The organism is Delftia sp. 60 (genome assembly GCF_002754395.1).
Lineage (GTDB): Bacteria > Pseudomonadota > Gammaproteobacteria > Burkholderiales > Burkholderiaceae_C > Comamonas > Comamonas acidovorans.
In genome coordinates this window covers 752,501-808,658 of record NZ_PEFD01000001.1, presented here as the reverse complement: position 1 = coordinate 808,658, position 56,158 = coordinate 752,501, and the positions used below count along the sequence as shown (strand labels likewise).

The 56,158-nt window shown below is 68.0% G+C and carries 51 protein-coding genes and 2 rRNA genes (2 of these 53 cut by a window edge); 23 read left to right on the top strand and 30 right to left on the bottom strand.

Annotation, left to right across the window (positions count from 1 at the left end):
• From CLV01_RS03690 to CLV01_RS03675, 4 genes are all read right to left on the bottom strand, one after another.
• Window positions 1–1,251: the 5' portion of an alpha/beta hydrolase domain-containing protein gene (locus CLV01_RS03690; protein ID WP_099734974.1), read on the bottom strand. The gene continues 870 nt to the left of window position 1, outside the view; the window shows 1,251 of its 2,121 coding nt (coding positions 1–1,251); its start codon is at window positions 1,249–1,251; its stop codon lies off the left edge, out of view.
• Between the two features lie 124 nt (window positions 1,252–1,375).
• The gene (locus tag CLV01_RS03685) at window positions 1,376–2,359 is read right to left on the bottom strand and encodes a Bug family tripartite tricarboxylate transporter substrate binding protein (RefSeq protein WP_099734975.1); all 984 of its coding nucleotides are present in this window, start codon (window positions 2,357–2,359) and stop codon (window positions 1,376–1,378) included.
• A gap of 48 nt (window positions 2,360–2,407) precedes the next feature.
• Entirely contained in the window at window positions 2,408–2,779 is a 372-nt protein-coding gene (locus CLV01_RS03680) for an AtuA-related protein (RefSeq protein WP_016450609.1), read from the bottom strand.
• Complete coding sequence (locus CLV01_RS03675) at window positions 2,776–4,224, bottom strand: acyclic terpene utilization AtuA family protein (RefSeq protein WP_099734976.1); 1,449 nt, start codon at window positions 4,222–4,224, stop codon at window positions 2,776–2,778. The genes CLV01_RS03680 and CLV01_RS03675 overlap by 4 nt, the downstream gene beginning before the upstream one ends.
• Window positions 4,225–4,294: 70 nt before the next feature.
• Between CLV01_RS03675 and CLV01_RS03670 the strand changes: the two genes are divergently transcribed.
• From CLV01_RS03670 to CLV01_RS03650, 5 genes are all read left to right on the top strand, one after another.
• On the top strand, window positions 4,295–5,194 hold the full coding sequence (locus tag CLV01_RS03670) for a LysR family transcriptional regulator (RefSeq protein ID WP_099734977.1): 900 nt from the start codon (window positions 4,295–4,297) through the stop codon (window positions 5,192–5,194).
• Window positions 5,195–5,259: 65 nt separating this feature from the next.
• The gene (gene thiL, locus CLV01_RS03665; protein WP_099734978.1) at window positions 5,260–6,225 is read left to right on the top strand and encodes a thiamine-phosphate kinase; all 966 of its coding nucleotides are present in this window, start codon (window positions 5,260–5,262) and stop codon (window positions 6,223–6,225) included.
• A gap of 38 nt (window positions 6,226–6,263) precedes the next feature.
• Entirely contained in the window at window positions 6,264–7,916 is a 1,653-nt protein-coding gene (locus CLV01_RS03660; protein WP_065348073.1) for a DUF4139 domain-containing protein, read from the top strand.
• Window positions 7,917–8,046: 130 nt separating this feature from the next.
• The gene (locus CLV01_RS03655; protein WP_012202641.1) at window positions 8,047–8,547 is read left to right on the top strand and encodes a phosphatidylglycerophosphatase A family protein; all 501 of its coding nucleotides are present in this window, start codon (window positions 8,047–8,049) and stop codon (window positions 8,545–8,547) included.
• Window positions 8,548–8,557: 10 nt separating this feature from the next.
• Entirely contained in the window at window positions 8,558–9,049 is a 492-nt protein-coding gene (locus CLV01_RS03650; protein ID WP_099734979.1) for a CinA family protein, read from the top strand.
• Here CLV01_RS03650 and CLV01_RS03645 read toward each other — a convergent pair.
• The 4 genes from CLV01_RS03645 to CLV01_RS03630 form a co-directional block, all read right to left on the bottom strand.
• Window positions 9,030–9,344, bottom strand: coding sequence for a helix-turn-helix domain-containing protein (locus CLV01_RS03645; RefSeq protein WP_012202639.1), 315 nt, complete (start codon window positions 9,342–9,344; stop codon window positions 9,030–9,032). The genes CLV01_RS03650 and CLV01_RS03645 overlap by 20 nt on opposite strands.
• 33 nt (window positions 9,345–9,377) lie before the next feature.
• Entirely contained in the window at window positions 9,378–10,202 is an 825-nt protein-coding gene (locus CLV01_RS03640) for a YecA/YgfB family protein (protein WP_065348080.1), read from the bottom strand.
• 269 nt (window positions 10,203–10,471) lie between these two features.
• The gene (locus CLV01_RS03635) at window positions 10,472–11,614 is read right to left on the bottom strand and encodes an acyl-CoA dehydrogenase family protein (protein WP_099734980.1); all 1,143 of its coding nucleotides are present in this window, start codon (window positions 11,612–11,614) and stop codon (window positions 10,472–10,474) included.
• Between the two features lie 48 nt (window positions 11,615–11,662).
• Window positions 11,663–13,228, bottom strand: a complete 1,566-nt coding sequence (locus CLV01_RS03630; protein ID WP_099734981.1) for an AMP-binding protein — start codon at window positions 13,226–13,228, stop codon at window positions 11,663–11,665.
• A gap of 163 nt (window positions 13,229–13,391) precedes the next feature.
• Here CLV01_RS03630 and CLV01_RS03625 point away from each other — a divergent pair, with 163 nt between their 5' ends.
• Genes CLV01_RS03625 through CLV01_RS03610 form a run of 4 tightly spaced genes read left to right on the top strand, consistent with a single transcriptional unit; the run spans window position 13,392 to window position 17,515 of the window.
• Window positions 13,392–14,570, top strand: a complete 1,179-nt coding sequence (locus CLV01_RS03625; RefSeq protein ID WP_099734982.1) for a thiolase family protein — start codon at window positions 13,392–13,394, stop codon at window positions 14,568–14,570.
• 22 nt (window positions 14,571–14,592) lie between these two features.
• Window positions 14,593–15,372, top strand: coding sequence for an SDR family NAD(P)-dependent oxidoreductase (locus tag CLV01_RS03620; RefSeq protein ID WP_099734983.1), 780 nt, complete (start codon window positions 14,593–14,595; stop codon window positions 15,370–15,372).
• Window positions 15,373–15,412: 40 nt separating this feature from the next.
• Window positions 15,413–16,375, top strand: coding sequence for a Bug family tripartite tricarboxylate transporter substrate binding protein (locus tag CLV01_RS03615; RefSeq protein ID WP_099734984.1), 963 nt, complete (start codon window positions 15,413–15,415; stop codon window positions 16,373–16,375).
• Between the two features lie 21 nt (window positions 16,376–16,396).
• Window positions 16,397–17,515, top strand: a complete 1,119-nt coding sequence (locus tag CLV01_RS03610) for a CaiB/BaiF CoA transferase family protein (RefSeq protein ID WP_099734985.1) — start codon at window positions 16,397–16,399, stop codon at window positions 17,513–17,515.
• A gap of 1 nt (window position 17,516) precedes the next feature.
• Here CLV01_RS03610 and CLV01_RS03605 read toward each other — a convergent pair whose 3' ends face one another.
• On the bottom strand, window positions 17,517–18,299 hold the full coding sequence (locus CLV01_RS03605) for an IclR family transcriptional regulator (RefSeq protein ID WP_063327609.1): 783 nt from the start codon (window positions 18,297–18,299) through the stop codon (window positions 17,517–17,519).
• Window positions 18,300–18,493: 194 nt separating this feature from the next.
• On the opposite strand from CLV01_RS03605, the gene CLV01_RS03600 reads away from it, so the two are divergent.
• Complete coding sequence (locus CLV01_RS03600; RefSeq protein ID WP_180288354.1) at window positions 18,494–19,318, top strand: hypothetical protein; 825 nt, start codon at window positions 18,494–18,496, stop codon at window positions 19,316–19,318.
• A 30-nt stretch (window positions 19,319–19,348) separates the two neighbouring features.
• On the opposite strand, the gene CLV01_RS03595 is transcribed toward CLV01_RS03600, so the two are convergent.
• Complete coding sequence (locus tag CLV01_RS03595; RefSeq protein ID WP_043820050.1) at window positions 19,349–20,173, bottom strand: IclR family transcriptional regulator; 825 nt, start codon at window positions 20,171–20,173, stop codon at window positions 19,349–19,351.
• A gap of 161 nt (window positions 20,174–20,334) precedes the next feature.
• Here CLV01_RS03595 and CLV01_RS03590 point away from each other — a divergent pair, with 161 nt between their 5' ends.
• From CLV01_RS03590 to CLV01_RS03565, 6 genes are all read left to right on the top strand, one after another.
• Window positions 20,335–21,315: a Bug family tripartite tricarboxylate transporter substrate binding protein gene (locus tag CLV01_RS03590; protein WP_034389537.1), complete on the top strand. Its 981-nt coding sequence runs from the start codon at window positions 20,335–20,337 to the stop codon at window positions 21,313–21,315.
• A 30-nt stretch (window positions 21,316–21,345) separates the two neighbouring features.
• Window positions 21,346–23,730: a cytochrome P450/oxidoreductase gene (locus tag CLV01_RS03585; protein WP_099734986.1), complete on the top strand. Its 2,385-nt coding sequence runs from the start codon at window positions 21,346–21,348 to the stop codon at window positions 23,728–23,730.
• Between the two features lie 417 nt (window positions 23,731–24,147).
• A complete protein-coding gene (locus CLV01_RS03580) occupies window positions 24,148–24,699 on the top strand; it encodes a GNAT family N-acetyltransferase (RefSeq protein WP_034389533.1) in 552 nt (183 codons plus the stop codon).
• 87 nt (window positions 24,700–24,786) lie between these two features.
• Entirely contained in the window at window positions 24,787–25,308 is a 522-nt protein-coding gene (locus CLV01_RS03575; protein ID WP_099734987.1) for a sigma-70 family RNA polymerase sigma factor, read from the top strand.
• Window positions 25,305–26,276 (top strand): FecR domain-containing protein, encoded by a 972-nt coding sequence (locus CLV01_RS03570; RefSeq protein WP_099734988.1) that lies wholly within the window; start codon window positions 25,305–25,307, stop codon window positions 26,274–26,276. The genes CLV01_RS03575 and CLV01_RS03570 overlap by 4 nt, the downstream gene beginning before the upstream one ends.
• 108 nt (window positions 26,277–26,384) lie before the next feature.
• Window positions 26,385–28,841: a TonB-dependent siderophore receptor gene (locus CLV01_RS03565; RefSeq protein WP_099734989.1), complete on the top strand. Its 2,457-nt coding sequence runs from the start codon at window positions 26,385–26,387 to the stop codon at window positions 28,839–28,841.
• 61 nt (window positions 28,842–28,902) lie between these two features.
• Here the strand turns inward: CLV01_RS03565 and sugE are convergent, their stop codons facing one another.
• From sugE to CLV01_RS03550, 3 genes are all read right to left on the bottom strand, one after another.
• Window positions 28,903–29,220 (bottom strand): quaternary ammonium compound efflux SMR transporter SugE, encoded by a 318-nt coding sequence (sugE, locus tag CLV01_RS03560; protein ID WP_013804742.1) that lies wholly within the window; start codon window positions 29,218–29,220, stop codon window positions 28,903–28,905.
• A 190-nt stretch (window positions 29,221–29,410) separates the two neighbouring features.
• Window positions 29,411–29,899: a putative toxin-antitoxin system toxin component, PIN family gene (locus CLV01_RS03555; RefSeq protein ID WP_012202616.1), complete on the bottom strand. Its 489-nt coding sequence runs from the start codon at window positions 29,897–29,899 to the stop codon at window positions 29,411–29,413.
• Window positions 29,896–31,176 (bottom strand): THUMP domain-containing class I SAM-dependent RNA methyltransferase, encoded by a 1,281-nt coding sequence (locus CLV01_RS03550; RefSeq protein ID WP_012202615.1) that lies wholly within the window; start codon window positions 31,174–31,176, stop codon window positions 29,896–29,898. The genes CLV01_RS03555 and CLV01_RS03550 overlap by 4 nt, the downstream gene beginning before the upstream one ends.
• 115 nt (window positions 31,177–31,291) lie before the next feature.
• On the opposite strand from CLV01_RS03550, the gene CLV01_RS03545 reads away from it, so the two are divergent.
• Together CLV01_RS03545 and rocF are read left to right on the top strand one after the other, a co-directional pair.
• Window positions 31,292–32,365, top strand: coding sequence for an ornithine cyclodeaminase (locus tag CLV01_RS03545; protein ID WP_071954010.1), 1,074 nt, complete (start codon window positions 31,292–31,294; stop codon window positions 32,363–32,365).
• Between the two features lie 17 nt (window positions 32,366–32,382).
• Window positions 32,383–33,348, top strand: a complete 966-nt coding sequence (rocF, locus tag CLV01_RS03540; protein WP_012202613.1) for an arginase — start codon at window positions 32,383–32,385, stop codon at window positions 33,346–33,348.
• A 6-nt stretch (window positions 33,349–33,354) separates the two neighbouring features.
• On the opposite strand, the gene rtcA is transcribed toward rocF, so the two are convergent.
• The 5 genes from rtcA to CLV01_RS03515 are packed head-to-tail and all read right to left on the bottom strand — an operon-like array spanning window position 33,355 to window position 38,272.
• Window positions 33,355–34,413, bottom strand: coding sequence for an RNA 3'-terminal phosphate cyclase (gene rtcA / locus CLV01_RS03535; RefSeq protein ID WP_099734990.1), 1,059 nt, complete (start codon window positions 34,411–34,413; stop codon window positions 33,355–33,357).
• Between the two features lie 13 nt (window positions 34,414–34,426).
• Entirely contained in the window at window positions 34,427–35,248 is an 822-nt protein-coding gene (locus CLV01_RS03530) for a nucleotidyltransferase domain-containing protein (RefSeq protein WP_099734991.1), read from the bottom strand.
• 53 nt (window positions 35,249–35,301) lie between these two features.
• Window positions 35,302–36,519 (bottom strand): RtcB family protein, encoded by a 1,218-nt coding sequence (locus CLV01_RS03525; protein ID WP_180288353.1) that lies wholly within the window; start codon window positions 36,517–36,519, stop codon window positions 35,302–35,304.
• Between the two features lie 59 nt (window positions 36,520–36,578).
• Window positions 36,579–37,076, bottom strand: coding sequence for a hypothetical protein (locus tag CLV01_RS03520; protein WP_099734992.1), 498 nt, complete (start codon window positions 37,074–37,076; stop codon window positions 36,579–36,581).
• A 56-nt stretch (window positions 37,077–37,132) separates the two neighbouring features.
• Window positions 37,133–38,272, bottom strand: a complete 1,140-nt coding sequence (locus CLV01_RS03515; RefSeq protein ID WP_099734993.1) for a slipin family protein — start codon at window positions 38,270–38,272, stop codon at window positions 37,133–37,135.
• Window positions 38,273–38,969: 697 nt separating this feature from the next.
• Here CLV01_RS03515 and rtcR point away from each other — a divergent pair.
• Entirely contained in the window at window positions 38,970–40,577 is a 1,608-nt protein-coding gene (rtcR, locus tag CLV01_RS03505; protein ID WP_065347446.1) for an RNA repair transcriptional activator RtcR, read from the top strand.
• A 30-nt stretch (window positions 40,578–40,607) separates the two neighbouring features.
• Here the strand turns inward: rtcR and CLV01_RS03500 are convergent, their stop codons facing one another.
• The 9 genes from CLV01_RS03500 to CLV01_RS03460 all read right to left on the bottom strand — a co-directional run bounded on the left by CLV01_RS03500 (window position 40,608) and on the right by CLV01_RS03460 (window position 49,215).
• Window positions 40,608–42,224: an RNA polymerase factor sigma-54 gene (locus tag CLV01_RS03500; RefSeq protein WP_063327622.1), complete on the bottom strand. Its 1,617-nt coding sequence runs from the start codon at window positions 42,222–42,224 to the stop codon at window positions 40,608–40,610.
• Window positions 42,225–42,278: 54 nt separating this feature from the next.
• Window positions 42,279–43,067: an LPS export ABC transporter ATP-binding protein gene (gene lptB / locus CLV01_RS03495; protein WP_012202605.1), complete on the bottom strand. Its 789-nt coding sequence runs from the start codon at window positions 43,065–43,067 to the stop codon at window positions 42,279–42,281.
• Window positions 43,064–43,726, bottom strand: a complete 663-nt coding sequence (lptA, locus tag CLV01_RS03490; protein ID WP_013804753.1) for a lipopolysaccharide transport periplasmic protein LptA — start codon at window positions 43,724–43,726, stop codon at window positions 43,064–43,066. Before lptA ends, lptB begins: the two co-directional genes overlap by 4 nt.
• 171 nt (window positions 43,727–43,897) lie before the next feature.
• Window positions 43,898–44,548 carry a thiol:disulfide interchange protein DsbA/DsbL gene (locus CLV01_RS03485; protein WP_013804754.1) on the bottom strand — a complete coding sequence of 217 codons (651 nt, stop codon included), beginning with the start codon at window positions 44,546–44,548 and terminating at the stop codon, window positions 43,898–43,900.
• A gap of 81 nt (window positions 44,549–44,629) precedes the next feature.
• Entirely contained in the window at window positions 44,630–45,319 is a 690-nt protein-coding gene (locus CLV01_RS03480; RefSeq protein ID WP_012202602.1) for an SPOR domain-containing protein, read from the bottom strand.
• A gap of 20 nt (window positions 45,320–45,339) precedes the next feature.
• The gene (argS, locus tag CLV01_RS03475; RefSeq protein ID WP_099734994.1) at window positions 45,340–47,037 is read right to left on the bottom strand and encodes an arginine--tRNA ligase; all 1,698 of its coding nucleotides are present in this window, start codon (window positions 47,035–47,037) and stop codon (window positions 45,340–45,342) included.
• Between the two features lie 54 nt (window positions 47,038–47,091).
• Window positions 47,092–47,538: a DUF2214 family protein gene (locus CLV01_RS03470; protein WP_034389505.1), complete on the bottom strand. Its 447-nt coding sequence runs from the start codon at window positions 47,536–47,538 to the stop codon at window positions 47,092–47,094.
• A 107-nt stretch (window positions 47,539–47,645) separates the two neighbouring features.
• Complete coding sequence (locus tag CLV01_RS03465) at window positions 47,646–48,251, bottom strand: DUF3016 domain-containing protein (RefSeq protein WP_099735232.1); 606 nt, start codon at window positions 48,249–48,251, stop codon at window positions 47,646–47,648.
• A 28-nt stretch (window positions 48,252–48,279) separates the two neighbouring features.
• Complete coding sequence (locus tag CLV01_RS03460) at window positions 48,280–49,215, bottom strand: LysR family transcriptional regulator (protein WP_013804758.1); 936 nt, start codon at window positions 49,213–49,215, stop codon at window positions 48,280–48,282.
• Window positions 49,216–49,519: 304 nt separating this feature from the next.
• Between CLV01_RS03460 and CLV01_RS03455 the strand changes: the two genes are divergently transcribed.
• The 3 genes from CLV01_RS03455 (at window position 49,520) to CLV01_RS03445 (ending at window position 52,253) form a co-directional block, all read left to right on the top strand.
• Window positions 49,520–51,712 (top strand): malate synthase G, encoded by a 2,193-nt coding sequence (locus CLV01_RS03455; RefSeq protein WP_012202597.1) that lies wholly within the window; start codon window positions 49,520–49,522, stop codon window positions 51,710–51,712.
• 80 nt (window positions 51,713–51,792) lie between these two features.
• Complete coding sequence (locus tag CLV01_RS03450) at window positions 51,793–52,047, top strand: cysteine-rich CWC family protein (protein ID WP_071954002.1); 255 nt, start codon at window positions 51,793–51,795, stop codon at window positions 52,045–52,047.
• Between the two features lie 17 nt (window positions 52,048–52,064).
• Complete coding sequence (locus CLV01_RS03445) at window positions 52,065–52,253, top strand: 4-oxalocrotonate tautomerase (RefSeq protein WP_012202595.1); 189 nt, start codon at window positions 52,065–52,067, stop codon at window positions 52,251–52,253.
• Between the two features lie 63 nt (window positions 52,254–52,316).
• On the opposite strand, the gene CLV01_RS03440 is transcribed toward CLV01_RS03445, so the two are convergent.
• Window positions 52,317–52,946, bottom strand: a complete 630-nt coding sequence (locus CLV01_RS03440; RefSeq protein WP_257221182.1) for a hypothetical protein — start codon at window positions 52,944–52,946, stop codon at window positions 52,317–52,319.
• Window positions 52,947–53,084: 138 nt separating this feature from the next.
• On the opposite strand from CLV01_RS03440, the gene CLV01_RS03435 reads away from it, so the two are divergent.
• Entirely contained in the window at window positions 53,085–53,852 is a 768-nt protein-coding gene (locus CLV01_RS03435; protein ID WP_099735233.1) for a class II glutamine amidotransferase, read from the top strand.
• A 165-nt stretch (window positions 53,853–54,017) separates the two neighbouring features.
• Here CLV01_RS03435 and rrf read toward each other — a convergent pair.
• Window positions 54,018–54,130, bottom strand: a 5S ribosomal RNA gene (gene rrf / locus CLV01_RS03430).
• Window positions 54,131–54,254: 124 nt separating this feature from the next.
• A 23S ribosomal RNA gene (locus tag CLV01_RS03425) occupies window positions 54,255–56,158 on the bottom strand; it runs 972 nt beyond the window's last position.

Genomic DNA, 56,158 nt, shown 5'->3' with positions numbered 1-56,158 from the left:
GGGGCAGGTGTTGCTGGCTTCGCAGCGCTTCATCACTCCGCCCTGGCGGCCGCTGACCTCATCGCTGTAGTCCTTGTCCAGGCCACGCGGCGCGGTCTGTCCGAAGGCCGTGTGGTCGGTGCGCAGGCCGCCCCCGCCGCCGGGCACGGCAAAGCGCGTGTTGATGTTGGTCTGGCGCGCGGCCACGTGGGCATACATGCCGTCGAAGACCTTGCCGCCATCGAGCGCCTGGTTGAAGCCCAGGTGCAGGAAAGTCTTCATGGCATTGCCCGACTGCGAAGTGCCCTGGCCGATGGTGTGCGTGATGCGCCCGGCCAGCGGATTGGCCTTGCCGTCGGCGTCGGCCGCCTTGGCGCGGAAGAAGCTCACCGTATCGCGCAGCGCGGCCAGGCCCACGCCCATGACCTTGGGGTCCTTGGCCACGTAGACCAGCTCGTAGAGGTACTGCGGATCGAACCCGCCCTTCAGGCAGACGCTGGTGGCCGCAGGCGTGCCGGGGAAGGGATTGGCGGCGGCATCGCAGCTGGCGAACTTCCAGTCGCCCGCAGGCACGGTCTGGCGCGCATCGGTTTCGTTGATGCGGCGCGTGAGCGAGTAGCCGGCCTGCGTGTTGTCCAGGCTGGCGGGCTCGTAGGGGATCATGGTCCCGTTGAACACGCCGCCTGGCAGGGTCATGGAGGGCACGGCGGCGGCCGGGACCAGCTCGGTGCGGTAGCTGCCCGTAATGCTGCTGCCGTCCTTGCTGCGCGCCACGGGCACGGTGACCGTCAGGCGCGCGGGCGTGGACTTGGGCACATCGCCCTGCCAGGCCGAGTACAGCAGCACATAGCCGCGCTCCAGGTAGACCGCATCGCCGGGCGCGGCCGTGGGGTTGGGCATGGTCAGGATGTTGCCGCGATTGGGCGCGTCATAGCGCAGTACGCCGCTGGCCTTGGACATGTCCTTGGGCTTGAGCATGACGAAGTCGGTGCTGTACTCGACCATGCCGCGCGCATTGACGGGCGCCAGCGCCAGGTCCTGGATCACGGCGTTCTTCGGGTCGGCCGGGTCCAGCTCGCCGCGCAGCACGCCGGTCACTTTTTCGTAGGCGCCGACACTGCCGTAGCTGCCGGCAAAGTCCTCGGTGGCGCTGATGCTCAGCTGCATGCGCGGCGCCTGCGAACCGGCGGGCGAGTCACTGCCGCCGCAGGCGGTCAGCAGGCCGGATGCGGCCAGGGCAAGGGCCAGTGGATGGGTGGATCTGATGTGCATGTTGTCTCCTTGGGGTCATGGCACAGGCAAGGCTCCGCCCTGGCCGCCGTGCATTGCGGCGGCCTAGGACGGTTCGAAAAAAAAAGGGAACGGGAGAGCGGGGAACGGGAGAGCGGGGAGCGGCCTACTCGGGCTGGATGCCGGCGGCCTTGATCACCTGGCCCCACTTCTGGGTCTCGCCCGCCTGGAAGGCGGCCAGCTCCTGGGGCGTGGCGGTCCAGCCCTCGGAGCCGGACATCTCGAAGAAGGACTTGGCGCCCGCGCTGTGCACGGCGTCGGACAGCAGGCGGTTGAGCCGGGCCACCACGGCCTCGGGCGTGCCAGCGGGCGCGTAGGCCGCGAACCAGTAGCCCATGTCGTAGCCCTTGACGCCGGCTTCCTCCAGCGTGGGCACTTCGGGCAGCTGCGGGCTGCGTTTGGTGGTGGAGTAGCCCAGGGCGCGCAGCTTGCCCGACTTGACCTGGGGTACGCCGGTGGAGGTGTCGGTGATCATCAGGTCGATCTGGCCACCCAGCAGGTCGGTGATGGCCAGCGGATTGCTCTTGTAGGGCACGTGCATCAGGTCCACGCCGGCCAGCTGCTTGAGCATTTCACCGGCCACGCGGCTGGAGGAGCTGCCGCTGCCGAACGACAGCTTGCCCGGCTGCTTCTTCGCCGCCGCCAGCAGATCGCCCACGTTCCTGTACGGCGCATCGGCGCGCACCACCAGCACCTGGCCGCCCTTGCCCAGCCCGGCCACGGGCGCGAAGTCCTTGACCGCGTCATAGGGCAGCTTCTTGTACAGATGCTGGTTGGCCGCATGCGTGGTGTTGGTGGTGATCAGCACCGTGTAGCCATCGGCCGCCGAGCGCGCCACCTGCTGGGCCGCGATCATGCCGCTGGCGCCGCCCTTGTTCTCGACCACCACGGCCTGCTTGGTCGCCGTGGTCACGGCCTGGCCCAGCGCCCGTGCCAGCTGGTCGGTGGCGCTGCCGGCCGCAAACGGCACGACGAAGGTGATGGGCTTGGACGGATAGTCCTGGGCCAGCGCCGGTGCTGCGGCGGCTGCCAGCGCGCAGGCGGCCAGCACGAGCGCATGGCGGCGGGGAAGGTTCTGCGAAAAGTTCATGTCTGTCTCCTTTGTTGTGATGAATGTGTGACGGGCGGGTGCTGCCGGCTACTCCGGCGCCAGGTGGGGCAGCAGCGAGGCCGGTATGTGGACCTGCATCTGCAGCAGCCAGTACGACAGCGCCTTGCCGTGGCTGTCGAGGTTGAGCGCGTCGTTGACGCCGCCGTCCAGCACCGCGTCCAGCACCCAGTTCATGGCCTGCAGGCGCTGCAGCACGAAGCGCTGCACGCGCGCCGGGCGCCGGGCGGCGAAGTGCGCGGCCACGCGCTCTTCGGTGATCTGCTCCACCAGCACGGGCCAGCAGGCGGCATTCCAGGCGATGAGGCTGATGTTGGAGCGGTTGCCCTTGTCCCCCGTGCGCCCGTGCGCCAGGCGGTACAACGGCACGGTGACGGGCATCGTGGTCTGCAGTGTGTTCATGCGGCGTGCTCCCCGGCTTCTTTCCCGGCCTCTTTCTCGACCCCTTTTTCGATCTCTTCCTCGGCCCACTTCCACCCGGTGGCGACGCTCTGCTGCGCCAGCAGGCAGGACACCGTGCCCAGCCGCGCGCGCAGCGCCGTGCGCACGCCGCCGCCGCCGGCCGGCCCGCAGGTGTACAGCGCGTTGACCTCGCGCGGCAGGCGCCGCGCCTGGGCCTGCGTGGGGCGCAGCCAGGCGGCGCGCAGGCGCACGTCCTGCGGGGCAGCTGCGCTGGCCGGCTGTGCGTCGCGCCAGCGGCCGGCGTCGTCGCCCAGCACGCTGGCCACGCCGATCCAGTCCAGGCGCAGGTCGCCTGCGGCCTCGCCGCCCAGGCGCTCGCGCAGCACCTCGCCGGCCAGCCGGGCGCGCTCCAGGGCGCGCGGGCCGGCATAGGAGATCTCGCCCTCGGCCAGCCAGCCCGAGGCATGGCAGACATTGACCTTGTAGTGGCCGTTGTGCGCATGGCCGCGCACGCCGCTCAGGCGCACGGCGTCAGGCCCCACCTGGTGCACCTCGGCCTCGGACAGGTCGGCCACCACGTCGGGCGTCAGGTAGGCGGCCGGGTCGTGCACCTCGTACAGCAGTTGTTCCTTGACCGTGCGTTCGCTGACCAGGCCGCCCGTGCCTTCGGGCTTGGTGATGGTGCAGTCGCCCGAGGGTTCGATGATGGCGATGGGATAGCCCAGCCGCGCCAGGCCCTGCACGTCCTTGAAGCCCGGGTCGGCAAAGTAGCCGCCCGTGACCTGGGCGCCGCATTCCAGCAGGTGGCCGGCCATGGTGGCGCGCGCCAGGCGGTCCCAGTCGTCCCAGGCCCAGCCGAAATGCGCCATGGCCGGCCCCAGGGTCAGCGAGGGGTCGGACACGCGGCCGGCCACCACGATCTCGGCGCCGGCCTGCAGGGCCTCGGCAATCGCGCGCGCGCCGATGTAGGCGTTGGCACTGACCAGCGAATCCTCGGGAAACTCCGCACTCAGCGCGGCCCGCAGCGCCCCGCGGTACGCCGGGCCGCTGACATCGTCGCCATGCACGACGGCGACGCGCGGCACGCGCAGGCCCAGGCGCTGCGCCAGCCGCTGGATGCAGCGCGCCGCGCCTTCGGGATTCGCCGCACCGAAGTTGCTGACGATGCGTATGCCATGCGCCAGGCAGTCGGCCAGCACGGGCTCCAGCAGGTCCTCCAGCAGGGGTTCGTAGCCCGCGTCGGGCTGCTCGCGGCGCGCCAGCTGGGCCAGCGCCAGCGTGCGCTCGGCCAGGGTCTCGAAGATCAGGCAGGCGCTCTGGCCGCTGGCCGCCAGGGCGCGCACCACGGGCGCGGCGGCATCGGTGCGGTCGCCCGAGAAGCCGGCTGCGCAGCCCACCCACAGCGGGGGCTTGTCCGGGGCAAAGGAGTTTTCCAGGTGGTCCATGCAGGCCAATGTAGGCAAGGGCTGCTAATCTGTGAAATCGATTATTCGGATCAACTCATCCAAAAACCAGATGAATATCTCCTCCCGCCAGCTCGATGCCTTCATCGCCCTGGCCCAGCTCAGCAGCTTCACGCTGGCCGCGCAGCGCTGCCATCTGTCGCAGCCGGCCTTCAGCGCCCTGATCAAGGGGCTGGAAGACGGCGTGGGCGTGCGCCTGTTCGACCGCAGCACGCGCCATGTGGCGCTGACGCAGGAGGGGGCGCAGTTCCTCGATGCCGCGCAGCGCATACGCGCCGACCTGGGCGATGCCGTGCACGGCCTGCGCGAGGCGGCGGCGCTGCAGCGCGGGCGCGTGTCCATCGCCCTGCTGCCTTCGCTGGCGGCGGCCTGGCTGCCACCCGTGCTGGCGCTGTTCCATGCGCGCCATCCGGGCATACAGCTGCAGGTGTCGGACCTGCTGTCCGAGTCCTGCATCGCCCAGGTGGCCTCGGGCCAGGCCGACCTGGCGCTGGCCGCCATCCGCGCCGACACCGAGGAGCTGCAGGCCGAATGGTTCTGCGCCGACCGTCTGCATCTGGTCTGCCGCGCCGACCATGCGCTGGCGGCCCTGCCCGCGCCGGCCATGGCCGACCTGCGGGACCAGCCCTTCATCCAGCTCGCCCGCCACAGCAGCGTGCGCCAGTACCTGGAATCGCAGGAGCAGGCCCCGCCCCTCAACACCTTGCTGGAAGTGGAGCACCTGGCCACCGTGATGGGCATGGTGCGCGCGGGCCTGGGCATCAGCGTGGTGCCGGCCCTGGCGCTGTTCCACTTCGTGCAGCCTGGCCTGGTGACGCGCCCGCTGGCCGATGCCGACCGCCAGCGCGACCTGTACCTGGTACGCAGGCGCCAGCGCAGCCTGTCGCCTGCCGCCCAGGCCTTCCACGCGCTGGCGCTGGAACATCGGCCCGGTGCGGGCGAGACCACCTGATACGGGGCAGCACGAACCTCGCAGCACAATAGCCCGATCGCCAAACGCATCCGAAAGCCGCCACCGTGGGTGAATTCGACCTGATCCGCCGCTTCTTCCAGCGCCCCGTGCGCCGCGCCGCCCTGGGCGTGGGCGATGACTGCGCCCTGCTCGCCCCGGCGCCGGGCATGCAGCTGGCCGTCTCCAGCGACATGCTGGTCGAGGGCCGGCATTTCTTCGCCGACGTGGACCCGCTCCTGCTGGGCCACAAATCCCTGGCCGTGAACCTGTCCGACCTGGCGGCCTGCGGCGCGCGCCCGCTGGCCTTCACCCTGGCCCTGTCCCTGCCGCGTGCCGATGCGGCCTGGACCGAGGCGTTTGCGGCCGGTCTGCTGGCCCTGGCCGACGCCCACGGCTGCGAGCTGGTCGGCGGCGACACCACCCAGGGGCCCTTGAACATCTGCATCACCGTCTTCGGCGAAGTGCCGCCCGGCCAGGCCCTGCTGCGCAGCGGCGCGCGCGCGGGCGACGACATCTGGGTCAGCGGCAGCCTGGGCGATGCCCGCCTGGCGCTGGAAGCCCTGCTGGGCCACACCACCTTGCCACCCGGCACGCTGGCCGCCGCGCGCCAGCGCCTGGAAGCGCCCACGCCGCGCGTGGCCCTGGGCCAGGCGCTGCGCGGCATTGCCAGCAGCGCGCTGGATGTGAGCGACGGCCTGCTGGGCGACCTGGGCCACATCCTCGAGCAATCCCGCGTGGGCGCCAGCCTGGATACGCGCCTGATCACGCCGCTGCTCGATGCCGGCCAACAGGCGCCCCTGGCCATCGACCTGCTGCACCAGTGCACCCTGTCCGGCGGCGACGACTACGAGCTGTGCTTCACGGCCCCGGCCGACCGGCGCGCTGCCGTGCAGGCCGCAGGCCGCGACAGCGCCACGCGCGTCACGCGCATAGGCTGCATCGAGGCCCCGCCCGGCCTGCGGCTGATCGGCCCGGACGGAGCGGCCATGGCGCCCCGGTGGACCTCATTCGACCACTTCGCTGCGGCCTGACGCCGCGCCAAACCACTTTCATCCGAGAAGGACTGCCCATGGTTCAACGCTCCGCCCTGCCCGCCCTCTCTGCCCTGGCCGCCGCCTGCTTCCTGCTGGCAGGCACCCCGGTCCAGGCCCAGGCACAAGCCCAGGAAGCCACCATCGCCCGCGCCCCCATCGCGCGCGTCACCCTGTATGCGGGCGTGGCCTCGGTGGAGCGCACGGCGCGCATCACGGCCGCCACGCGCCAGCTGGTGTTCGAGTGCCTGCCCGGCTCCATCGACCCGCAGAGCCTGCAGGTCAGCGCCGATGCCGGCGTGCGCCTGGGCGACTACAAGCTGCAGTCGCAGCCGCGCGAACTGGCCTCCAAGGCCTGCGCCAGCCCGCTGGAGCAGCAGATCCGCACGCTGGAAGACCAGCTGGCCGCGCTGGAGGCCGACGAGTCCGCCGCCAAGCTCGTGGGCGACTACCTGCAAGGCCTGGCCAAGCCCGGCGATGACGCCAAAGCCCCCGCCCTGCCCGCCGCCAGCCAGCTGGGCGCCGCCACCGAGGCGCTGCGCAGCACCAGCCGTGGCAACACGCTGCGCGCCCACCAGATCCTGCGGCAAAAGCAGGCGCTGCAGGAGCAGCTCAGGCCGCTGCAGCTCGAACGCGACCGCACGGGCGCAGGCAACGCCCAGGTGATGAAGGTCACCGTGCAACTGGCCAGCCCGGCCGATGCCAATGTGCAGCTCACCTACCAGGTGCGCGGCCCGAGCTGGCAGCCCACCTACCGCGCCCAGCTGGACCCGGCCAAGGGCACGGTGGCCATCGAACGCCTGGCCCTGGTGGCCCAGAACAGCGGTGAGGACTGGAGCCAGGTGCAGCTGCTGCTGTCCACGGGCCAGCCTTCGCGCAGCACGCAGGCGCGCCTGCCCAATCCCTGGACCCTGGATGTGGAACGGCCCCGCCCCGTGGCCGCCATGGCCCCTGCGGCAGCGCCGGCCCCGGCGGCCCCTGCGATGATGCTGGAGCGCGCCCGCAAGCCCGGGGCGGCCAGCGAGGCCGCCGAACTGCCGGTGCTCGATGTCGCCAGCCTCAACACCGCCTACGCCACGCAGTTCTCCGTGCCCTACCGCATCAGCGTGCCCTCCAGCAGCGAGCGCGTGACCCTGGCCCTGGGCTCGCAGAACCTGCCGGCCACCTTGCTCACGCGCACGGCGCCCGCCGTGGAAGAGGCCGCCTACCTGGTGGCCCAGCTGGCCGTGCCGGCCGGTGTCTGGCCCGCAGGCCCCGTGGCCCTGTTCCGCGACGGCGCCTTCGCCGGCCAGGGCCGGCTGGACTTCGGCAACGCCGCCGCGCTGGCCCAGGGCCTGTCCTTCGGCCGTGACGACAAGGTGGTGGTGCGCAACCTGCCCGTGGACTCGGCCACGGGCAGCGGCGGCCTGCTCAGCAGCAGCACCGAACGCCAGGTCACGCGGCGCTTCCAGGTAGACAACCGCCATGACCGCGCCATCGAGCTGCAGGTGGTGGACGCCGCACCCGTCTCGCGCAACGAGCAGATCCGCGTGCAGTCCCAATACAACCCGCAGCCGGCCACCACGCGCTGGAACGACCGCAACGGCATGATCGCCTGGCAGCAGCCGCTGGCCGCTGGCGCCAGCGCCAGCTTCGAGGCACGCCACCAGATCCGCCATCCGCAGGATCTGGCGGTCGAAGAGCGTCAGTGAAGCACCAGGGCCGCGCTTATGATCTGGCCCCATGAGTGACGCGCCGCTGCGGCCGGAGGTTTCCGGCGATCCTGCTACCCCCACCTTTGCCTCTGCGGCGCGCCCACCGGAAGGCCCGCCGCAGGGCGGCATGGCTCGCCCCACGCTGGAATTCATGATGTCCCACCCGGCCCACTTCATCGCCATGGGGCTGGGCTCGGGGCTGGGGCGCATCGCGCCCGGCACCGTGGGCACGCTGTGGGCCTGGCTGTCCTTCCTGCTGCTGCAGCACTGGTTCACGCCCCAGCAGATCGGCCTGCTGATCGCGGGCAGCATTCCCCTGGGCTGGTGGGCCTGCACGGTCACGGCGCGCCACATGCGCGTGGCCGACCCGGGCAACCTGGTCTGGGACGAGATCGTGGCCTTCTGGCTGGTGCTGTGGCTGGTCATGCCCACGGGCTTCTGGGGCCAACTCATCGCCTTTGCGCTGTTTCGCTTCTTCGACGCCGCCAAGCCCCAGCCCGTCAAATGGGCCGACCGGTGCTTCAAGGGCTTCGGCTGGCGCGGCGGCTGGGGGATCATGTTCGATGACCTGGTGGCCGCCTTCTGCACGCTGCTGGTCATCGCCCTGTGGCGCCATTTCATCGGCTGAAGGAGCTGGCATGAACGCATACAACGAACTCGTCGAAACCCTGGCAGGCCTGCTGCTGCAGCGCGGCTGGATGCTGGCCACGGCCGAGAGCTGCACGGGCGGCATGATCGCTGCGGCCTGCACGGACCGCGCCGGCTCCAGCGAATGGTTCGAGCGCGGCCTTGTCAGCTACTCCAACGCGGCCAAGCACGACCTGCTGGGCGTGCCCGAGCCGCTGATCGCCGAGCACGGCGCCGTGAGCGAGCCCGTGGCGCGCGCCATGGCCGAAGGCGCCATCGCCCACTCACGCGCGCAGTGCAGCGTGGCCGTGACAGGCGTGGCCGGGCCGGGCGGCGGCAGCGCCGCCAAGCCCGTGGGCACGGTGTGGTTCGGCTGGAGCGTGTACGGCACCACGCACAGCGAATGCCTGCGCTTTGACGGCGACCGCGCCGCCGTGCGCCAGGCCACCGTGGCACACGCCTTGCAGCGCCTCAATGCGCTGATCAGCGCAAGGCTTTTATGAGCCGGTGCGCGATCTCCTGCAGCGGTGCAGGCAGGGCGCGGTAGCTTTCCAGCAGGCGCTGCTCGTCCACGGGCAGCGGGGCGTTGTCGTCTTCCAGCCCGGCCGTCAGCTCCAGCGCCGTGGTCTGCAGCGCCAGGGCCACGCGGGCCAGGGTGTCGTTCTTGAGGGTGCGGATGGCCCCCGATTCGATCTGCGACACGGCCGAGGCCGTGATGCCTGCGGCCTCGGCCAGCCGGCCCTGGGTCATGCCCAGTTCGGCGCGGCGGGCGCGTATGCGTTCACCGATATGTCTCATGGCCCGTGCATCCAAAGCCTGTGGCGCGGGCGCTCAGGCGCCGTGGCACTTCTTGAACTTCTTGCCGCTGCCGCAGGGGCAGGGGTCGTTGCGGCCCGGCTGCTCGCCCTTGACGATGGTTTCCTGGCGCGGGCCCATGCTCTTCCAGATCTGGCGCAGGTCGTACAGCGCCCAGATGGCCTCGCCGAACTGCTCCACGCGCTCCTGGCTGGTGCTGGCGGGGCCGTCCTCGTCGTACATGCAGACTTCGGGCTTGCCGGTGTCGTCCTCGGTCAGGGCCACGACGGCGTTGAGCGCCTCGTTGAGCCAGCCGGCGGCTTCCTTGTCGCGCGGGGCGGCCCATTCCTCGGCCCAGTTCTCGACCACGAACATGAAGCCCAGCGCCCAGATCTGGCCGAACGAGGGAATCTCGCCGTCATCGGGACGCTCTTCCTCGGGCAGCGACAGGATGGCGCCGCGCATGTCCATGGCCTCGGGCTGGAAGGTGCGGTCGTCTTCCAGCGTCTTCACGTCGGCGTCCAGCTGGGTGCGGATCTCGTCCATGCGCAGGCCCACCAGCTCCAGAAAGCGCGCCTGCTGCGCCGCGTCCTTGAACACTTCCATCAGCGGCAGCGGCTGGCCCTCGGCCACCTCCAGCGTGCCGCCGTCGCCCAGCAGCATGGGCAGCCACTCGGCGGCCGGCACCTCGCGGCGCGTGCAGATCAGCGCCGTCAGGAAACCGTCGCAGAACTCCCACTGCGGAATCTCGTCGCCGCGCGTGCGCAGCTCGTCGAGCAGATCGTCGAGTTCCTCCAGCGCCTCGGGCGTCAGGGCAGGCTCGTCGGGCAGGGCGGTGGCTTCGTGGGCGTCGTTGGACATGGCGGGAATCTCTAGGGAAAACAGGGGGAAGGAACCGGCCACGGCCAGCCCCTCGAATGAATGGCCCGCAGTGTAGCCGTGCCGCCATGTCCGTGGCGCCCGGTCGGAACTTGCCCCCGAAAGCCCAGCCGCCCCGATCGCCCGTGACCCCTGACGGGCGCGGCCCAAAGCCAGGGGCGCCGAGCAAGAGCCGCCTCGCGGCGATGGCGCCGTCCCCCTCCCTCGCGAAGCGAGTAGAGAGGGGGAAGCCGCGCAGCGGCTCAGGGGGTTCAAAGAGTCCTGGCGATGATCTCCTTCATGATCTCGTCACTCCCCCCGTAGATGCGCCCGATGCGCGCATCGGTCCAGGCGCGGCCGATCTGGTATTCGGTCATGTAGCCGTAGCCGCCGTGCAGTTGCAGGAATTCGTCGAGCAGGCGGTTTTGCAGCGCCGTGGCATTGAGCTTGACCATGGCGGCGCGGTCGGGCGCGAGCGCGCGGCGCAGGTGCAGGGCGATGCAGTCGTCCACGAAGACGCGCAGCATGGTGGCCTGGGCCTTGGCCTCGGCCAGCTTGAAGCGCGTGTTCTGGAAGTCGAACACCGGCTGGCCGAAGGCCTTGCGCTCGCGCGTGTAGGCAATGGTCTTGTGCAAAAAGGCCTCGATGGAGGCGGCCGCGCGCACGGCCACCACCAGGCGCTCCTGGGCCAGTTCTTGCATGAGGTACTTGAAGCCCGCGTTCTCCTCGCCCAGCAGGTGGTCGGCCGGCACGCGCACGTTGTCGAAGAACAGCTCCGAGGTGTCCTGCGCCATGAGGCCGATCTTCTCGAGCTTGCGGCCCTTGGAGAAGCCGGGCATGCCGTCCTCGACCACGATCAGGGACACGCCCTTGGCGCCCATCTCGGGCGCGGTCTTGGCGACGACGATGACCAGCTCCGAATTGATGCCGTTGGTGATGAAGGTCTTCTGGCCGTTGAGCACGTAGTGGTCGCCCTCGCGCCGTGCCGTGGTGCGCACGGACTTGAGGTCGCTGCCCGCGCCGGGCTCGGTCATGGCGATGGCGCCGATCAGCTCGCCTGCGGCCATGCGCGGCAGCCAGCGGTCCTTCTGCGCCTTGCTGCCATAGGCATGGATGTAGGGCGCGACGATGTCCGAATGCAGCGGAAAGCCCAGCCCGCTGGCGCCCGTGCGCGCGATTTCCTCCAGCAGCACGGCCGCATGGCCGAAGTCGCCGCCGCCGCCGTAGGGCTCGGGCAGCATGGGGTTGAGCAGGCCTTCGCGCCCGGCCTTGCGCCAGACCTCCTTGGGCACGATGCCCTGGCGCTCCCATTCGGCATGGTGGGGCACGATCTCGCGCTCGAAGAAGCGGCGGGCCTGCTCGCGGAACTGTTCATGGTCTTCGCGGTAGACGGAGCGCTCGGTCAGGTCTTGCATGGGTCGGTATCCGGTGGTTGTCGGTGAGGAAAGACGGTGAAGGGCCGTTCAGGCGCTGCGCAGGTTGAAGCCCGCGTGCGGCTGCTCGCGCAGCCTGTCCTTGAGCACGCGGCGCAGCAGCTTGCCCGTGGGCAGGCGCGGCAGCTCGTCCACGAACTGCAGGCGCTGCGGGCGCTTGAGGCGCGACAGCGTGGCGCCGGCCTCGGCGACGATGGCGCGCGCCATCTCGGCGCTGGCCGCATGGCCCTGGCGCAGCACGACCACGGCCATGGGCTGCTCGCCGAAGTCGGGCTCGGGCACGCCGACCACGGCCACCTCCTGCACGGCCGGGTGCGTGGCCAGCGCGTTCTCTATCTCCTGCGGATAGAGGTTGACGCCGCCCGACAGGATGAGGTCGGCCCGCCGGTCGCTGAGAAAGAGGTAGCCCTCCTCGTCCACATGGCCCAGGTCGCCGTAGGTGGCCCAGCCACGCTCGTCGATGGCCTCGCGGGTCTTGGCGGGGTCGTTGAGGTAGGCGAAGGGCGCCACGTCCGAGAAGAACACGCGGCCGATCTGGCCTGCAGGCAGCTCCTGCCCGTCGTCGCCCACGATGCGCAGCCGCCCGTAGCTGGCGCGGCCCACCGAGCCTGGGCGCCGGCGCCATTCGGCGGAGTTGATCAGGGTGATGCCGCAGCCTTCGGAGCCTGCGTAGTACTCCAGCAGGATGTCGCCCCACCAGTCCAGCAGCGCCTGCTTGACGGCCACCGGGCAGGGCGCGGCCGCATGGATGGCGCAGCGGTGGCTGGACAGGTCATAGCCGTGCCGCACCTCCTCGGGCAGCTGCAGCAGGCGGCCCAGCATGGTCGGCACCCACTGGCTGTGGGTGATGCGGTAGCGCTCGATCATGGCCAGCGCCTGCTGGGCGTCGAAGCGCGCCGTGATCACCACCGCGCCGCCGCCGTCCAGCGTGCGCAGGCAGTAGCGCAGCGGCGCTGCGTGGTACAGCGGCGCGGGCGAGAGGTAGACCGCTTCGGCATCAAAGCCCATGTTGCGCTGCCAGGCCAGGAATTCGGGGTCGGCCTGCGTGCGGTAGAGCGCCGCCGGCAGCGCCTTCTTGATCCCCTTGGGCCGGCCCGTGGTGCCGGAGGAGTACAGCAGGTCGCGCCCCAGCGGACGGCTGGACAGGTCGATGGGCGCGGGCGCCTGCGCACGCCAGGCGGCCAGGGCATCGGCCAGCGACGGCAGGCCCGTGGATGCGCAGTCTCCGTCCACCGAATGCACGGTGGCCGCCAGCGCAGCCGGCAGCTGCGCCGCCGTGGCGGCCGAGGCAAAGACATGGCGCGCCCCGCTGTCGCCCAGGATGTAGGCCACCTCGGGGGCCGTCAGGTGGGTGCTGATGACCACCGCGTACAGGCCCGCCAGGCGCGCGGCCAGCACCAGCTCCAGGATCTCCACGCGGTTTTCCATCAGCACGGCCACCGTGTCGCCGGCCGCCAGGCCCTGCCCGGCCATCCACTGCGCCACCTCGCGCGAGCGCTGCGCCAGCGCGCCCGCCGTGTGCTGCTGGCCGCTGTCGCCCATGGTCAGCGCAACGCGGTCGGGCCGGGCATCGGCCCAGCTGTGAAAATCATGCACGCCTGTCTCCTTTGCTTTTTTTGAATCCGACGTCTCGAATTCATCGGGTTTTCAGCAAGTATTTTTGTTTACGCTCGGTTTTTCATCCGGGAAAACGCTTTGTTCAATGCAAATTTCGAGACTTATCATTCATTTCATGAACCTCCAGTCTCATTAAATCCGCATGAACACTCCTGTCATCGTCGATGCCATCCGCAGTCCCATGGCCCGGGCCAAGCCCGATGGCGCCCTGGCCCAGCTCCACCCCGTCGATCTGCTCAGCCAGGTGCTGGAGCAGCTCGTGCAGCGCAGCCGCATCGACCCCGGCGCGGTGGACGATGTGATCACCGGCTGCGTGAGCCAGGCGGGAGAGCAGGCCGGCACGCCGGGCCGCCTGGCCTGGTTGGCCGCAGGCCTGCCGGCCCATGTGCCGTCTACCACCATCGACCGCAAGTGCGGCTCCAGCCAGCAGGCCGTGCACTTTGCCGTGCAGGCCATCATGTCGGGCACGCAGGACATGGTGATCGCCTGCGGCGTGGAGTCCATGAGCCGCGTGCCCATGGGCAGCTCGCGCATGGGGCAGAACACCACGGGCGCGCGCTTCGATGCGCGCTTCGCGCCGGGGCTGGTGGGCCAGGGCGTGTCGGCCGACCTCGTGGCCGCGCGCTGGGGCCTGGGCCGCGAGGAACTGGATGCCTATGCCGCGCGATCGCACCAGCGCGCCCATGCGGCCCAGTCGGCCGGGCACTTCGAGCGCGAGATCGTGGGCATCACCACGCCTGCCGGCCTCGTCACGGCCGACGAGACCATCCGCCCGGGCACCACGGTGCAGAAGCTGGGCGCGCTCAAGGCCGTGTTCCAGAACGACGAGCTGTCGGCGCGCTTTCCGCAGATCCGCTGGCACACCACGGCGGGCAATGCCTCGCAGATGACCGACGGCGCCAGCGCCATGCTGCTGATGAGCGAGAAGCGCGCCCAGCAACTGGGCCTGCGCCCGCGTGCGCGCTTCGTGGCGCTGGACGTGGTGGGCGACGATCCGCTGTACATGCTCACGGCCCCCATTCCCGCCACGCGGCGCGTGCTGGCCAAGGCCGGCATGCGGCTGGAGCAGATGGACCACTGCGAGATCAACGAGGCCTTCGCCTCCGTGCCGCTGGCTTGGCAAAAAGAACTGGGCGCCGACCCCGAGCGGCTGAACCCGCGCGGCGGCGCCATCGCCCTGGGGCATCCGCTGGGCGCCTCGGGCATCCGCCTGATGACCACCATGCTGCACGCGCTGGAGGACAGCGGCGCGCGCTATGGCCTGCAATCCATGTGCGAGGCCGGCGGCATGGCCAACGCCACCATCATCGAACGCCTGTGAGCCAGGCACCGGAGACACATCCATGCAACTGCAAGAGAACATGACGGCCCTGGTGACGGGCGGCGTATCGGGCCTGGGCGAGGCATCGGCCCAGGCGCTGCTGGAACGCGGCCTGAACGTGGTGGTGGTGGACCTGAACGAGGACCGCGGCGCGGCCATGGTGGACGCCGCCCGCCAGCGCCATGGCAGCAGCCTGCGCTTCGTGAAGGCCGACGTGGCCGACGCCGACCAGATGGCCGCCGCCATTGCGGCCGCCGAGGACTTCGGCGAGTTCCGCGCCCTGGTGCACTGCGCGGGCGTGGGCGGGCCGCTGCGGCTGGTGGAGAAGGACGGCAGCCCCGGCTCGCTGGACAAGTACACGGGCATCGTGCGCGTGAACCTGATCGGCACCTTCAACACGCTGCGCCTGGCCGCCGCCAGCATGGCGCGCAACGAGCCCGTGCAAGGCGAGCGCGGCGCCTGCGTGCTCACGGCCTCGGTGGCGGGCTATGAGGGGCAGATCGGCCAGATTCCCTACGCCTCGGCCAAGGCCGGCATCATCGGCATGACCATCGTCGCCGCGCGCGACCTGGCCACGCGCATGATCCGCGTGTGCACCATTGCGCCGGGCCTGTTCGACACGCCCATCCTGGCCAAGCTGCCCGACAACATCCGCCAGTCGCTGGCCGCCTCCGTGCCCAACCCCGCACGCCTGGGCCATCCGTCCGAGTACGCGATGACCGCGCTGCACATCCTGGAGAACCCCATGCTCAATGGCGAGACGATTCGCCTGGACGGTGCCATTCGGATGAGTCCTCGCTGAGAAGCGCCCTGGCCCAGCACACGCGCGGAGAAGAAACACCATGTTCAAACGCCTCACGCTGGCCGCTGCCGCCTGGCTGTGCGCCACGGCAGCCATTGCAGCCGATGCCTGGCCCACGCGGCCCATCACCCTGGTCGTGCCGGGCGCGGCCGGGGGCTCCACCGACATTCCCGCGCGGCTGCTGGCGCTCAAGCTGGGCGAGCGGCTGGGCCAGCCCGTCATCGTGGACAACAGGCCCGGCGCGGGCGGCTCCATCGGTGCCAGCCAGGTGGCACGCGCGCAGCCGGACGGCTATACGGTGCTGGTGGGCAACACGGGCTCCAACGCCATCAACTACACGGCCTACAAGAAGCTGCCCTACAGGCCCGAGGACTTCGTGGCGCTGACGGACATGATCTCGTTTTCCAACGTGCTGGTCGTGCCGCAGGCATCGCCGGTGCGCTCGCTGGACGATCTGCTCAAGGCCGCGCGGCAGGCGCCGGGCAAGCTGTCGTTCTCCTCGGCCGGCGTGGGCCAGACCACGCACCTCATGGGCGAGGTGCTGCGCGAGCGCACGGGCGTGGACGTGGTGCATGTGCCCTACCGCGGCTCGGCACCGGCCACGGCGGCCATCGTCTCGGGAGAGACGCAGTTCATGTTCGACAACCTCACGGCATCGCTGGTGCATATCAAGGCCGGCAAGCTGCATCCCATCGCCGTGACGGGCGCGCAGCGCGAGCCCGAGCTGCCCAACGTGCCCACCACCACCGAACTGGGCCTGCAGGACTTCGACAAGGTCGGCTGGATGGGTTTCTTCCTGCCCGCGCAGACGCCGCCCGCCGTGGTGCGCAAGCTCACCGACGGCCTTGTCGCCGTGCTCCGGGACCCCGAGGTGGCGCGCCGCTACCGCGAGCTCGGCGGCCGCCCCGGCGGCATGCCGCAGGCGCAGTTCACCCAGCTGGTGGACAACGACCGCAAGAGCTGGGGCGCGCTGATCACCAGCCGCCAGCTGCAACTCGACTGAACTGATTTCGACGGAGACGCCATGAAGGTGCTGGACAGCGTGCGCGTGCTGGAGATTGGCGGCATCGGCCCGGGGCCATTCTGCGCCATGCATCTGGCGGACCTGGGGGCCGATGTGGTGTCCATCGTGCGGCCCGAGGCCGGACCTGCTGCGGGCGCCTCCACGCTGTCGCGCGGCAAGCGCTCGGTGTTCGCCGATCTCAAGTCACCCGAAGGGCGTGACCTGGTGCTCGCCCTGGTGCGCGATGCCGATGCGCTGATCGAAGGCATGCGGCCCGGCGCCATGGAGCGCCTGGGCCTGGGACCCGAAGCCTGCCAGGCCCTCAACCCGCGCCTGGTGTATGGCCGCATGACGGGCTGGGGCCAGGACGGCCCGCTGGCCCAGGCTGCCGGCCACGACAACAACTATGCGGCCGTCTCGGGCGCACTGTGGGGATGCGCGCCGGCCGATGCCCGGCCGGTCTCGCCGTTTGCCACGCTGGGCGACATCGGCGGCGGCGCCATGTACCTGATGACGGGGTTGCTGGCCGGCATCGTACAGGCACGCGCCACGGGGCGCGGCACGGTGGTGGACGCGGCCATCGTCGATGGTGCGGCGCACATGCTCAACCTCATGCTGCATGCGCGCCAGCGCGGCCTGGTGGCCGACGAGCGCGGCCACAGCATCCACGACAGTGCGCCGTTCTACGAAACCTATGCCTGTGCCGATGGCGGCTTCATCACCGTGGGCGCCATCGAGCCGCAGTTCCACGCCCTGCTGCTGGACAGGCTGGGCCTGGCCGATGCCGCAGCGTTCCAGGGCCCCCAGTGGGACCGCGCCGCCTGGCCCGCGCGGCGCGCGCAGCTGCAGGCGCTGTTCGCCTCCAGGCCCCGCGCGCACTGGCAGCAATTGCTGGAGGGCAGCGATGCCTGCTTCGGCGCCGTGCTCAGCCCTGTGGAAGCCGCCAGCCATCCGCACCTTCAGGCGCGTGGCGTCTATCTGCAGCCCGAAGGCGGCGCCCTGCAGGCCAGCCCCGCGCCGCGCTTTGACGGCCAGGCCTATGCACCGGGTCCTGCAAATGCCGCAGGCTCCGACACCGCCAGCGTGCGGGAGAAGGTGAGCGCAGGGCGCGCGCAGGAAGTCTGGCGCAGCGCCCGCTGATTCACGAAAGGCTGGAGGCGCCCAGCATGCCCTCGACCAGGCGCACCAGCGTGATCAGGCGCGGCCCGGCATCGCTTTCCAGCGCGCGGCTTTGCGGGCTGTAGATGGGCAGGGAGACCGAGAACACCCAGTACTCGCCGTCCTTGGCCGTGGACATGGGCACGGCAATGGACTGGATCTCGCGGTGCAGGTCGCCGTGGCTGCGGCAAAAGCCGTGCTCGGCCAGGTCGCGCCGCGCATCGTCGAGCCGCTCGCGCAGTTGCTGGGCGCGTGCGGGATCGTCGGCCTGCAGCTCGGCGATGAAGGCCTCGCGCTCGGCCTCGGGCAGGCTCAGCAGGTAGGCGCGGCCCGTGGCGGTGCGCGACAGCGAGATGTGCACGCCGATCTCGGGCAGGAAGACCTTGTTGGTCAGGCCGTTGGCCAGCTCCACCAGGCACAGCTGGCGGCCGTGGCCCACGGCCAGCTGGATCTGGCCCTCCAGGTGATTGGCCAGCTCCTGCATGTGCGGCCGCGCGAACTGGCGCATGTGCATGCGCGCCAGCACGGGCGAGGACAGGTTCAGCAGCCCCACGCCCGGCACGTACTTGGACAGGCGGTCCGAGTAGCGCATCAGGTTCAGTTCGCACAGGGTGTCGATCAGGCGGAACAGCGTGGGCTTGGGCAGGCCCGTCATGTCCATCAGTTCACGGGCGCTGAGTTCCTGGTGCTTGTTGGAAAAGCACTGGAGCACGGAGATGCCGCGCACCAGGGCGGCCACCAGCTTGCCACTGTCTTCTGTGTTCATGAATGGTTTTCGGCACTGCTAAAGATGAAACGATTGTCTCAATTTTCCGGCTGCCGGGCGGCAAATCCACCGGCCTTGCCGCAGTGCAAACCCTGGCGCCACCGCCGGCCGGCGCAAGCGGCAAGTCCTGGCACGGCACAATTGCCGCATCCGGCTGGCGTTGCGCGCCAGCCACTCACTTTCCAGAGCCTGCCGTGTCCGAACCGTCCTCCGCCGTCCCGCCTCCCGAGCCGCCAGACTACGACGCCTTTTTGCGCGCCCATGTGCTGAGCCAGCCTCTCAGCATCCAGCGCTATGACCGGGAAGACGAAACCATCTGGGTCAAGCGCGCGGGCGCCAGCAACCCGGCATGGCGCTATCGCGCGCTGGCCCTGCTCGCCTTGTGCCTGCGCCTGCCCGTGCTGCGGCCCGTGCCCAATCCCGGCGGCCACGAAGCCATCCGCACAGAGGTACGCCGCCTGCGCCAGCTCGCGCAGCGCGGCCTGCGCGTGCCTGCCGTGCTGGCCGAGTGCGAGGACGGCTTTGCCATGCGCCACCTGGGCAGCCCCGGCGTGGAAGCGCCCTCGCTGGGCAATGCCATGGAAGCCGCCCTGCCCCGGAGCGATGGCAGCACGCTGGCGCTGTGGCTGCAGGGCCTGCAGACGCTGCAGCAGGTGCATGGCAGCGGCGACTGCCTGAGCCAGGCCTTTGCGCGCAACATGGTCTGCTGTGCCGATGGCGTGATCGGCTTCATCGACTTCGAGGACGATCCCGCCGCCCACCTGCCCCTGGCGCTGTGCCGCGTGCGCGATGCCCTGTGCTACGCGCACTCCACGGCCTGGATACTGGAGCAGGCCGGCGCCATGCCGGCCGCGCGCACGGCTTGGCGGGATTTCGTGCAGTCCATGGAGCCCGAAACCCGCGCCCTGATGGCGCGCACCGTGAAACAGCTGGCCTGGGTGCGCCGCCTGCCCGAAAGCCGCCGCCTGGGCCGCGACATGCAGCGCGTGCGCATGGCCTACACGCTGGTGACGCCGTAGCGGCAGCGGGCTGCAGGCCTCAGCCGGGCCTCAGCCGGGCAGGTGGCCCAGCGAGGCGCTGACGCGCGCCGCTTCGGCGCGCAGGGCCCGGGCCACCGCGCCCTGCGGGTCCGGGTCGAAGCCGCCGCTGGCGCCCAGCGCGCACAGCACGCCCACCACATGGCCCGTGTAGTCGTGCAGCGGCGCCGCCACGGCGCTGATGCCCGGCAGGTTGACGTCGCGCACCGAGGCGCAGCCCGCAGCGCGGATCTCGCGGCGCAGCGTGCCCAGCGGGTCCGCGCCATCGAGCAGCGCGCGCCGCGCGGCCGGCGCTTCGGCCAGCTCCCGGGCCAGCAGCGCATCCACGCGGGCATCGTCGTCCATGAAGGCGAAGAAGGCGCGCCCCGTGGCCGACCACAGCAGCGACATCACCGAGCCCACGCGCACATTGACGGTGACCGGCAGGCCGGGCTCCTCGAAGCGCACGATGGTCGGCCCCAGGTTGCCCATCACGGCCACGAAGCTGGTGACCTGCAAGGCCTCGCGCAGGTGCAATAGTGCCGGCTCGGCCAGGCGGATGGGGTCGGACTGCCGCATGGCGGCCAGGCCCACGCGCATGGCCTCGGCCGCCAGCGCGTACTGCGTGCCGCCACGGTCCTGCTCCACCAGCCCCTCGGCCATCAGGCTGGCCAGGTAGCGGTGGACCTTGGCCGGGCTTTCCTCCACCGCGCCCGCGATGGCCGTGAGGCTGGCGCGTCCGCCCAGCGTGGCCAGGGCCTTGAGCACGGCCAGGCAGGTCTCGGCGGCCTGCACGCGCTGGCGCCTTTCGCGCGGCGGCGCGGGCTCGTCAATCTCGGAGGCAGCAGTGGAAGTCATGGCGGCAGGGCGGGTCTGGAAACGCCTGTTTTAAGGGCTGGCGGGGCATTGTGCCGCAGCTTGCGGGTAATCCCGGGCGGTGTTTTTACGCAATGCGTAGAAAAATTACGCAAAACAAGATTCCATGGATTCCACCCAGGCCTCACCGGAGACAAGCCCCCATGCACAAGCGCCTCTTCCTCACCACACTGGCCGCAGGCCTGCTATCGGCCACTGCCCTGCCTGGCGCGCTGGCCCAGGACGGATTCCCCAGCAGGAACGTGCGCTGGATCGTTCCCTACGCGGCCGGCGGCGGCTCGGACTTCCTGGCCCGCACCATAGGCCAGGCCTGGGGCGGCCAGGTGCACCAGCCCATCGTGGTGGACAACCGCCCGGGCGGCAACACGGCCATAGGCGCCTCGGAAACCGCGCGGGCCGCCGCCGATGGCTACACCGTGCTGTCGGCCGACAACGGCACCCTGGTCTTCAATCCCGTGCTCTACAAGAGCCTCAGCTACAACCCCGCCAGGGACCTCGCGCCGGTCACGCTGATGGGCCGCTTCCCGATGATCCTGGTGGCAGGCCCCGGCATGGCAGCGGCCACGGCCAAAGACTTCCTGGCCCAGGCGCGCACCAGCAAGGACGGCGTGAACTACGCCTCGGCCGGTGCCGGCAGCCCGCACCACCTGGCCATGGAACTGCTCAGGGTGGAGGCCGGCCTGAAGCTGGTGCACGCGCCCTACAAGGGCGCGGCGCCGGCCCTGGGCGACGTGGCGGGCGGCCAGGTGCCCGTGATGATGGTGGACCTGGCCGCGGGCGCAGGCTTCATCAAGGGCGGCAAGGTCCGCCCGCTGGCCGTGGCCAACGCCACGCGCCTGCCCCAGTTGCCCGACGTGCCCACCTTCGCCGAGCTGGGCCTGCCCAAGGTGCAGGCCGCCGCCCTGGTGGGACTGGTGGCGCCCGCCAGGACCCCGGCCCCGGTCATCGCGGCCCTGCACCGGCAGGTCGTGGCCGCGATCAACGAGCCCGCCGTGCGCCAGAAGCTCGTGGATTTCGGCGTGGAGCCCGTGGGCAACACGCCCGAGCAGTTCGCCGCGCTGCTGGCCAGCGAAAGCACGCGCTGGCACCAGCTGATCCGCGACCAGAACATCACTTTGGATTGACCCTCCGCGCCTCCTGCCTGCGAACCTGCCATGACTGCCTCCGCCGCCCCCGACACCGCCCCGTCCGCCTTTGCGTCCGGCTCTGCGCCAGCCTCCGCGCGCTGCCCCTTCGACCACCGCCAGCCCAGCGGCCAGACCGGCCCCACGGGCTGCCCCGTCAGCGCGGGTGCCGCGGCCTTCGACCCGTTCAGCGACGGCTACCAGCAGGACCCGCCCGAATATGTGCGCTGGGCGCGCGAGCAGGAGCCGGTGTTCTACAGCCCGCAACTGGGCTACTGGGTGGTCACGCGCTTCGACGACATCAAGGCGGTGTTCCGCGACAACATCGCCTTCAGTCCCTCGATCGCGCTGGAGAAGATCACGCCCACGGGCGAGGAGGCCAATGCCGTGCTGGCCTCCTACGGCTTCGCGCTGAACCGCACCCTGGTCAACGAGGACGAGCCCGCCCACATGCCGCGCCGCCGCGCGCTGATGGACCCGTTCACGCCCGAGGAGCTGCGCCACCACGAGCCCATGGTGCGCGAGCTGGCGCGCGCCTATGTGGACCGCTTCATCGACGACGGCCTTGCCGACCTTGTGGACCAGATGCTGTGGGAGGTGCCGCTGACCGTGGCCCTGCACTTTCTCGGCGTGCCCGAGGAGGACATGGACAAGCTGCGCGAGTACTCCATCGCCCACACCGTCAACACCTGGGGCCGGCCCCGGCCAGAGCAGCAGGTGGCCGTGGCCCATGCGGTGGGCAACTTCTGGCAGCTGGCCGGCAAGGTGCTGGCCAAGATGCGCGAGAACCCCGATGCGCCGGGCTGGATGCAATACGGCATACGCAAGCAAAAGGAGCTTCCCGAGGTCGTCACCGACTCCTACCTGCACTCCATGATGATGGCAGGAATCGTGGCCGCGCACGAGACCACGGCCAATGCCACGGCCAACGCCGTCAAGCTGCTGCTGCAGCATCCCGGCGCCTGGAAGCAGATCTGCGAGAACCCTGCGCTGATCCCCAATGCCGTGGAGGAATGCCTGCGCCACAACGGCTCGGTGGCCGCCTGGCGGCGCCTGGCCACGCGCGACGTGGTGATCGGCGGCGTGGCCGTGCCGGCGGGCTCGAAGCTGCTCATCGTGACCTCGTCGGCCAACCACGACGAGCGGCATTTCGCCGATGCCGACTTCTTCGACATCCACCGCGACAACGCCGGCGACCACCTGACCTTCGGCTATGGCTCGCACCAGTGCATGGGCAAGAACCTGGCGCGCATGGAGATGCAGATCTTCCTGGAGGAGTTCACGCGCCGCCTTCCCCACATGCGGCTGGCCGAGCAGCGGTTCACCTACGTGCCCAACACCTCGTTCCGGGGTCCCGAGCACCTGTGGGTGGAGTGGGACCCGGCCCTGAACCCCGAGCGCGCCCGTCCCGCCCTGCTGCAGGCGCGCCAGCCCGTGCGCATCGGCGAAGCCCTGCAGGGCGGCGCCAGCCGGCCCATGGTCGTGGCCGAGGCCGAGGCTGCCGCCGAAGGCGTGCTGCGCCTGCGCCTGAAGGCCGCCGATGGACACGCCCTGCCGCGCTGGACGCCGGGCTCGCACATCGACCTGCAATGCGGCGACACGGGCCTGTCACGCCAGTACTCGCTGTGCGGCGACCCGCAGGACACCGGCAGCTACGAGATTGCCGTGCTGCGCGAGGCCAACGGCCGTGGCGGCTCGGCCTGGGTGCACGAGCATCTGCACCGCGGCGCCACCGTACAGGTGCGGGGCCCGCGCAACCATTTCCCGCTGGACGAAGGCGCCAGCCACCTGATCCTGGTGGCCGGCGGCATCGGCATCACGCCCATCTCGGCCATGGCACGGCGCGCCAGGGCGCTGGGCCTGTCCTATGAAATCCACTACAGCGGCCGGCGCCGCGCGGGCATGGCGCTGCTGTCGCCGCTGCTGGCCGAGCATGGCGCCAGGCTGCATCTGTACGTGGCGGAGGAAGGCCGGCGCGCCGACTACGCCGCCCTGCTGGCCACGCCGCGCGCCGGAGCCCGCATCCATGCCTGCGGACCGGCACGCATGCTGGACGGCCTGGAGGCCGCCAGCCGCCACTGGCCCGAGGACAGCCTGCGCGTGGAGCATTTCGTCTCCACCGTGGGGGCGCTGGACCCTGCCAGGGAGCAGGGCTTCGAGGTGGAACTGCGCGCCTCAGGCCTTGTGCTGCAGGTGCGCAACGACCAGACGCTGCTGGACGCCCTGCGCAGCGCGAAGATCGAAGTGCAAAGCGACTGCCGGGAAGGGCTGTGCGGGTCCTGCGAAGTGCCCGTGCTCGACGGCGAGGTGGACCACCGCGACATGGTGCTCACGCGCGGCGAGCGCGCGGCCTGCACCAAGATGATGAGCTGCTGCTCGCGCGCCAGGAGCGGCAGGCTGGTGCTGGGCCTGTAGCCAGGGCTACAGGGCAGCCCGGCGCCCGCAAGCCCGGCGCCCAGAAACACAAAAGCCCCAAGGCCATCATCGGCAATGGGGCGATCGCATCGGTGGGCGCGCTTCGGGGCGCACCTGCCTCCAACCGGATTACTGGTTGGCGATTTCGAGCTCGGCGTTGCGGGCTTGCTGGATGAAATCGATCAGGGAATAGATTGCTTGGCGCATGGTGAACTTCCTTACTGAGACGCTCAACAATCACTGGCGGCATGCATCTCAAGTGCCGCGAATGCCGGGAAAACCCTCTAAGCGTTTACCCTAGGTCTAAGTATAAACCACTAGATCCGCCCATGCAAAGGCACAGTTGTAAGCGCACGTCAAGATTCCGCAGAGGAGCCCAACTGCGTCCCAATGTCAGGCATGGGATGATTCAGGCTTATGACCGCGCCTTCCGTTTCTCTCGCACCCTGGCACATAGAGCCGCTGAACCCGGCCGAGGCGCCGTGGCCGCTGCTGCTGTCGGCGGATCCGTCGCGGGAGAAGGTGCGCGGCTATCTGGCGGGCTCCACCTGTTTTGCCGCGCGCGAGTCCTTCCAGCGCGAAGGCCAGCCGCCGCGTCCCGGCGGGCGCGGCGAGGTATTGGGCATGTGCGTGCTGGTGCCGCTGCGCGCCAGCGGCGATGAGGCCTCAGGCCCACCCGCCTGGGAGCTGATGAACATCGCGGTCGCGGAATCGCTGCACCACCGGGGCCTGGGCAGCGCCCTGCTGCGGCGTGCCATCGAATGGGCGCGCTCCCAGCGAGCGCCGCGCATCGAGGTCGGCACGGGCAGCTTCGGCGACCAGCTGGTCTTCTACCAGCGCGCGGGTTTTCGCGTGACGGGCATAGACCGGGATTTCTTCCTCAGGCACTACACCACCCAGCTGTGGGAGCGCGGCGTGCAGCACCGCGACATGCTGCGCCTGACGCTGGAGCTGGGCACGGGCCGCTGAGGGCCTCGCGGGCGAGGTGAATCACGGGGAGTGAGGGCATGGCGTGATAATTGAGACGCATTCCCATCCCATCACCTGTCCCGCCGCATGCCCGCCCATCCCCTGCCGCCACCTCCCGTCGCCGTGCTCTACGCAGACCACCATGGCTGGCTGCAAGGCTGGCTGCGCCGCAAGCTGGGCGACACCGCACAGGCGCAGGACCTGACGCACGACACCTTCGTGCAACTGCTCACCACCCGCCACCTTCCACCGCTGGACAACCCGCGCGCCTACCTGACCACCATGGCCAAGCGCACGCTGTTCTCCTTCTGGCGCAGGCGCGACCTGGAGCAGGCCTACCTGGAGGCGCTGGCGGCCCAGCCCGCCGTCCACCAGCCCTCGGAAGAGGAGCGCCATGCCATCGTGCAGGCGCTGCAGGCCGTGGACCGCGTGCTGCAGTCGCTGCCACCCACCACGCGCCGCGTGCTGCTGCTCAACCAATTGCACGACATGCCCTACCGGGAGATCGCGCTGCGCCTGGGCATTGCCGAGATCACCGTGCGGCGCCACATGGGGCGCGCCATAGCCGCCTGCTGCGCACTGGACTGCGCAACGGCGCTGCCGCAATGAGTGCCACCTCGGCCGCCGCCCTGCGCCAGCAGGCCATCGCCTGGCTGGTGGAGTCGCGCTCGGGAGCCATGACCGAGCACCAGCGCAAGGCCCTGGACCGTTGGCGACAGGCCGACCCGGCCCACGAAGCCGCGTGGTCCCAGGTGAGCGGCTCGCTGGAGCGCTTGCTCCAACCGCTGGCGCCCCACACCTCCAGCCATGCGTCAGCCGATGCAGCGCTGAGCGCACTGCTGCAGCCCGACCGCCGCCGCAGGCGCATTGCGGGCGGCGCACTGGCCTTTGCGGGCGCGGCCCTGGGAGGCCTGGTGGCCCACCGATTCACGCCTTTGCCTGGCCTGCTGGCCGATGCCCATACCGCCACGGCCGAGCGGCGCAGCCTGGAGTTGGCCGACGGCAGCCGGCTGCTGCTGGACGCGCGCAGCGCCATCGATATCGACCTGGGCGCCGACCGCCGCCGCGTGCATCTGCGCCAGGGCGCGCTGATCGCGCAGGTGCCGGCCGGCAGCCCCTTCACCGTGCAGACCCGGCATGGCCAGGCCCAGGTGCCGGCAGCGCAAGGCGCGCGCTTCATGGTGCGCCTGCAGGAAGAGCGCACGCAGGTGGCCGCGCTCGCGCAGGACGTGGACCTGCACACGCGGCTGGGCGCACAGTCCCCGCTGCGGGCCGGCGCCAGCGCCTGGATGGACGGGTCCACCATTTCCGAGGCCCTGGCGCGCGCCGAGGCGGCAGCGGCCTGGCAAAGCGGCATGCTGGCCGTGGACGATTGGCCGCTGGACTCGGTGGTCGACGCCCTGCGGCCTTACCGGACCGGCCTGTTGCGCGTCGCCCCTGCCGCCTCCCGGCTTCGCGTGCTGGGCACCTTCCCGCTGGACGATACCGACCGTGCGCTGCAGGCGCTGGCCAGCAGCCTGCCCATCAGCGTTACGCGCTATCGCGGCGGCTGGCTGACGCTGATCGATGCGGCCTGAGGCCCGGTCAACGCGGGGCTCCAAAAAAAACTGCGCCAGGGGTGATCACATCCGACCCGCTCGCGCGACATGTCCTGTGTCATCCCCCCTTCTCCGGAGTCCACAAGCATGTCCCGCTCTCTTTTCGCATGGCGCCCCGTGGCCCATGCCGCAGCCCTGGCCGCCCTCATCGCCACCCTGCCCGCCCAGGCCCAGACCGCCCAGGAGGCCGCGGTAGCCTCAGGCGCCGAAGCCGCCCAGCGCCAACGCTATGACCTGCCAGCCGGGCCGCTGGCCCGGACGCTGCTGGCCATTGGCCAGCACAGCGGCCGCACGCTGTCGCTGGACCCCGCCCTGGCCTCGGGCAAGCAGGCGCCGGCGATCCAGGGCAGCTACACGGCGGAGCAGGCGCTGCAGGCCGCGCTGGCCGGCAGCGGCCTGGTGCTCACGCGCGATGCCCAGGGCGTGCTCGGCGTGCGGACAGCGCCCCAGGCCAGCGCCCTGCCTGCGTCGGCAGCGCCTTTGCCGGAGCAAGACGTCAGCATGGCCACGGTGACCGTGTCCGGCAAGGCCCCGGGCTCGACCACGGAGGGCACGGACTCCTACACCACAGCATCGTCCAGCAGCTCCACGCGCCTGAACCTGGCTCCCCAGGAGACGCCCCAGGCGCTGACCGTGATGACGCGCCAGCGGCTGGAGGATCTGGGCACCACGCGGCTCAGCGACATGCTGGAGGCCGCGCCCGGCATCATCGTCACGCGCGACGGCCTGGGAGCCGAAAGCGACGGCTACTGGTCGCGGGGTTTCGAGATCCAGAACTACGAGATCGATGGCGTGCCGACGGCTGCGGGCCTGAACCAGTACACCCAGCACATGGCCATGTACGACCGCGTGGAGATCGTGCGAGGCGCCACGGGCCTCATCAGCGGCATGGGCAACCCCTCGGCCACCATCAACCTGATCCGCAAGCGCCCCACGGCCAGGCCCCAGACGCAACTCAATGTCGATGCCGGCAGCTGGGGACGCCGAGGCGCGGGCCTGGATATCTCCCGCCCGCTGAACCAGGACGGCTCGGCCCGCGCGCGCCTGGTCGCGGACTACCAATCGGGCGATGCCTGGCTGGAGCGCTACCACCAGGACTCGCGCCTGCTGTACGGCATCGCCGAGGTCGATCTCGACGACCGGACCCTGTGGACCGTGGGCTTCAGCTACCTGCGCAACGATGTGGATGCGCCGATGCGTTCGGGCCTGCCGTCGCGGTTTCCGGACGGCAGTGCCACCCGGCTGCCCCGCGCCCTGAACGGATCGCCGAACTGGTCGTACAACAACCATGAGCAAAGCGGCTTCTTCACCTCCATCGAGCGCGAGCTGAGCGGCGGCTGGACCGGCAAGGTCGAGTACGCCTACGGCCAGGACCGCTACGACTCGGTCTACACCTACCTCAACGGCACGCTGCAGGCCGATGGCAGCGGCACCAGCCTGCTGCCCGTGCGCTTTCAGGGCCAACCGCGCCAGCACAACCTCGACATGTACCTGACCGGCCCGCTCAAGCTGTTCGGCCGCGAGCACGAGTTGATCGCCGGCCTGACGCTGTCGCGCTTCGAGGACAAGGGACCCACCTCCGGCAGCTGGCTCTACGACTACTCCGGCTCGGCCGCAGGCCGCATAGACAACCTGTTCACCTATGACGGCAGCAATCCCGTGCCCGACTTCGCGACCAGCGGCCGCTTCTCCACCAAGGAGCACCAGTACGCAGGCTATCTGACCGGACGTTTCCGCATCTCCGAGCCGCTGCGCCTGATCCTGGGCAGCCGCCAGATCTACTGGGGGCGCGATACCGCCAGCACGCCCGACACCGGAGAGGCCACCACCACCCGCGCCCGGGAGAACGGCGCCTTCATCCCCTACGTGGGCGCCGTCTACGACATGACGCCCCAGTGGGCGCTGTACGCCAGCTACACCAAGATCTTCAACCCCCAGGCCTCCTGGGTGCGCGACGAGAACAATGCCACGCTGGCGCCCATGGAAGGCCGGGGACTGGAGGTCGGCATCAAGGGCAGGCACCTGGACGGCAAGCTCAACTCCAGCCTGGCCCTGTTCAACCTCAAGCAGGACAACCTGGCGGTGTGGCAGGCGCAATTCCCGGGCAGCAATGTCTACAAGGCCGAGCAGAACACCACCTCCCAGGGGCTGGAGGTGGAACTGAGCGGCGAGCTGGCGCCGGGCTGGCAGGTCTCTGCCGGCTATGCCAACACCCTGACCACGAATGCAGAGGGCCAGCGCATCAACACCATGCTGCCGCGCAACAGCGTCAAGCTCTTCAGCAGCTACCGCCTGGGCGGCGCACTACAGGGGCTGACACTGGGCGGCGGAGTGAACTGGCAAAGCGAGGTAGGCGACGCCACGGTGCGGCAGGCCAGCTATGCCGTGGTGAACCTGATGGCACGCTATGACATCGACCGGCACTGGAGTGCGTCGGTGCACCTGAACAACGCCCTGGACCGCAAGTACTTCAGCTACGCGGGCTACTACAGCCACTACGGCACGCCGCGCAATCTCATGGTGGGCGTCAAATACCGCTTCTGAGCCAGGTTCTGAGCCCGGTCCCCGACCTCCTGCCGGCCTGGCCGGCAGGGGGCGGCCCCGCTCAGTCCGAGGACATCTTCATCAGCACCAGGCCCGAGACGATGAGCACGGCCGCGCCGATGCGCATGGCGCTGACCTGCTCGCCCAGGACCGTGATGCCGACCAGGAAGGCGCCCACGGCGCCGATGCCGGTCCAGATCGTGTAGGCCGTGCCCAGCGGCAGGCTGCGCATGGCCACGGCCAGCAGGCCGAAGCTGGCGATCATGGTGACGATGGTGATGGCGCTGGGCACCAGCCGCGTGAAGCCGTGCGATTGCTTCATCGAGAACGCCCAGACCACTTCGAGCAGCCCCGCCACCAACAGATAGACCCATGCCATGGAAAACTCCTTGTGAAGCCGGGTCGTCCCGGCGCATGCATGTCCCGATGTGGGGGAGGCCGTCCTCCTGGCAGAAGGGCTTGCGCCTGCTGCATGGCCGCCAGTTTAGGAGAAAGCCTTCAAGCTGGCCGCACCCAGCCTGTTGCCCCGTTGCAGCCTGGGTGGTTGCTGCACAACAGCATCCAGGGCGTCAGGCGGCCAGCGCCTCTTCCTGTTCAGCCAGCAGGATGTTGCCCACGGTGGCGCCCAGGCCGGCCACGCGCTTGCGCAGCTTGAGCACGGCCTTGTCCTTGCTGATCAGCAGCGCCTGGTGCTGGCTGGCCAGGTCCAGGAAATGCTGGTCGTCGGGGTCGGTGCAGGCAAAGCGGATGCGCGGCGCATCGGCCACGTATTCGACCGCTCCGTCAAAGGCCGAGAGCACGCCCTCGACCGTCTTGCCGTAGAAAGCCACGCGCGGCGCGATCTGGCTGTAGTGCAGCACGCGTTCGAGCTCGAGGCGCTGGGCCTGGTCGGCAATCCAGCGCATCTGTCCCTGCTCCACCAGTTCGCGGATCGGCGGAACATGCGGATCGTCGAAGATCAGCATGTCAAGGACCACATTGGTATCAAGCACCACGGGCCGGGGCAGGGGACCTTCGTAGCCGTCGTTGCACTGCGGCCAGCGCAGCACGATCTTCATGGCGCGGCGCCCTCTGCCGGGCCTTCGGCGGCCTTTCTGGGCTTGACTGCGCCACGGATCATGTCGAAGCGGAACAGCCGGCATTCGATGGGGCCGTTCCACATGGGCGTGCGGCGCGCCTCTTTCAGGCGCATCTTGCCGGGCAGCTTGAGGTCGGGCGTGAGCATCCAGGCACTCCAGCCGCTGTAGTTCTTCTTCCAGTGGGTGGCCAGCTGGCTGAAGAATTCCACGCCGTCCTCGGTCTGGGCCGTCTCGCGGCCCGCGCGCTCGACCACTTCCATGCGTTCGCCGGCGCTGCGGCCGGCCGAGCCGGCTGCGGCAATGCGCTCGCCATAGGGCGGGTTCAGCAGCATCAGGCCGGGCTGCTCGCAAGGCGGCATGCGCTGCAGCGCGTCGCCACCGCGCAGCTGCACGGTCTGGCCCACGCCCGCACGCTCGGCGTTGCGCTGGGCAAAGTCCACCATGCGATGGGACACGTCGGAGCCATAGATGGCCACGGGGCTGTCGGGCAGGATGGCGGCCTCGGCCTCGTCCAGCATGGCTTCCCACACATGCCTCTGGAAGGGCACCAGCTTCTCGAACGCGAAGCGCCGCAGGATGCCGGCCGGAATGCGGCGTGCAATCTGCGCAGCCTCGATCAGCACCGTGCCGCTGCCGCAGCAGGGGTCGTACAGCGGCTGAGGATCGTCGCCGTGCGGGTCCCAGCCCGTGGCGGCGATCATGGCCGCGGCCAGGGTTTCCTTGAGCGGCGCATCGCCCTTGTCCTCGCGCCAGCCGCGCTTGAACAGCGCCTCGCCGGAGGTGTCGATGTAGATGGTGGCCTCGTCGGTCGTCAGGTGCAGGTGCACGCGCACGTCAGGGTGGCGCGTTTCCACGTCGGGGCGCACGCCCTTCCTGTCGCGAAAGCGGTCGGCAATGGCGTCCTTGACGCGCAGCGCCGCGAAGTTGAGGCTGGTCAGCGGGCTGTGCTGGGCCGTGACCTCGATCTTGAAGCTCTCGCGCGGGGAGAACCAGATCTCCCAGGCCACTTCGCTGGCGGCGCGGTACAGGTCGTTCTCGTTGCGGTACAGGGTCTGCGACAGCTGCACCAGCACGCGCTGGGCCAGCCGGCTGTGCAGGTTCAGCAGCAGGGCGTCGCGCCACAGGCCGCGCACCATCACGCCGCCACGACCCACCATGAGGTCGTGGCCGCTCAGGCCGGTGATCGCGTGGACCTCGTCGGCCAGAAATCCCTCAACGCCGGCGGCGCAGGGCAAAAACAGATGCAGTTGGTTCATAGCTTGGGTGCCGAGCATACGCGCACCGCGATTCCCCGCGCAGGCGCCAGCCGAAACCCGCTTGCCTGCGCTTCGGCCCGGGCCTACAGTGGAAGCAACCGCGAGGGAGAGCACCATGAAGCCTCGAACCACGCCCGTCCACACGGATTTCCTCGGCGCCACGCAGGCCGCACGCCTGGTGGCGCAGGTCGGCGTTGCCGCCTGCCTGGCCGGCCTGGCCGATGCCATCGAGGAAGACTTCGCGCGCTGGCCCGATTTCGAGAAATCGGCCCGCATCGCCCACCATTCGCCCGGCGGCGTGATCGAGCTCATGCCCGTGTCCGATGCGCTCGACTACGCCTTCAAGTACGTCAACGGCCACCCGGACAACGCCGATCGGGACCTGCCCACGGTGATGGCCTTCGGCGCCCTGGCCGACGTGGCCACGGGCCTGCCGGTCTTCCTGTCCGACCTGACGCTGGCCACGGCGCTGCGCACTGCCGCCACCTCGGCGCTGGCCGCGCGCCGGCTGGCGCGGCCGGGCTGCCGCAGCATGGCGCTGATCGGCGCAGGATCGCAGTCCGAATTCCAGGCCCTGGCCTTCACCCACCTGCTGGGCGTGGAACGGCTGCGCATCTTCGACATCGATGTCCACGCCATGCGCAAGCTCGTGGACAACCTGGGCCATGCGGGCATCGCGGCCCAGCGCATCACCTGCTGCGCCAGCAGCGCCGAGGCCCTGGAGGGCGCCGACATCGTGACCACGGTGACGGCCGCCAAGCACCGCGCCTGCGTGATCGCCGATGCCGACGTGCGCCCGGGCACCCACATCAACGCAGTCGGCGGCGATTGCCCCGGCAAGACCGAGCTGCCCCTGGCACTGCTGCGGCGTGCGCGCATCTTCGTGGAGTTCACACCCCAGACGCGCGTGGAAGGCGAGCTGCAGCAATTGCCCGCCGACGCGCCCGTGACCGAGCTGTGGCAGGTCATCAACGGCCAGGCGCCGGGCCGCGGGCATGACACGGAGATCACGCTGTTCGACTCCGTGGGCTTTGCGCTGGAGGACTATTCGGCCCTGCGCTGGTTGCGCGCGCTGGCCCACGACACCGGACTGATGCAGTCGATCGACCTGGTGCCTGCGCTGGCCGACCCCCGCGACCTGTACCGGCTGGTGCGCGAGGCCGGGCAGGCAGAACGCGGCTTTGGCTGACACGGGGACTGCATACCATGGGTCCCATGAGCATGAACACCCATACGACCCCGCAGACCGCACGCGCCCTGAGACTCATAGGCGTGCCCACCGACATCGGTGCCAGCCGCCTGGGCAGCGCCATGGGGCCCGACGCACTGCGCGTGGCCGGCCTGGGCCCGGCGCTGCGCCAACTGGGCTGCCAGGTGAGCGACATCGGCAATCTGGCAGGCCCGCCCAATCCGCAGACACCGCCCGAGCAGGGGCTACGCCACCTCGCACCGGCCCGCGCCTGGATGGACGCCGTGCACCAGGCCGTGGGCCAGGCGCTGGACGACGGCGAGCTGCCGCTGATGCTGGGCGGCGACCACAGCCTGGCCATGGGCTCGATCAGTGCCGTGGCCGCCCACTGCCGCCGACGGGGCCGCGCGCTGCGCGTGATCTGGCTGGACGCCCACGCCGACTGCAACACGCCCGATATCTCGCCCAGCGGCAACCTGCACGGCATGCCCGTGGCCAGCCTGTGCGGCCTGGGGCCCGCGGCGCTCACCGCGCTGTCCCAGGGCGGCGATCCGGCGCTGGCAGCCGCCTCGCTGTGCCAGATCGGCCTGCGCAGCGTGGATGACCAGGAAAAGCGCCTGCTGCATTCGCTGGGCGTGGAGGTCTATGACATGCGCGCCATCGACGAGCTGGGCATGCGCGAGGTCATGCGCCGCGCGCTGGAAGACCTGGAAGGCAGCGACACCCACCTGCACCTGAGCTTCGACGTGGACTACCTTGATCCCGACATCGCGCCCGGCACCGGCACCCCCGTGCGCGGCGGCCCCAGCTACCGCGAGGCTCAGCTGTGCATGGAGATGCTGGCCGACACCGGACGCCTGGGCTCGATGGATCTGGTGGAGCTCAATCCCGCGCTGGATGTGCGCAACCAGACGGCAGAACTGGTGGTGGACCTGCTGGAGAGCCTGTTCGGCAAGAGCACGCTGGTACGGGCCGATCGCTGAGGCCGCTCAGGCTGGCGAGAGCGAAACACGCCAGCCGTCGCCCGTTGCGTCCGTGGTAAGGCGCACGGGCACAAAGCGCACAGGCACAAAGCGCTCGATCACCTCGAAATTGCTGCGCGCATGCGGCGTCAGTTCCGTGCAGGTGTAGCTGGCGCCGCGCCCGCTGCGCCAGACGGCCAGCGCCAGCGGCAGGGCCCATTGGTCGGCCAGGTACGGGCCCAGCGCGGCCCGGCTGCCCTGGTGGCGGCGCACCTCGCGCGCCAGGTCATGCGCCACCTTTTCGGCGCTGACGCCCTTCATGCCGAACTGCGTGAACACTTCGCTCAGGTGCTCATAGGCCAGCGTGGCCAGCAGCGCGTTGCCCGGCCCCTCGTTCTGGCGCACGGCAGCCACCTGCAGCTGCTCGCCAGACCAGCCCAGGGCCTGGCCCAGATGGTCCAGTTCGCGCTGGGCCACCGCGCGTGGCAGCGCGGGCGCAAAGCATTCGGCATGGCTGGCCACGGGGGCGCCGCGTTCGGTCATATCGAAAGGCACAAGCCCGTTGGTTGCCGGTGTGATCGTCACGTCCATCTCGCCGCCACCGGCCGGATAAAAGCCCAGCCGGCGCAGCCGCAGTTCGCAGCGCGCGCCCAGCCTGTGCAGCAGCGGCGCATAGCTGCGCTCCAGGAAATGGAAGGGTGGCGCGGCCGGGTTGTGGGTGCCGCCGCCCAGGGTCAGGCGGCTTTCGCCATCGGCCAGCATCAGCGCGGGCCACAGCGTCTGCAGCAGCAGGGTGCAACTGCCCGCCGAGGCGATCACGAAGCGGTACTCGCCCGCACGCACCGGCCCCGGCGCAAATTGCAGCGCCTGCGAATTCATCTCGGCGCCCTGCATCTGCGCGCCGCAGATTTCGGCGGCGGCATTGACGCAGGCCAGGTGCTGGCGCATCAGGCCCGGCTTGGCGCGCCCGGCACGGATGCGCTGCATGGCAAAGGGCTGACCCGTGCACATGGACAGCGCCAGCGCGCTGCGCAGCATCTGGCCTCCGCCCTCCCCGGCGGAGCCGTCGATCTCGATCACTTTCATTTTTCTCTTTCATTCATTGCCGCCAATTGCCGCCAAAGCGCGCCACGGCATCCCGCAGATAGCGGTCCAGCGGCGCCGCATCGGCCTGCTCCCCCGGATCGGGCGCATGGGCCATGGCATGGGCCAGCTCGCGCTCCAGGAAATCATGGACCCGCACCCGGCGCGGCCCCTTGGCGGCCTCGCCCAGGCGCATCTTGAGCTCCAGCAGCTCGTTGAGCTCGGCCAGCAGGCCTGCATCCTCCAGCGTGCCCGCCGCCAGCTGCGCAAAGCGCATGGGCGGTGCACCGCGCCCATCGCGTATCCAGCGCGCGGCCAGCAAGGGGCGCAGCACGTAGAAGTACTTCTTGTAGCGCACCACATCACCCTGCAGGTGGGCGCGCAGGTTCTTGCGCGCCATGGCCACGTAGTGGTGGTAGCCGCGCACCGGCGAAAAGCCCTGCTCGGCCAGCAGATGCAGGCGCTCGGCCCAGGGCTGCTCCTGCCGGTAGACCACGGGCGAGCGCAGCCATTCGAGCAGCGTGGGGTTGGAGGCGCGCAGCAGCCCCAGCGCCTTGCGCAGCTCCCAGCCGCTGACATCGAGCTCGCCGCTGAGCGGCTGCTCTATGACATCGCGGCCCGGCGCCACGGTCAGATACCAGGGCAGGCGGTGGACGTAGATGAAGCGCACGTCGTAGTCGCTGTCGGGCGAGGCAAAGCCCCAGCCGCGGCTGCCCGACTCGCAGGCAAACAGCACCGTGACCTCGTGCCTGCGCTCCACCTCGGCCAGGTTGGCCAGCACCGTGGCGCGCATGGCATCGGAGACCGGATGCGCGCTCAATACCTTCTCTTCCCTCATGCTCTCATCCTGCTTTCTGTTCTGGAGGATGAGAGCCCGGGGCCCTCATCCACTCACCCTTTCACGCACACCACTTGCTTCAGGGTGTGCACCACCTCGACCAGATCCTGCTGCGCGGCCATGACCGCATCGATGTCCTTGTAGGCCATGGGAATCTCGTCCACCACATTGGCATCCTTGCGGCATTCCACGCCCTCGGTGGCCTTGATGTGGTCCTCCACGCTGAACATCTTCTTCGCCTTGGTACGGCTCATCACGCGGCCCGCACCGTGGCTGCAGCTCTCGAAGCTCTCCGGGTTGCCCAGGCCGCGCACGATATAGCTGCGCGCGCCCATGCTGCCCGGGATGATGCCCAGCTCGCCGCGCCGCGCGCTCACCGCGCCCTTGCGGGTGATGAACACGTCTTGCCCGAAATGGCGCTCCTGCTGCACATAGTTGTGGTGGCAGTTCACCGCCTCCACATGCGACTCGAAGGGCTTGGCGATCACCTTGCGCACCGTGGCAATGAGGTTGGCCATCATCACCTCGCGGTTGCGCATGGCGAACTTCTGCGCCCAGGACACGCCGCGCACATAGTCGCCAAAGTAGCGGGCCCCTTCCTCGAAGTAGGCCAGGTCCTTGTCGGGCAGGTTGCGCTGATGGAGTTCTGCGTCCTTCTTGGCCAGCTCGATGAAATGGGTGCCGATGGCATTGCCCACGCCGCGCGAGCCCGAGTGCAGCATGAACCACACGAAGCCCGCCTCGTCCAGGCAGATCTCGATGAAGTGGTTGCCGCTGCCCAGCGTTCCCAGGTGCTTGCGGTTGTTGGTGTTGGCCAGGCGCGGATGCAGCTCGCACAGCAGGTCGAACTCATCGGCCAGCGTGGCCCAGACCTGGTCCACCGACACAGGCGGGTTCTCCCAGCTGCCGGGATCGCGGCCCCGGTGGCGCGGCACCGAGCCATGCGGCACGGCCTGCTCTATGGCCGAGCGCAGCGGGCCCAGGTTGTCGGGCAGGTCCTCGGCGCGCAGCGTGGTCTTGGCCGCCATCATTCCGCAGCCAATGTCCACGCCCACGGCCGCCGGGATGATGGCCTTGATGGTCGGGATCACCGAGCCCACGGTGGCGCCTATGCCCAGGTGCACATCGGGCATGGCCGCGACATGCTTGAACACCACGGGCAGGCGCGCGGCGTTCTCCAGCTGCCTGCGCGCCTCGTCCTCCACGGGCACGCCCTTGGTCCACATCTTGATGGGGACGCCGTTTTCCACGTTGTGTTGCAGGTAGTTCATTGCGTTGTCCTTCAGTCTTCTTGTCTGTTCGTCTTGTTTAGGTCTTGCTGCCGCGCGGCTCATCCACGCATCAGGCGAGACAGGTCCCGCTTGCGGATGGCGCTGCCCAGGCTTTGATAGTCCCGCAGCGGGAATTCATGCTCCAGCCAGCGCTTTCTGTATTCATCTACACCCATGCCGCAATAAATACCGTCCAGCACGCGGTACACGCTGCGCACCACGTCCTCGCGGGCCACCTGCCCACGGGCCAGCACTTCATAGTCATCCATGGCGGTGATGCCCCAGCTGGCCCAGTCCGCGTACTGCCGCAGCTCGTATGAAAGGGTGTCGCGGTCACCCTCCATGCTCAGGTGCACTTCGCCGGGCTCGTCCATGAACACGGCGGCAGCGCGGTGCGCGCCCTTGGCCAAGGCCAGCGCCATGGCGGCCAGATCACCCAGCGAATCATGCAGGTAGGACACGGCACACACCAGTTCCTCCTCGGGCGTGCTGAACTTCAACGTCGCCCAGCCCGCCTTGCCCACCTCATAGCTCCATAGTTCTTCGAATGCGGCCATGGCCGTACCTCTCTTTTGTTTCTTCGTTGTCCGTTGTGTCCCGACCAGCCTGCCGGTCAACGCATCTTCACCAGCCCGTTGAGCACCTGATCCAGCCCGCCGAACACGGAGATCTTGTCGATGCGCTCGGCCACACGCTCCAGCGTCTCCAGCTCCTTCATGCGCAGGGCCACGGGGTTGTCCTCCATGACCTTGGCGGTGTTGAGCAGCGAGCGCGTGGCCGCCGTTTCCTCGCGGCGGCGGATCACGTTGGCCTGGGCCTGCTTTTCGGCCTGCACCACCTGGGTCAGGATGGCCTTCATCTCGCCGGGCAGCACGATGTCCTTCACGCCCACGCTCTCCACCACCATGCCGAAGGGCTGCAGCTTGGCCGCCATGTGCGCGGTCACCACGTCATCGATCACCGTCTTGTTCTCCAGCAGCTCATCGAGCGTGCGGGTGCCCACGGCGGCGCGCAGGGCGAACTGCAGTTCGCGGTACAGGTGCTCGGCGGGCTTTTGCAGCTGGGCAAAGGCGCGCAGAACGTCGGTGTGGCGATAGGCGGCGCTCAGGTTCAGGCGCAGGCTCACCTTGTCGCGGGTCATGATGTCCTGGCCCGAGACCTCGACGGCCTGCAGGCGCAGGTCCACCAGCTCCACGGCAATGCTGCGGCCGAACTTCCAGAACGCATGGCTGCCGGCCTGCAGCAGGCGGTCCACCTTTCCGTCGATGGTCAGCAGCGCGCACTGGCCTGCGGGCACCTGCACCTGCAGCACGCCGTTGAGGCCGGACACGCTGCGCTGGCGCAGCTGCGTCTGGGTCAGGCGCGCCGCCAGGGCGGCGGGCAGCTCGGCGCCGGCCTGCAGGTCGACCACCTGCACGCTCACATCCACCAGTCCCTTCCAGTACAGGCGGCGCGTGCCGGGCGGCAGGATCTCGACCAGCACGCCGTTTTCGCTGCGCAGGCCCGCCTCGGTCTCGGACAGTTCCACGCGCAGGAATTCGGCGGCCACCACGGCGGGCTCCTGGGCCATCAGGTAGTCGGCCAGGCCGTGCGTGAAGGCGGGCTGCTCCAGGGCAAAGGTTTCCACGCGCAGCTGGTCGGTGCCGGCAAACAGCCAGTGCCGGCCGCTGTGCAGCACGCGCTCGAAATCGCCATTGCGCAGCAGCAGGGCGCGTTCGTTCTTCTTGATGGTGATGCGTTGGATCTTCAGCATTTCTTCTTCTCCTCGTTCGGCGTCTTCGCCGCAATCAATAGGGGTGCCGTTACAGCAGCGGCGGGGTTCCAGGGGGCACGGCCCGGGCCTTGCAGTGCGCCGTGGCGGCAACCCTGGAAACAGGTTGCAGCGTGGCTGGCTGCGGGCGCGGACCGTGCCGGGACCTGGCACAGCCGCCGCCGCTGACGGGTGGCGGCCTTGGGCTGCATCGCAACCCGGTGGCCACCTCCCGCGTTCGGCGGGTGGTCTTTCGACCGTTTCAATAGCCCGGCCTTGCGGCCGGAAGAGTGGACAGGAATCGAACCTGCGACAGTCCTCTTGCGAGGGTGCTCTACCAGACTGAGCTACCAGTGGCTGGCAAGCCTGGAGTCGAACCAGGCGTCCCTTGCGGGACGGTTTCCACAACCTTGCCGTTACCCAGCGCCTGCGGCGTGCGGCATGCGGGAAATCGACAAGCCCCTGGGGGCCCGGACTTCCGGCACCGGCGGGGCGGGCCTTTGCCCCAACCCCGGCCTGTGAGCGGTCACCGCCTGCACTGGATGCCTTGGTTATTGCGAGATGCGTGCCAGCCTGGCCTCAGGCGCCAAACAATTCTTCAACCCATTGATTTATTTGAATAAATATCAAATCACACTTTTCTTGACTTCTTCTTTAATCCAAAGAAACTAGAATTTCAGCTATTCAACTAGATAGAAAAATGGAAAAGAAAAAGGTCGTCATCGGCTTTCTGGGTACGCAGCTGGACTCCGGCAGGGGCGCGGGGCGCTGGGAAAAATGGCGGCCGACCCTCTCCCTCATGCAGCATGAGGATCTGGTGGTGGAGCGGCTGGAGCTGCTATACACGCCGCCCCATCTGGCCCTGGCGCAGCTGCTGCAGGGCGACATCGCCACGGCATCGCCCGAGACCCAGGTGAACCTCGTGCCCATGGACATTGCCGATCCCTGGGATTTCGGCGAGGTCTATGCGCGGCTGTTCGACTGGACGCAGGCCTATCGCTTCGACCCCGAGCGCGAGGAGTACTGGACGCACATCACCACGGGCACGCACGTGGCACAGATCTGCCTGTTCCTGCTGGTGGAGTCGCGCCGCATTCCCGGCGTGCTGGCCCAGACCTCGCCACCCCGGCGCCAGCGCATGGGCGACCCGGGCAGCTATGCGCTGATCGACCTGGACCTGTCGCGCTACGACGTGATCGCCCAGCGCTTCGGCGCCGAGCAGAGCGAGGCCGTGCAATTTCTCAAGAGCGGCATCGCCACGCGCAATGCCGGGTTCAACGCGCTGATCGACGAGATCGAGCGCGTGGCCGTGCGCTCGCGCGCGCCCATCCTGCTCACGGGTCCCACGGGTGCGGGCAAGTCGCATCTGGCGCGGCGCATGTACGAGTTGAAGAAGGCCAGGCACCAGGTGCAGGGCGATTTCGTGGAGGTCAATTGCGCCACGCTGCGCGGTGATGGTGCGGCCTCGGTGCTGTTCGGCCACAAGAAGGGCGCGTTCACGGGCGCTGCGGCCGACCGCGCCGGCCTGCTGCGCAGCGCGCACCAGGGCGTGCTGTTCCTGGACGAAATCGGCGAGCTGGGCCTGGACGAACAAGCCATGCTGCTCAAGGCGGTGGAGGAAAAGCGCTTCTATCCCATGGGCAGCGACCGCGAGGTCAGCAGCGACTTCCAGCTGGTCGCCGGCACGCACCGCGACCTGCGCATCGACGTGGCGCAGGGGCGCTTTCGCGAGGATCTGTTCGCGCGCATCAACCTGTGGTCCTACGCGCTGCCGGGCCTGGCCGGGCGCCCCGAGGACATAGAACCCAACATGGACCACCTGCTCGCGCGCTCGGCCGACGAGACCGGCCAGATGGTGCGCTTCAACGTGGAAGCCCGCGAGCGCTATCTGCGCTTTGCGCGCTCGCCCGAGGCGCTGTGGAGCGGCAACTTCCGCGACCTGTCGGCCAGCATGACGCGCCTGGCCACGCTGGCCGACGGGGGGCGCATCTCCACGGCCCTGGTCGATGCCGAGATACAGCGCCTGAAGTGGCTGTGGCAACGAGGCGATGCCGTGCAACCGGCCGGCGCCAGCCTGCAAAGCCTGCTGTCTGCCGAAGTGCTGGAGCCGCTGGATCTGTTCGACCGCATGCAGCTCGAAGCGGTGCTGCGCGTGTGCCGGGAGTCGCCTTCGCTGTCCGATGCGGGGCGCCGCCTGTTCGACCAGTCACGCACCCAGCGCAGCGTGGTCAACGATGCCGACCGCCTGCGCAAGTACCTGCTGAAATTCGGCTTGAAGTGGGATGCCGTGGCCGGCCGAACGCCATAGACACCACGATGGCGAGTTTGCGCGCCTGGGCTACAGCGCCTTGCGCAGCGTGGTCGGCGGGATCTTGAGCAGCTCGCGGTACTTGGCCACCGTGCGCCGCGCGCATTCGATGCCCTGCTCCTTGAGCATGTCGGCGAGCTGGTTGTCCGACAGCGGCTTCTTGGGGTCTTCGGCCGCGACGAACTGCTTGATCAGCGCGCGCACGGCCGTGCTGGAGGCATTGCCACCGGCCTCGGTGCCCAGGCCCGAGCCGAAGAAGTACTTGAGCTCGTAGGTGCCCTGCGGCGTGGCCATGTACTTGGCCGTGGTCACGCGGCTGATGGTGGATTCATGCAGGCCCAGCGCATCGGCAATGTCGCGCAGCACCAGCGGGCGCATGGCCAGCTCGCCATGCACGAAGAAATTCTTCTGGCGCTCCACGATGGCCTGCGACACGCGCAGGATGGTGTCGAAGCGCTGCTGGATGTTCTTGATGAACCAGCGCGCCTCCTGCAGCCGCTGCTGCAGCGCTGCATGGCCTTCGCTGCCCCTGTGGCTGCGCAGCGCGCTGGCATAGATGTCGTGCACGCGCAGCTTGGGCATGACGTCGGGGTTGAGCTGCACGCTGAAGTCCATGCGGCCCGCGCCGCTGCGCACGGGGCGCACGATGACGTCGGGCACGACGATCTGGCGCTGAACGTCGGCAAAGCGCCGGCCCGGGCGTGGCTCCAGCCGGGTGATCAGCACCAGCGCCTCGCGCAGCCGCTCCTCGCGCGCACCGCACAGGCTGGCGAGCTTGCGCAGGTCGCGCCGCGCCAGCAGGTCCATGGGCTGGGCGCAGATGTCCAGCGCGGTGCGCAGCACGGCCTGGCGGTCTTCGTCCTCGGCACTGCCGTTGCCTTCGCGCTCGGCATCGGCCAGCTGGTCGCGCAGTTGCAGCGTCAGGCATTCGGCCAGGTCGCGCGCGCCCACGCCCACGGGCTCCAGGCTTTGCAGCAGGCGTAGCGCCACGGTGAAGCGGTGCACCAGTTCCTCGCACTCCTCCAGATCGTCGCCCGCCAGGCCCTGTGCCAGCTCGTCTAGCGGGTCTTCCAGGTAGCCGTCGTCGTTGAGGTTCTCGATCAGAAAGCGCAGTGCGGCGCGGTCCACCTCGCCCAGGCGCAGGCTCAGGGCCTGGCGGTGCAGGTGGTCGGTCAGGCTTTCGGCGCTGCGAGCCAGTTCAGTGGCATCGGCCTCGTCTTCCTCGCCCTGCCCGCGCGTGCGGCTGGAGGGCGCATCGCTGCCCCAGTCGCGGTCATCGTTGCCCGAGTTGGTCTGGCCGTCGCCTTCCCAGCTCAGGGACTCGGCCGTACCGGAAGTCTCTACGGCATCGCCGGAGGGTGCGTCCGACGAGGGCTCCCACTCCACCGTCGCCGAAGGCTGGTCTGCGCGGCTTTCCTGGAAGGACTCCGTGGCCTCGGCGCCGGGCGCGGCAGGCTCGCGGGTGCCAGCGGCCGCATCGTGATCGCCCTCCTCGTTCGCCAGCTCCAGGAAGGGGTTGTCGCCCAGCATCTGCTCCACTTCCTGCGCCAGCTCCAGCGTGGACAGCTGCAGCAGCTGTATCGACTGCTGCAGCTGGGGAGTGAGCGAAAGATGCTGGGAGACGCGCAGCGACAGACCGGGCTTCAAGCGGCAGCTCCTTCGCGCAGACAGTCTCGCAGACGGGCCAGGCAGGGCATGGCGCTACATCCGGAAGTGTTCGCCGAGGTAGACACGCCGCACTTCGGCGTTGTCCACGATCTCCTCGGGTGTGCCCTGGGCGAGCACGTGGCCGTCGCTGATGATGAAGGCATGGTCGCAGATGCCCAGCGTCTCGCGCACGTTGTGGTCGGTGATCAGCACGCCGATGCCGCGCGCCTTGAGAAAGCCGATGATGCGCTGGATCTCGATCACGGCGATGGGGTCGATGCCGGCAAAGGGCTCGTCCAGCAGGATGAAGCGCGGCTGCGTGGCCAGGGCGCGCGCGATCTCGACGCGGCGGCGTTCGCCGCCCGACAGCGCGAGCGCAGGCGATGCGCGCAGATGGTCCACGCGCAATTCCTGCAGCAGCGCCGTCAGGCGCTCCTCGATGACGCTGCGCGCCAGCGGCCGGCCCTGCTCGTCCCTTTGCAGCTCCAGCACGGCGCGCACGTTGTCCTCGACGCTGAGCTTGCGGAAGATCGATGCCTCTTGCGGCAGGTAGGACAGGCCCAGGCGCGAGCGCTGGTGGATGGGCATGTTGCCCACGGCCTGGCCGTCGATGAAGATGTCGCCGCCGTCGCTGCGCACCAGGCCCACGATCATGTAGAACGAAGTGGTCTTGCCCGCGCCGTTGGGTCCCAGCAGGCCCACGACCTCGCCCTTTTTCACGGACAGCGACACGTCCTTGACCACCTTGCGGCTGCCGTAGGACTTGGCCAGATGGCGTGCCTGCAGGCTGCTGCCCTGGTCGGCGCGTGCAGTGGCAGCCGGGGCTGCGGCTTGCCCGCTCATCGCTTGGTACCGCCGAGGCTGTCCAGGCTGTTGCTGGGCTGCAGGGACGTGCCCGGCGTGCCCGCTGCGGGGGCGCGCGGCTGCGAGCCCGGCGTGCCTTCCTTGGGCGCCAGCACGGCGCGCACGCGCCCGCCCTGGCCGGCCGTGGAGCTGGGCTGGCCACCGCTGGTCTTTTGCCCGTCAACGGTGAACACGTCGGTGAGGTTGTTGTAGACGATGATGGAGCCGGTGATCTCGTCGCTGAGCTGGCCGCCGCGATAGCGGCGCAGTTCGCCGCGGCGAATGAACTTCACGAGGTCGGCCTTGCCGTCGTATTCGATGACCTCGCCCTCGCCTTCCACGAACTCCTCGGGCTGGCCCGGCACGGTATCGCGCTTTTGGCGGAAGAAGGCACGCTTGCCCGCCTCGGCCGTCACCACGCCGTACTGAAAGCCTTCAGGGTCTTGCCGCACATCGAGCTGGGCGCCGCGCAGCACGATGGTGCCCTTGGTCATCACCACGTTGCCGGTGAAGACGCTGGTCTGCTTGAGTTCGTCATGGCGCAGCGCATCAGCCTCGATGTTCATGGGCTTGGTGCTGTCGGCCTTTTCGGCCTGGGCCATACCGGCGAAAGCCGCCAGGGCGGCGGCGAGCAGGAGGGAGGAAAGTCGTTGTTTCATGGAGGGCACGCTTCTTGCATCCATTGTAGGGGGTGTCGCGCGCAACCGTTCCTGGCGTCTTTCAACGCGCACGGAAAGCGCTGACACAAAGGCACAAAAAGAGGTTTCCAAAAGCGACAGGCCCGCGCAATGGCGGGCCTGTCGCGGCTTGGCTGGGCCGAGGCCCGGGCCTCAGCCCTTGCGGCTGGTGGCGATCAGCTGATCGACCACGCGCAGCACATTGGTCATGTTGCCGGCCTTGGTGCCGTCGGTGTAGTAACGGCCCGCCACACCCATGGCCGGCACGCCTTCCACGTCATAGTCCTGCTGCAGCTGGGTGGCCTTGCGAACCTGGTTGGAGACGCTGAAGGAGTTGTAGACCTCCTTGAACTTGGCCACGTCCACGCCCTGCTTGCCGACCCAGGCGAAGATCTCGTCGTCCTTGGCCAGGCGGTTGCGTTCCACATGGATGGCGTGGAAGGCGCGCGCATGCATGGTGTCCAGCAGGTTCATGCCTTCGAAGGCGTAGTAGAGCTTTTGCTGGGGCACGAAGCTGGCGTTGAAGGCCACGGGCACGCGGTGCACGACCACGTCGGCCGGTGCCTGGTTCTTCCAGGCGGCAAAGGTGGGCTCGAACGCATTGCAGTGCGGGCAGCTGTACCAGAAGAACTCGACCACCTCGACCTTGCCGGCGCCGGCGCTGGTGGGTGCGGGCTTGGCCAGCTTGATGTAGTCCTTGCCCTCCTTGGGCGCTGCGGCCTGGGCCTGGGCGGCGGAAGTGCCCAGCGTCAGTGCGCTGGCAGCGGCTGCCGAGGCAGCCAGGGAAAAGTCGCGGCGATTCATCAAAACAAACTCCTCGTTCAATGCTGCAGGTTAGGAGGCAGGGGCCCGCCAAAAGTTCAGCGCTCTTGTCGCAACGCGCTTTCAGCGTGCGGCGCGCACCAGCGTGGACTCGACCCCGGCGCCATCGAGCTTTTGCTTGAGCTGCTCGGCATCGTCGCGCTTGGTGAACGGACCCACACGCACGCGGAAGATGGTGATGCCGTTTTGCTCGCGCTCGCTCACGCGCGCCTCCCACCCCAGCATGGCCAGCTTGGCGCGCTGCGCATCGGCATCGCCCTGGCTGCGGAAGGCGCCGGCCTGCACGAAGTAGTTGAAGGCGGCGTCGGCCTTTTCTGCCTTTTCCGCCTTCTCGGCGGCGGCGGAGCGCGACTTGACCAGGTCACCCAGCGGATCGGCCGAGCTCTTGCCATCGGCCTTGGTTTCGGGCTTGGCGGGCGGCTTGGCCGGGTCCACGGGCGCGGGTGGCGGAGTCACGCCTCCTGCCACGGCGGGCGGGGTGGGGGCGGTTGGTGCGGTGCTGCCGGGGAGGCTGGGCGTGACGGCGGCCGGTGGTGGCGGCGCCGGGTTCTTGCCCTGCAGCGGCGCATTGGGGTCCCAGTTCTTGTTGCGCTGGGCCTCGGCCGCGTCCTGGTCGGCCGTCTTGCCGCCCTTGGAGAGAAAGGGCACGGGCACCTTGGTCACATAGACGGCGACGGCCAGGGCTGCTGCCAGCCCGACGATCATGCCGATGATGAGACCGATGACGGTGCCCCCACGTTGCTGTGTCTTCATAGATCGCTTGTCGCTCGAAGTTACATGCGTTGCGGGGCCGAGACGCCCAGCACTGCCAGGCCATTGTGCAATACCTGGCGCGTGGCCGAGATCAGCGCCAGGCGGGCGAGCTTGACCTTTTCGTCGTCCACCAGGATGCGTTCCGCGTCGTAGTAGCTGTGGTACAGCGAGGCCAGTTCGCGCAGGTAGAACGTCACGTCGTGCGGCGCATTGCCTTCTGCGGCCGAGGTCAGCATGGCCGGGTACTTGGCCAGCTGCAGCATCAGCGCCTGGGCCTGCGGGCCTTCCAGCGCCGACAGGTCCACGTCCTTGAGCGTGGCCGCGTCACCCCCCCAGGCGGCCAGCACCGAGCAGATGCGCGCATGGGCGTACTGCACGTAGTACACGGGGTTGTCGTTGTTCTGGGCCACGGCCAGGTCCACGTCGAAGGTGTACTCGGTGTCGGGCTTGCGGGACAGCAGGAAGAAACGCACCGCGTCCTTGCTGGTCCATTCGATCAGGTCGCGCAGCGTGACGTAGGAGCCGGCGCGCTTGCTGATCTTGACTTCCTCGCCGCCGCGCACCACGCGCACCATGGTGTGCAGCACATAGTCGGGATAGCCGGCAGGGATGCCCACGTCGGCGGCCTGCAGGCCGGCGCGCACGCGCGCGATGGTGCCGTGGTGGTCCGTGCCCTGGATGTTGACGACCTTGGAGTAGCCGCGCTTGAATTTTTGGATGTGGTAGGCGACATCGGGCACGAAGTACGTGTAGTTGCCGTCCTGCTTGCGCATCACGCGGTCCTTGTCGTCACCGTAGTCGGTGGACTTGAGCCAGAGCGCGCCGTCGAGTTCGTAGGTATGTCCGCCCGCGATCAGGCGCTGCACCGCGTCCTCGACATAGCCGTTGGTGTAGAGGCTGGATTCGAGGTAGTACTCGTCAAAGTGCAGGTTGAAGGCCTGCAGGTCCTTGTCCTGCTCGTTGCGCAGATAGGCGACGGCGAACTGGCGGATGTTGTCGTAGTCCTCGACATCGCCGTTGGCCGTGAATTCGCGGTCATCGGCCTTGACGGTCTTGCGGGCCAGGAAGTCGTCGGCGATGTCCTGGATGTAGGAGCCGTTGTAGAAGGCCTTGCTTGCCGGATTCTCGGGATCGATGGGCCAGCATTCGTCACCGGGCTTGAAGCCCTTGGCACGCAGCTGCGTGCTCTTGGTCAGCGTGTCGATCTGCACGCCCGCATCGTTGTAGTAGAACTCGCGGTGCACGCCCCAGCCCTGGGTGGCATAGAGGTTGCAGATGGCATCGCCCAGCGCGGCCTGGCGGCCATGGCCCACGTGCAGCGGGCCGGTGGGGTTGGCGGAGACGAACTCGACCAGCATCTTTGCGCCACGGTCGGCCAGCCAGCCGAACTTCTCGGCCTGCTCCAGCACTTCGCGGATGATTTGCTGCTTGGCGGCGGGCTTGAGGCGGATGTTCAGAAAGCCGGGGCCGGCGATCTCGATGGCATCGACCCAACGCTGGAAGGACGGCGTGGCCTCCAGCGCAGCCTTGAGCTGCTCGCCCAGCGCACGCGGGTTGAGCTTGAGCGGCTTGGCCAGCTGCATGGCGGCCGTGCAGGCGAAATCGCCATGCGCAGCCACCTTGGGGGATTCAAAAGCGGCACGGGCACCGGCGCCGGGCGACAAAGTTTCAAGCTCGCCGGCCAGAGCCGCGAGCAGTTCCTGTTTGACGGAGAGCATCGGCGGATTCTACGTGGCAGGCCCACCCCATGCCGCCGGACAGGAAAACGGAGCCTACATGCCCCGCGCCCAGAACACCGCGACGACGGCGATCACGGGCACCACATGGGCCTGCCACATCACCCAGCGGCGCGTACTGGCGACCTCGGCCGGCTGGGGCAGGCCCTGGCCGGCATCCAGCGCGCGGCGCCAGCGCCGGAAGGCCAGCGTGGGCTTGATCGACAGCAGCGCGCCGACGACAAACAAAGTCATCTTCAGATGAAACAGTGGCTGCGAGACGTACCAGGACATGCCCTTGACGCCCCACACCAGACGGGCGATGCCGGTGAGCACCAGGAAGACCACGGCAAGGCCATAGATCATGTCCAGCCGCGCCAGGCGCTGCACCACGGCGGCGCTCATCCACTCGCTGCGGCACAGCGCCGCCTGGCTGGACAGGAACACCACGAAGGTGAGGATGGCCAGCAGGTGGAGGCTGGCCAGGATGGCTTCTATCGTCATGGGGAATCCGTATAGAAATTGGGCCTCTTGGGCCAAGTGTCCATTACGCCAGAAACGGGGACTGCCATCGTGATGTCCGAGGCAATCGGTAGACCACTGCGGTCCGGTCAGCGCCCCAGTTCCGCGCGCACCCAGTCGTCCAGCAGCGTCTTTTCGTAGCGCAGGGGATCGTTGGGATACAGGTCCGGGCGCATCATGAAGCTGGCGTCGCGCAGCTGGCGGCTGCCTTCTCGCAGCAACTTTCCATCGGCTCCCAGCAGCTTGAAGCGCAGGTCGATGCGCGGTGGGTAGATGTCGCGCACGATGCGCACATCGGCAGCCTGGGGCCCGCGCCAGGGCTCGAAGCCGCCTGCGCGCTGCACATCGGTGAGGTGAACTTCAAGCCGCTGGCCCTGGGGCAGCCTGGGCGCGGCACGCTCGGCCAGAAACTGGGCCAGCGCATCGACCCAGGCGCGGCGCGCCTTCTCGGTCTCCTGGGGTCCGTTGCGCCCGGCGTCGAACCGCGAAGGATCGTCAAAGGTCACGCTCACGATGCCGGCAGGCACCGCGCCCTGCCGCATCCCGTCCGGCCGGCCCTGCCCCGGCCCCTGGACGGCGCAGCCTGCCACCATGCCCAGGCAGGCGGCTCCCAGCGCCATGCGCATCCAGCGCCGCCGTCCTGGGGCCGCGCCCTGCGTTGCGGATACCGCTTTCGTCGCTATCGACACTGCCATGCTCATTCCTCCTTGCTGGGCGGCCCGCTCAGGCCGCGTGGGTACGCCGCCAGAAATCCGGCTGCTCGTAGTGGTGCTTGAGATAGTCGATCCACAGCCGCACACGCAGCGGCATGTGCTTGCGCTGGGGAAAGACGACAAAAATGCCATTGGGCGGCGCCGCGAATGTTTCGAGCACGGCCACCAGGCGGCCCGAGGTGATCTCGGCCTCGACCTCCCAGGTGCTGCGCCAGGCAATGCCCCAGCCGCCCAGGCACCAGTCGTGCAGTACCTGGCCGTCGGAGCAGTCCAGCGGGCCGCCCGGCTTGAAGTGCACGACCTCGCTGGTGCCGCTGTCGGGATGGGGGATGCGGAAGGCCCAGCCACGCGTCTGCGAGGCGTCGCTGGACAGCGTCAGGCAGTCGTGCTGGGTCAACTCGCTGGGGTGGCGCGGCGTGCCTCGGCGCTCCAGATAGGCCGGCGTGGCCACGCACTGGCGCCGGTTGTCGGCAATGCGCACGCTGACCAGGGCCGAGTCGGGCAGATCGCCCACGCGCACCGCGCAGTCAAAGCCTTCGCCGGCCAGATCGACCACGCGGTCGCTGAGGTTCAGGGAAATCGTCACATCCGGGTGCAGGTCCCGAAAGAGCGGCACCAGGGGCGCCACGTGCCGCCTGCCAAAGCCCGCCGGCGCCGTGATGCGCAGGTGGCCCGTGGCCTTGACCCCGCCCGCGCTGACACTGGCCTCGGCGTTGGACACATCGGACAGCAGGCGCTGGCAATCCTCAAGAAAGGCGCTGCCCTCATGCGTGAGGGAGATGCGCCGCGTGGTGCGCACCATGAGCTTGACGCCCAGGTGCTCTTCCAGGGCATCGAGGCGCCGCCCCATGATGGCCGGCGCCACGCCTTCCGCCTTGGCCGCCGCCGTGAGGCTGCCGCGCGTTGCCACCGATACGAATGACTCGAATGCCTTGAGCTTGTCCATGACCGCTGTCCGTTTCTTTTCCGTGTTCTTGTGGGGCATGCGACCGCACACCCGTCTCCTGTGACTCGCCTTTTTGCATAGTGGGCACTGGCTGTCCTCCATGTGCACCATGCATAGGGCTGCGCGCCAAAGCCGGCCGGTTCTGGCGCGCGCATAACCTTCCCACATTTTTGCGTAAAAGTCACGAGTTTTAAGATTTATGGTCTATTTATGTACGCAAATAAATCTAATAAAGTATTCCTTATAGTCAGGCCCGAAAAGGGTCTGCCAAGCCTTTCCATCCATCCAACCCGGGGTTCCCACCATGACCGATCGCACCCAAGCCCACAGCCTGCAGGTCGCTACAGAGCTGCACCGTTTCATCAATGAACAAGTGCTCCCGGGCACCGGTGTCGCTCCCGAGGCGTTCTGGAAAGGCTTCGACGCGATCGTCAACGATCTGGCTCCTCGCAATGCCGCCCTGCTGGCCGAGCGTGACCGCCTGCAGACCGAGCTGGACACCTGGCACAAGGCCCATCCCGGCCCCATCACCGACATGGCCGGCTACCAGCAATTCCTGACGCAGATCGGCTATCTGGTCGAGCAGCCCAAGGATGCCAAGGCCACCACCACCAATGTGGATGCGGAACTGGCCATCCAGGCCGGCCCCCAGCTGGTCGTGCCCATTCTCAACGCCCGCTATGCGCTGAACGCCGCCAACGCGCGCTGGGGTTCGCTGTATGACGCGCTGTACGGCACGGACGCCATCGGCGAAGACGGTGGCGCGGAAAAGGGCAAGGGCTACAACCCCGTGCGCGGCGCCAAGGTGATCGCCTTCGCACGTGATTTCCTGGACCAGGCAGCCCCGCTGGCATCGGGCTCGCACAAGGATGCCGCCGGCTATCGCGTGGAAGCTGGCCAGCTGGTCGTCGCGCTCAAGAGCGGCGGCACCACGGGCCTGAAGAACACCGCCCAGTTCGTCGGCTACCAGGGTGATGCCGCAGCGCCCTCTTCCGTGCTGCTGCTCAACAACGGCCTGCACATCGACATCCGCATCGACAAGACCACGGCCATCGGCCAGACCGATGCCGCCGGCGTGGCCGACGTGGTGGTCGAAGCCGCCCTGTCCACCATCCTGGACCTGGAAGACTCCGTGGCCGCCGTGGATGCCGAGGACAAGGTGGTCGGCTATGCCAACTGGCTGGGCATCCTCAAGGGCACGCTGACCGAAACCTTCGACAAGGGCGGCAAGAGCATGACGCGCGGCCTGAACGCCGACCGCGAGTACACGGGCGCCGATGGCAAGCCCGTCAAGCTGCATGGCCGTTCGCTGATGTTCGTGCGCAATGTCGGCCACCTGATGACCAACCCGGCCATCCTCTGGGGCAACGGCAAGGAAATTCCCGAGGGCATCCTGGACGCCATGGTCACCACGGCCATCGCCGTCCACGACATCAAGGGTCTGGGCGCCAACGGCATCCGCAACTCGCGCACGGGCAGCGTCTACATCGTCAAGCCCAAGATGCACGGCCCCGCGGAAGCCGCCTTCGCCAGCGAGCTGTTCGGCCGCGTGGAAAAGGTCCTGGGCCTGCCCGAGAACACCGTCAAGCTGGGCATCATGGACGAGGAGCGCCGCACCAGCGTCAACCTCAAGGCCTGCATTGCCGCCGCCGCATCGCGCGTGGCCTTCATCAACACCGGCTTCCTGGACCGCACGGGCGACGAAATGCACACCGCCATGTATGCCGGCCCCATGGTCCGCAAGGCCGACATGAAGGGCAGCGCCTGGCTGGCCGCCTATGAGCGCAGCAACGTGCTCGTGGGCCTGGGCCTGGGCCTGCGCGGCAAGGCGCAGATCGGCAAGGGCATGTGGGCCATGCCCGACCTGATGAAGGCCATGCTGGAGCAAAAGATCGGCCACCCCAAGGCAGGCGCCAATACTGCCTGGGTGCCCTCGCCCACGGCCGCCACGCTGCACGCCCTGCACTACCACCAGGTCAACGTGGCCGAAGTGCAAAAGCAGCTGGAGCAGACCAATGCCGACGCCGAGCGCGCCACCATCCTGGCCGACCTGCTGCAGGTGCCCGTGGTCAAGGAAGACAAGTGGAGCGCGGCTGAAAAGCAGCAGGAGCTGGACAACAACGTCCAGGGCATCCTCGGCTATGTGGTGCGCTGGGTGGACCAGGGCGTGGGCTGCTCCAAGGTGCCCGACATCCACAACGTGGGCCTGATGGAAGACCGTGCCACGCTGCGCATCTCCAGCCAGCACATCGCCAACTGGCTGCAGCACGGCATCGTGACCGAGGCCCAGGTGCGCGAGACCTTCGAGCGCATGGCCGCCGTGGTCGACCAGCAGAACGCGGGCGATGCGCTGTACAAGCCCATGGCCGGCCACTTCGACACCTCGATGGCCTACCAGGCCGCCTGTGACCTGGTCTTCAAGGGCAAGGAGCAACCCAGTGGCTACACCGAGCCCCTGCTGCATGCCTGGCGCCTGAAGGTCAAGGCAGCCGCCTGACATCTGGCGGCGCCCAAGGCTGCAAAAGCACCCAGGCTTGCCTGAGGTGCTTTTTTCATGGATCTACACTCAGAACCACGATGAGTGCCCCTCCCTCCGATGCCAGCCTGTGTCCGCTGTGCGGCCGCAGCAATCAATGCGCCATTCTTGCGGGCGTTGATCCGCTGAGTTGCTGGTGCATGGACACGCCAGTGGCACCCGATGCACTGGCCCGCATTCCGGAGCCCCTGCGCAACAAGGCCTGCCTGTGCCCCGCCTGCGCGCTTGGCACCGACAAGCCTCGACCGCCCGCGTCGGCCGATATGATGTCGCCGACCCAACCCCCTAGAACTTGATCCCTGAGGAGATTGACATGCCCACGTACCACGTCGAAATGATGGAAGGCCGCACCGTTGAACAAAAGCGCAAGCTGGTCGAAGAGATCACGCGCGTCTCCGTTGAAGTCCTCGGTGGCTCGCCCGAATCGGTGGACATCCTGATCACCGACATCAAGCGCGAAAACTGGGCCACGGGCGGCAAGCTCTGGTCCGAACGCAGCTGAGGACTTTTCGCTCAGTGCATGCAAAAGGCAGCTTTGGCTGCCTTTTTTCATGAAACCTGGTCTTTAATCCCGTATTTCCATGAGTGCCTGCAGTGCACTCCCAGCCACCGTCCAGGGCACAGGCATGGAGGCATCTGGCTTCCAGTGCCTGGCAACGCCGTCCATGGACACCTGGGTCAGGGCCACCTGGGTAGCACCGGCAGCATGGGCCTGAACAGCCGCATCGGCCATGCACGCCACATAGCCGGCGACATCACCACTGCGAAAAAGAGCCCACGCCCCTTCAACACATTGCAGCTGCATGCGTTGATCTGCGTTGCCTTGCTGCAGTTCTCCCATGAACAGATTGCGCGTGGCTTCGTACGTCGTGGGAGCGGCGCACAGCAGTGCAATACGCGATTCGGGGTCACTTTGCAAGGCAGCGGCCACCTTGCGGGCCAGCATGCCATCGGCACGCCAGACCTTGCCACTGCGGCAATCCGCCACGGCCGGGCCCAGGGTCGAGCAGGTCAGCAGCACGGCATCGATATCGGCATGGTCTGCCAGCGCATCAAGCTGCCCTGCCGTTTTCTGCCGAAGCGACGCATTCATGCCACCTGCAGCCTCCGCCTCCAACAGCAGTTCCTCATGCACCTGATGAACGATTGAGGGGGCCGGCCAGCCCAGTTCGGCAGCCGCCTGCTCGAAGATCACGGCGTTGCTGTGCGCCGTATGCAGACAGAGGATGGGCATGGGTGTGTTCCGTTTTTTTGCCGTTGCCCCGCATTGTGCTTGCAGCTGCCGCGCCAGGCGTTAGGCTATGGCTTGAACTACGCAAACAACGATACCGCCATGTGCCAGCTGCTTGGAATGAACTGCAACACGCCCACCGACGTGCGCTTCAGCTTTTCGGGGTTCACCCAGCGAGCGGGCAATACCGGCGACCATACGGACGGCTGGGGCATCGCCTTCTTCGAGGACAAGGGCCTGCGCCACTTCGTCGGCTACGAGCGCGCCATCGACTCGCCCATCGCCAAGCTGATACGCGAGTACCCGATCAAGAGCCGCAACGTCATCGCCCACATCCGCAAGGCCACGCAGGGCGCGGTAAGCCTGCAGAACTGCCACCCCTTCGTGCGTGAACTGTGGGGCCGCAACTGGGTCTTTGCCCACAACGGGGATCTCAAGGGCTTCGCTCCCAAACTGCATGCCCACTTCCATCCGGTAGGCAACACCGACAGCGAGCAGGCCTTCTGCTGGATTCTTCAGGAGCTCTGGAAGTCCCATGCCGGCCTGCCCAGCGTCCAGGAACTCACGCACACGCTGCGCGAACTGGCCAAGCGCATCTCGCCGCACGGCACCTTCAACTTCCTGCTGTCCAACGGCGAAGCGCTGTGGGCCCATGCCACCACACACCTGTGCTACATCGAGCGTCGCCACCCCTTTGCCCAGGCCCATCTGTCGGATGAGGACCTGACCGTGGACTTCGCCCGAGAGACCACACCACAGGACCGTGTGGCCATCATCGTCACAGCGCCGTTGACCAAGAATGAAACCTGGACATCGATCCAGTCGGGCGAACTCAAGGTCTTTGTACAGGGTGAATGCCTGCCGCTCTGAAGCATTGCGCATTCAGGATGAAAAAAGAGAGCGCGTCAGCGCTCTCTTTTTTGGGATGTCCGTTTTGGATGTTCGTTTTGGATGTTCAGCCTGTTTCCCCGTTTCCTGCAGCCCAATGCAAAAAACCCCGTAGCTTTGGGCTACGGGGTTTCTTGGGCTGTAAGAGCCTGACGATGACCTACTTTCACACGGGAACCCGCACTATCATCGGCGCAAAGTCGTTTCACTGTCCTGTTCGGGATGGGAAGGAGTGGTACCAACTTGCTATGGTCATCAGGCATAACTTGTTGTCATGCTGCTCACGGAGCAACACAACGAATTCATAGAGTCTGTAATCAGCTTTGTATTTTGACTGCGCCTTACTTGGCATAACCACCTTGACGATCACGTCATCAAAGTTATAGGGTCAAGCCTCACGAGCAATTAGTATCAGTTAGCTTAACGCATTACTGCGCTTCCACACCTGACCTATCAACGTCCTGGTCTTGAACGACTCTTTAGGGGGCTCAAGGCCCCGGCAGATCTCATCTTGAAACGAGTTTCCCGCTTAGATGCTTTCAGCGGTTATCTCTTCCACACTTAGCTACTCGGCAATGCCACTGGCGTGACAACCGATACACCAGAGGTGTGTCCACTCCGGTCCTCTCGTACTAGGAGCAGGCTTCCTCAAATCTGCAGCGCCCACGGAAGATAGGGACCAAACTGTCTCACGACGTTTTAAACCCAGCTCACGTACCTCTTTAAATGGCGAACAGCCATACCCTTGGGACCGACTACAGCCCCAGGATGAGATGAGCCGACATCGAGGTGCCAAACACCGCCGTCGATATGAACTCTTGGGCGGTATCAGCCTGTTATCCCCAGAGTACCTTTTATCCGTTGAGCGATGGCCCTTCCATACAGAACCACCGGATCACTATGTCCTGCTTTCGCATCTGCTCGACTTGTCAGTCTCGCAGTTAAGCACGCTTATGCCATTGCACTATCGTCACGATGTCCGACCGTAACTAGCGTACCTTCGAACTCCTCCGTTACGCTTTGGGAGGAGACCGCCCCAGTCAAACTGCCTACCATGCACTGTCCCCGATCCCGATAAGGGACCTGGGTTAGAACCTCAAACGCACCAGGGTGGTATTTCAACGTCGGCTCCATGAGAACTAGCGTCCTCACTTCAAAGCCTCCCACCTATCCTACACAGATCCGTTCAAAATCCAATACAAAGCTACAGTAAAGGTTCATGGGGTCTTTCCGTCTTTCCGCGGGGAGATTGCATCATCACAAACATTTCAACTTCGCTGAGTCTCTGGAGGAGACAGTGTGGCCATCGTTACGCCATTCGTGCAGGTCGGAACTTACCCGACAAGGAATTTCGCTACCTTAGGACCGTTATAGTTACGGCCGCCGTTTACTGGGACTTCAATCAAGAGCTTGCACCCCATCATTTAATCTTCCAGCACCGGGCAGGCGTCACACCCTATACGTCCACTTTCGTGTTTGCAGAGTGCTGTGTTTTTATTAAACAGTCGCAGCCACCGATTTTTTGCAACCGCTTTGGGCTCCCTTTGTTCAAGTTCACCTACTTGCGGCATACCTTCTCCCGAAGTTACGGTATCAATTTGCCGAGTTCCTTCTCCAGAGTTCTCTCAAGCGCCTTAGAATACTCATCTCGCGCACCAGTGTCGGTTTGCGGTACGGTCGTGTGTAGCTGAAGCTTAGTGGCTTTTCCTGGAAGCAGGGTATCACTCACTTCGTCTGCAAGCAGACTCGTTATCACCCCTCATCTAAGCCCGGCGGATTTGCCTACCAGGCACGACTACAGGCTTGAACCAACATATCCAACAGTTGGCTGAGCTAACCTTCTCCGTCCCCACATCGCACTACACATCGGTACAGGAATATTGACCTGTTTCCCATCAGCTACGCATCTCTGCCTCGCCTTAGGGGCCGACTCACCCTACGCCGATGAACGTTGCGTAGGAAACCTTGCGCTTACGGCGAGGGGGCTTTTCACCCCCTTTAACGCTACTCATGTCAGCATTCGCACTTCTGATACCTCCAGCACCCGTTACCAGGCACCTTCACAGGCTTACAGAACGCTCTCCTACCACTTGCAATAAATTGCAAATCCGCAGCTTCGGTAACTGGCTTAGCCCCGTTACATCTTCCGCGCAGGACGACTCGATCAGTGAGCTATTACGCTTTCTTTAAATGATGGCTGCTTCTAAGCCAACATCCTGACTGTTTTAGCCTTCCCACTTCGTTTCCCACTTAGCCAATTTTAGGGACCTTAGCTGGCGGTCTGGGTT

Bases quoted from the DNA above. Each gene is read 5' to 3' on its own strand.
- CLV01_RS03645 (WP_012202639.1), bottom strand. From the start codon at position 9,344: ATGAGACATATCGGTGAACGCATACGCGCCCGCCGCGCCGAACTGGGC.
- CLV01_RS03585 (WP_099734986.1), top strand. From the start codon at position 21,346: ATGACTGCCTCCGCCGCCCCCGACACCGCCCCGTCCGCCTTTGCGTCC.
- CLV01_RS03465 (WP_099735232.1), bottom strand. From the start codon at position 48,251: ATGGCAGTGTCGATAGCGACGAAAGCGGTATCCGCAACGCAGGGCGCG.
- CLV01_RS03455 (WP_012202597.1), top strand. From the start codon at position 49,520: ATGACCGATCGCACCCAAGCCCACAGCCTGCAGGTCGCTACAGAGCTG.
- lptA (WP_013804753.1), bottom strand. From the start codon at position 43,726: ATGAAACAACGACTTTCCTCCCTCCTGCTCGCCGCCGCCCTGGCGGCT.
- CLV01_RS03595 (WP_043820050.1), bottom strand. From the start codon at position 20,173: ATGACTTCCACTGCTGCCTCCGAGATTGACGAGCCCGCGCCGCCGCGC.
- CLV01_RS03530 (WP_099734991.1), bottom strand. From the start codon at position 35,248: ATGAGGGAAGAGAAGGTATTGAGCGCGCATCCGGTCTCCGATGCCATG.
- CLV01_RS03620 (WP_099734983.1), top strand. From the start codon at position 14,593: ATGCAACTGCAAGAGAACATGACGGCCCTGGTGACGGGCGGCGTATCG.
- CLV01_RS03670 (WP_099734977.1), top strand. From the start codon at position 4,295: ATGAATATCTCCTCCCGCCAGCTCGATGCCTTCATCGCCCTGGCCCAG.
- CLV01_RS03515 (WP_099734993.1), bottom strand. From the start codon at position 38,272: ATGCTGAAGATCCAACGCATCACCATCAAGAAGAACGAACGCGCCCTG.
- CLV01_RS03635 (WP_099734980.1), bottom strand. From the start codon at position 11,614: ATGCAAGACCTGACCGAGCGCTCCGTCTACCGCGAAGACCATGAACAG.
- CLV01_RS03615 (WP_099734984.1), top strand. From the start codon at position 15,413: ATGTTCAAACGCCTCACGCTGGCCGCTGCCGCCTGGCTGTGCGCCACG.
- CLV01_RS03650 (WP_099734979.1), top strand. From the start codon at position 8,558: ATGAACGCATACAACGAACTCGTCGAAACCCTGGCAGGCCTGCTGCTG.
- rocF (WP_012202613.1), top strand. From the start codon at position 32,383: ATGGGTCCCATGAGCATGAACACCCATACGACCCCGCAGACCGCACGC.
- CLV01_RS03610 (WP_099734985.1), top strand. From the start codon at position 16,397: ATGAAGGTGCTGGACAGCGTGCGCGTGCTGGAGATTGGCGGCATCGGC.
- CLV01_RS03680 (WP_016450609.1), bottom strand. From the start codon at position 2,779: ATGAACACACTGCAGACCACGATGCCCGTCACCGTGCCGTTGTACCGC.
- CLV01_RS03450 (WP_071954002.1), top strand. From the start codon at position 51,793: ATGAGTGCCCCTCCCTCCGATGCCAGCCTGTGTCCGCTGTGCGGCCGC.
- CLV01_RS03575 (WP_099734987.1), top strand. From the start codon at position 24,787: ATGCCCGCCCATCCCCTGCCGCCACCTCCCGTCGCCGTGCTCTACGCA.
- CLV01_RS03660 (WP_065348073.1), top strand. From the start codon at position 6,264: ATGGTTCAACGCTCCGCCCTGCCCGCCCTCTCTGCCCTGGCCGCCGCC.
- CLV01_RS03525 (WP_180288353.1), bottom strand. From the start codon at position 36,519: ATGAACTACCTGCAACACAACGTGGAAAACGGCGTCCCCATCAAGATG.
- CLV01_RS03460 (WP_013804758.1), bottom strand. From the start codon at position 49,215: ATGGACAAGCTCAAGGCATTCGAGTCATTCGTATCGGTGGCAACGCGC.
- CLV01_RS03590 (WP_034389537.1), top strand. From the start codon at position 20,335: ATGCACAAGCGCCTCTTCCTCACCACACTGGCCGCAGGCCTGCTATCG.
- CLV01_RS03545 (WP_071954010.1), top strand. From the start codon at position 31,292: ATGAAGCCTCGAACCACGCCCGTCCACACGGATTTCCTCGGCGCCACG.
- CLV01_RS03605 (WP_063327609.1), bottom strand. From the start codon at position 18,299: ATGAACACAGAAGACAGTGGCAAGCTGGTGGCCGCCCTGGTGCGCGGC.
- CLV01_RS03640 (WP_065348080.1), bottom strand. From the start codon at position 10,202: ATGTCCAACGACGCCCACGAAGCCACCGCCCTGCCCGACGAGCCTGCC.
- CLV01_RS03685 (WP_099734975.1), bottom strand. From the start codon at position 2,359: ATGAACTTTTCGCAGAACCTTCCCCGCCGCCATGCGCTCGTGCTGGCC.
- CLV01_RS03480 (WP_012202602.1), bottom strand. From the start codon at position 45,319: ATGAAGACACAGCAACGTGGGGGCACCGTCATCGGTCTCATCATCGGC.
- CLV01_RS03485 (WP_013804754.1), bottom strand. From the start codon at position 44,548: ATGAATCGCCGCGACTTTTCCCTGGCTGCCTCGGCAGCCGCTGCCAGC.
- rtcR (WP_065347446.1), top strand. From the start codon at position 38,970: ATGGAAAAGAAAAAGGTCGTCATCGGCTTTCTGGGTACGCAGCTGGAC.
- CLV01_RS03655 (WP_012202641.1), top strand. From the start codon at position 8,047: ATGGCTCGCCCCACGCTGGAATTCATGATGTCCCACCCGGCCCACTTC.
- CLV01_RS03550 (WP_012202615.1), bottom strand. From the start codon at position 31,176: ATGAACCAACTGCATCTGTTTTTGCCCTGCGCCGCCGGCGTTGAGGGA.
- CLV01_RS03565 (WP_099734989.1), top strand. From the start codon at position 26,385: ATGTCCCGCTCTCTTTTCGCATGGCGCCCCGTGGCCCATGCCGCAGCC.
- CLV01_RS03470 (WP_034389505.1), bottom strand. From the start codon at position 47,538: ATGACGATAGAAGCCATCCTGGCCAGCCTCCACCTGCTGGCCATCCTC.
- CLV01_RS03445 (WP_012202595.1), top strand. From the start codon at position 52,065: ATGCCCACGTACCACGTCGAAATGATGGAAGGCCGCACCGTTGAACAA.
- CLV01_RS03625 (WP_099734982.1), top strand. From the start codon at position 13,392: ATGAACACTCCTGTCATCGTCGATGCCATCCGCAGTCCCATGGCCCGG.
- lptB (WP_012202605.1), bottom strand. From the start codon at position 43,067: ATGAGCGGGCAAGCCGCAGCCCCGGCTGCCACTGCACGCGCCGACCAG.
- CLV01_RS03675 (WP_099734976.1), bottom strand. From the start codon at position 4,224: ATGGACCACCTGGAAAACTCCTTTGCCCCGGACAAGCCCCCGCTGTGG.
- argS (WP_099734994.1), bottom strand. From the start codon at position 47,037: ATGCTCTCCGTCAAACAGGAACTGCTCGCGGCTCTGGCCGGCGAGCTT.
- CLV01_RS03570 (WP_099734988.1), top strand. From the start codon at position 25,305: ATGAGTGCCACCTCGGCCGCCGCCCTGCGCCAGCAGGCCATCGCCTGG.
- CLV01_RS03580 (WP_034389533.1), top strand. From the start codon at position 24,148: ATGACCGCGCCTTCCGTTTCTCTCGCACCCTGGCACATAGAGCCGCTG.
- CLV01_RS03435 (WP_099735233.1), top strand. From the start codon at position 53,085: ATGTGCCAGCTGCTTGGAATGAACTGCAACACGCCCACCGACGTGCGC.
- sugE (WP_013804742.1), bottom strand. From the start codon at position 29,220: ATGGCATGGGTCTATCTGTTGGTGGCGGGGCTGCTCGAAGTGGTCTGG.
- CLV01_RS03555 (WP_012202616.1), bottom strand. From the start codon at position 29,899: ATGAAGATCGTGCTGCGCTGGCCGCAGTGCAACGACGGCTACGAAGGT.
- CLV01_RS03520 (WP_099734992.1), bottom strand. From the start codon at position 37,076: ATGGCCGCATTCGAAGAACTATGGAGCTATGAGGTGGGCAAGGCGGGC.
- rtcA (WP_099734990.1), bottom strand. From the start codon at position 34,413: ATGAAAGTGATCGAGATCGACGGCTCCGCCGGGGAGGGCGGAGGCCAG.